The following is a 57,671-nucleotide window of genomic DNA, read 5'->3' as shown; positions in this document are numbered from 1 at the left end:
GCGGTGCGCAGCGTCTCGTGCCGCGCGATCACGGCGTTCCAGGACCGTTCGAATGCGGCGACGTCCAGCGGCCCCCGCAGCCGCAGGGCGCTGACGATGGCCAGCGAGGGGCCGGAGGTGTCCGCCACGCCCTGCCACATCCCCTCCTGGGAGACCGCGGCCGGGAAGCGCTGCTCGCCCTCGGTGCGCGGCAGCACCGGAATGGTGCGGGCGGCGCGGCGGCGGTTCAGCAGCTCCCGCTCGATCCTGGCGCGTTCCTCGATCCGGTCACGGTCCACTGGGGTCTCCCTCTGCCGCGGTCGCCCGCCCGGCGGCCGCTCCCGGCTCGTCGGTCCCGCCCGGCCCGGCGAGCCCGCCCGCGAGCACCTCCACCAGTTCGGCCGGGGCGTCCATGAACGCGTAGTGCGGCCCGTTCAGCACGGTGAAGTCGCAGTCGCCGATGTCGCTCCACCCGCCCATGAGGTCGTGGGGGACTTCGGTGTCGGCGTCCCAGCCGATGGCGGTGACCGGGCAGTTCACCGGTGTGGGGTCCACCACGCCGTAGTTCCGGTGTGTCGCCACGTCGGCGACCAGCACCTCGGTGGTGAGTTCCACCAGGTCGGGCCTGCTCGGCACGCCGAGGCCGGCCAGCAGCCCGGTCACCTCCGCCTGGAGTTCGGGGCCCGACAGGTCCAGGAAGCGCCCGTGGGGCCCCTGATGGGGGGCCACCTGCGAGGAGACGAAGAGCCGGGCCGGACGCGGGTAGCCCGCCCGTGCCATGTGCAGCACGATCTCGTACCCGGCCAGTGCCGAGCTGCAGTGCCCGAAGAAGGCGAAGGGGCGGTCCAGGTACGGCAGCAGCCCCACGCTCACCGCGCGGGCGAGCTCGTCGAAGGAGGAGAACGGCTTCTCACGGAACCTGTTCTCCCGGCCCGGCAGCTGAACGGGGCAGATCTCCGTCTCCCCCACGAACCTGGGCCAGTCGCGGTACATGCTCGCGCCACAGCCCGAGTACGGCAGGCAGAAGATGCGGGAGGAAGCGTCCGGGGACGGTTCCCTCATCAGCCACTTTCCGGTGCGTACGGCGGCCATCGTCAGTTCCTCACCTTCGCGGTCACGACGAGATGCTTGATTCCGGCGACGAAGTTCGAGCTCAGGTGCGCGGTCTCGCCGGCCCTCTCGAAGCTCGTGAAACCTTCGGCGAGCTCCGTCAGCAGGGTGCGCAGGCTGACCCGCGCCACGGTGTGGCCGACGCAGTAGTGGGCGCCGCTGCCGAAGGCCATGTGCCGGTTCGGCTTGCGGCGGGGGTCGAAGACGTACGGGTCGGTGAAGACCTTCTCGTCGCGGTTGGCGGACCCCAGCCAGACGACCACCGCGTCACCGGCCCGGATCCGGCTGGTGCCCAGATCCACGTCGTGCTGTGCGTGCCGCATGAAGTGGTTGGCGGGCGAGGCCCAGCGCAGTGCCTCCTCCAGGGTGTCGCTCACCGAGTGGGGACTGAGCAGGTCGTCCAGGGCGGGCGTGCCGAGCAGGCTGTCGAAGACGGCCAGCGGCACGTAGGGGGTGGTGACGTTCGCGCCCAGGAGCAGGCTGTAGCAGTTGGAGAGGACCTCACCCGGTCCCAGCGGCTCACCGTCGACGGCGGTGTTCATCAGCAGGGTGATGAGGTCGTCGCCGGGCTTCCTGTGGCGCAGGCGCACGACCTCCGCGAAGTAGGCGAACAGTTCGCGGTGTGCGAGGGCGGCCGTCTCCTCCGGGGTCGACTGCGCCATGTACTCGGGGTCTTCCGCGGCGATGGACATCAGAGTGAGACGGGTGAGCCTCGGCCAGTCCTCCTCGGGCAGACCCATCAGCATCCCGGCGACCGCCATCGGCAGCTCCGTGAGGGCCTCGGCGAGGTCGAACGGCTCTCCGGAGCGGGCCGGGGCGAGCAGGCGTCGCACCTGGCCGGCGATGACGTCGGTGGAGTGCTCCACCGCCTTGATCGTCAGGGCGCGCTGGAGCGGCGCCCGCATCCGGGTGTGCCGGGGCGGGTCGGTGGCCGCCATCTGCCGTCCGCCGGCCGGATCGTCCTTGCCCAGAAGGCTCAGCAGGGTTCCCCGTTCGGAGGTGAAGGCTGTGTGGTCGCGCAGGACGAACGAGGCGTCGTCGTAGGTGGTGACGGACCAGAAGCCCCCGTCGCCCTTGGGGTGCCAGCGCACCGGCTCACGGGCGCGCATGGCCTGCCACACGGGGTGGGGATCGCCGTGCGCGTACGTACGGGGGTCGGTGAGGTCCACCGCGTCCAGGTCCACGGACAGCGGATCTACCGGTCCGGACAGCCGCATAGAGAAGTCACATCGCTTTCGTTCCGCCGCCGTGCCGGTCCACGCTTTCCGGTGCGTGCCGACGCTGGGGGACCGATGCAACAGCAGCCTCTTCGAGGGCGGCCAGTCCGTGGATCCCCTGACTGGTTCTCCCGTGCCCGCAGGGCAGACTCCGCTGACGTGACAGACATGGATACGCTCGTCGTCCCCGCCCGGTTCAACGGCCCCGCGCACAGCGCCAACGGAGGGTTCTTCTGCGGGCTTGTCGCCGAGGCGGCCTCCGCCGCCCTCCCCGGGCCCGTCGCGGTCTCCCTGCACCACCCGCCCCCGCTGGAGGTGCCGCTCCGGGTCGAGGCCGCCGGCCGGCGCACGCACGTGTGGGACGGGGCGACACTCGTGGCGACGGCGTCACCGACGCGGCACGGCGTGGCGCCCCTGCGTACCGTCTCGCCGGCCGTCGCGCACGAGGCCGCCGGGCTTTTCGAGGGCCGTCGCCGCCATCCCTTCCCCACCTGCTTCGTGTGCGGGCCCGCCAGATCCGCGCCGGGCGGCCTCTTGCTGGCGCCGGGGCCGGTGCCGGGAGAGCCGGGACACGTGGCCTGCCCGTGGGTCCCCGACGCCTCCGTGCCGCTCCGCGCCGGCCGGGTCGCGCCGGAGGTCGTCTGGAGCGTGCTCGACTGTCCGGCGGGCTGGACCGTCGGAGCGACGGACGTGACCCGGGTCCTGGGCTGGATGCACGCGGAGGTCCTGGACCTGCCGTCGGTGGGCGAACCCTGCGTGGTGACGGCACGCCTCGACCAGCGGGACCCCCGCACCACGTCCCACACCACGGTGCTGCACGGCGACGGCGACAGGCTGCTGGCCCGTGCCACCACCCGTTGGATGGAGTGGCCCGCGTCGACGGACGGCGCCTGAGGCGCGATGACCACGGACGGACGGCGGTCGGCGGCTCGTACGGCCGTCGTCCGTCGTCCGACAGAGTCACGGCCGCCGTCCGTCGTCCGACAGAGTCACGGCCGTCGTCCGTCGTCCGACAGAGTCACGGCCGTCGTCCGTCAGAGTCCGGTGCCGTCCGCGTCCGAGCCGGTCAGCGCTTCGAGGACCCGCCAGGCCATCTCCGCGACGGTGAAGTCGGCGTACAGCTCCCGCAGCGGCAGGTCGACACCGAAGAGCTCCTGGACGCGCGCCGCCACCCGGACCGCCGCCAGCGACTGGCCGCCGAGCTCGAAGAAGTCGTCGTACACCCCGACGGAGTCGATGCCGAACTCCTCCCGCCAGATGCCGGCGATCTCCTCCTCGAAGGGCGTGCGGGGCTCCACGTGACGCTCCCGGCCGTCGGGCGACGTCTCCGGCGCGGGAAGGTCCCCGTAGGCGGGGGCGCCCGAGGCGTCGCGCGGGATCCGGCCGACCGGGACGATCACCCGGGGCACGGCCGCCCCGGGCAGCCGCTCGTGGAGGTACGCCGCCGTGGCACGCGGATCCACCGAGACGCCGGGGCGCGGTGCCACGTACAGCACCAGGCCCTGCCCGTCGGCGGCCTCGGGCAGAACGAAGCACACGCAGTCGGCCACGTCCGGGTGGGCCGCCGCCGTCTCCTCGACCGCGGACGGGGTGACGCGCAGGCCTCCCGAGCGGACGAGCCCGTCGGCACGCCCGACGATCTCCAGTCCCCCGTCGGGACGCAGTCGCGCCAGTTCACCGGTGCGGTGAAGGAGTCCGCCGGGGGTCGCGCCATGCGGATCCGGTACGAAGCGGGCCGCGGTCTCGCGGGGATGCGACCGGTAGCCCCGGCCCACCGCCGCTCCCGCCAGGTGGAGTTCACCCGTCGTGCCGAACGGCACCGGCTCCATCCGGGCGTCGAGGACGTGGGCCCGCAGCCCCGGGGCGAGATCGGCGGCCGTGCGCTCGGCGGAGCCCTCCGGGGGCAGCGGACCGACCGCGTACAGGCCCGCCACTTCCGGCATCGTGCGGGCGTGGAGCGAGCGGCCGTGTGCGGCGGCCCACTCGCCCCGCTCGTCGGCGGCGGGCAAGCGGTCGTCCCAGAAGATCCGGGTGTGCACCGAGGAGGGCAGCGCGGAGGGGTGCGCCTCCTCGTCGGAAGAGGCCCCGGAGACGGAGACGACTGTGACGTCCGACTTCTCGGCGGCGGCCCAGGTCTCCGCCAGGACCAGCGCGGCGCCCGCGGCGAGCACGGGCCACGCCTCGGCCGCGAACCGCTCGGGATCCGGGGCGACGAGCAGGTAGCGGTCGCCCCGCGCGAGGCCGAGGGCGTCGGCGGCGGCACGTGCCCCCGCGGCGAGCTGGCCGTGGCTGTGGAGCGCGCCGGAGCGGGCTCCGTATCCGATGCCGGGCGCGGTCATGGCCAGGCTGCCGGGCGGGGGTGTCGGCGCGGGACCGGAGACGGCCGCGCCGCTCCCGGCCCGGGTGTCGGAATCCGGCCGGGCGATCGGGTCCGGCGTACCGAGGGCGATGGTCTTCACCGAGTCGGGCAGCGGGTGCGCGGAGCCGTCGGTCACGGCATGCGAGGCGCCGGCGGCCCTGACGGCCCGGCCGACGACCTCGACCGGGCTCTTCCGGTCGAGGACCAGGTGCCCGCCACCGGCCCTGCTCACGGCGAGGAGGGCGACGAGCAGGTCGGGTCCGGCGTCGAGCGGCAGCGCGACCGTCGTCTCCGGACCGACGCCCTCCCCGCGGAGCCGGTCGGCGAGGTCGGTGGCCCGGCGGTCCAGCTCCGCGTAGTCGATCCGCTCGCCCCCGTGCAGGAGGGCCGGGGCCTCGGGGGTCAGGCGCGCCCACTCCTCGGCCGGACCGGCGTGGGCGTCGGGCCCGCCGCCCACGCCGGTCCGGTCGGCGGCGGTCAGGACCGCCGTCCGTTCCTCCGGCGTCAGCAGGGGGATGCCGGAGATCCGCTGCTCGGGCAGGTCGGCGACGGAGTGCAGCAGCGTCGTCAGCTGTGCCGCCATGCGGGCGATGGTGTCCTCGTCGAACAGGTCGGTGCGGTATTCGATGCGGGCCCGGTAGACGTCGGCGCCCGGCGAGACGTCGAGGAGCAGGTCCGTCTTCGCGGTGCCGGTCTCCGTCCACATGGGTTCGAACGCGAGACCCGCGGCGGTCCACGAGGGGCGCGTCATGTTCTGGAGCACCACCATCACGGGCGCGTCGGCCGTACGGTCCCCGGAGGGCCGCTCCGCGCGCAGGTGTTCGAGCAGTAGCTCGTAGGGGAGCTCCTGGTGGTCCCAGGCTCCCACGCAGGTGTCGCGGACCCGGTCGATCAGCTCGACGAAGCGGGGATCACCCCCCGTGTCCACGCGCAGCGGCAGGGTGTTGACGAAGTAGCCGATCAGTCCCTCGAGTTCGGGGCGTTCGCGGCCCGCCGTCGGGGACGTGACCGTGATGTCGTCCTGGCCGCAGACGCGGGAGAGCAGCACGTCGAACCCCGCGAGCAGGGCCATGAACAGCGTGGCCCGCCGCTCCCTGGCCAGCGCCTCCAGCCGGTCCATCAGGGGTGCGGGCAGCGTGAACCAGTAGGAACGGCCGCGTGACGTCGCCACCTCGGGCCGCGGCCGGTCCGCCGGAAGGCGCGGGGACGTGGCGCCGGCCAGCTGTCCGCTCCAGTAGTCGGTCAGTTCCCGCAGCGTCTCGCCCCGCAGCCGGCCGCGCTGCCACACGGCGAAGTCCGCGTACTGGATGGGAAGTTCGGGCAGCTCCGGTTCTCGACCCTCGCGGTGTGCCTCGTAGGCGGCCGACAGCTCGGCGAAGAGGATCCGCGAGGAGACGCCGTCCGTGACGATGTGGTGCAGGGCGAGGACGACGATGTGGTGGTCGGCCGCGAGCCTCAGGAGCGTGCAACGCAGGAGGGGGCCGTTCCTGAGGTCGAAGGGCCGTCGACCCTCCTCGCGGACCTCCGCCTCGACCCCGTCCGGCGCCACCTCGACGACGCGGACGGTCACCGGTTCCCCGGGAGCGATCACCTGGACCGGCGCCCCGTCGGCCAGGGCGAAGACGGTGCGCAGCGCCTCGTGCCGCTCCACGACGGTGTTCAGCGCCTTCTCCAGGACGGCCGCGTCGAGGACTCCCCTGACCCCCACGACGGACACCACGTGGTACGTGGGCCGGTCCGGATCGAGCTGGTGCTGCAACCAGAGGCTCTGCTGCGCGAACGACGTCTCGAACTGGATCGTCTGCTCCACCGTCACCACTCTTCCCCGGGCGCGTCGGCCACGCGCCACCCGTCGGTCGGTCCTTCGGACCCTGCTGTCGACCTTCCGGTCCCCCGGGTGCGGGACGGCAGTCGGGAGTCCTCCCGACTGCCTGCCGGGCGCGGCACGCTGCCACGATGCCCGGCACGTACGTCGGGCACGTCGCGTCTTCGCGACCGTACGCGGAACCCCCCGCGCACCCCCGTCACCGGAACACAAGGAGGTCAGTGATGGCGGACGAGACGGCGTCGCACCCCGACGACCTGCACCGTCGCATCGACGCGCTGTCGCCGGACCGGCGCCGGCTGCTCAGCCGCCGCCTGGCCGAGCTGGGCAAGGCGGGCCGGCAGCCGCTCCCCCTGCTGCCCCGCGAGGCCGGGATCAACCGGCTCCCCGCCGCCACCAACCAGGAGCGCCTCTACTTCCACCAGCAGATGCGGCCGGAATCGTCGGCGTACGTCGTGCCGGTAGCCCTGAGGCTCACGGGCGACCTGAACGAGGACGCGCTGCGCGAGGCGCTGGCGGCGCTCGTACGGCGGCACGAGCCGCTGCGTACCGGCTTCGAGGTCACCAGCGCCGACGGGCTCGTCCAGGTGGTGCGGGACTCGGACGAGGTGTCCGTGCCGCTCACCGTGGAGGACGTTCCGGAGGACGAGGTGCCGGGGCGGCTGGCCGAACTCGCGGCGATCCCCTTCGACCTGGAGCGCCCACCCCTGATCCGCACCGCGCTCTGGAAGGTGCGGGACGGCGGCGACGCGGCGGGGCCCCGGGAGGGGGCGGCCTCCTGGGTCATGGCCCTGACGGCGCACCACGCCGTGCTGGACGGCTGGTCGCTGGGCATTCTCGTCCAGGAACTCATCGCTCTGTACGCGGCGGCGTCCGAGGGACGGCCGCCGGTCCTCGCCCCGCCGGCCGTGCAGTTCGCGGACTTCGCCGCGTGGGAGCGCCGGCAGGCGGAGCTCCCGCAGGCGGCCCGCCACGCGGCGTACTGGCGGGAGTCCCTGACCGGCGCCCGGGTTCCCGTTCTTCCCGTCGGGGCTCTTCCGCGGCCGGACGGGCGGGCGGCGCGCGACCGTGCCGTGCCGGTGGCCGTCTCCCCCGATCTGACCTCGGTGCTCACGAGGCTCGGCCAGTCGGCGGAGGCCACCCCGTTCATGGTGCTGCTCTCCGCGTTCGCCCTGGTGCTGGAGCGCTGGTCGGGCCAGTCGGACCTCCTGCTGTGCACCGCGACGGCGGGACGCCCCCGGCCCGAGGTCGAACGGGTGGTGGGGTTCTTCGCCCGGACCGTGCCGCTGCGGCTGACGGTCGACCCGGTCGGCACGTTCGACGACTTGCTTGCGCACACGCGCGGCCGGTGCGTCGACGCGTACGCGCACCAGGAACTTCCCCTGCACCGCATCGTCGGCGCCGCCGGGGAGGAGACCGGCGGACGGCCTCTGCGGCCCACCGTGATGGTCGCCCTGCGGGACGTCCCGATGGGCAGCATCCGACTCCCGGGCGTTTCGGCCGAGGTGGTCGAACTCCCCTCCCCGGACACCGAGTTCGACCTGAGCCTCGATCTCCACCCGACGGCCGAGGGTGGCGTGTCGGGCTGGCTGCACTACTCCGGCGAGCTGTTCGCCCGGGAGACCGCCGAGCACGTGGTGGCGGCGTTCCTCGAGGTCCTGGGGGCGCTCACGGGAGGCGGCGACGCACCTCTGACCGGACTGGCGGGACCGGCCGGGCCACTCGCCGCGTACGCCGCGGCGCACGCGACGGACCGCCACCTCCTGGAGGTGCGGGGCGCCCTGGTCGACGTCGACGAGGTGACGGCCGCCCTGCGGGAACAGCCGGGCGTGGAGGAGGCGGTCGTCCTCGCCCGCAGCGACGATGACGGCGGCCACGAGCTGCTCGCGTACGTCACCGGGGCGATCGCGGGCGGGGAGGCGTTGCGCCGTCTCCTGGCCGACCGCCTGCCCGGCCCGATGGTCCCGGACCACATCACGGCCCTGGACGCCTTCCCCCGCACGGCCGGTGGCCGGCTCGACCGGGGCGCCCTCCCCGTTCCCGCCCGGGTCCGTTCCCATGACGTCGCCGTTCACACGCCGCCCTCGGGGGAGCTGGAACGGATCCTCGCCGACATCTGGCAGCAGACGCTCGACGTCGAAGCGCCCGGCAGGGACGACGACTTCTTCCGCCTCGGCGGCCACTCGCTGCTCGCGACGCTGATGGTGTCCCAGGTACGCGAGCTGTTCCGGGTCGAGCTTCCCCTGCACTTCTTCATCGAGGCACCCACGATCGCCTCGCTGGCCGACCTGGTGCGAGAACGGGCACGGCTCGGCGGCGCGGACGCCGACCGGATCGCCGAGATCATCCGCAAGGTCCAGGGGATGCGGGCGGACGAGGTCGCGGCGGAGCTCCGGACGTGAGGGAACGAGCCGCGGACGCGAGGGGATGAGGGTGAAGACCGGCCGTCCGCCCTTCGCGCGCGGGTTCCGGCGGCTGTGGACCGCGACCACCGTCTCCGGCCTCGGTGACGGGGTGCGGACCATCGCCCTCTCGCTGTTCGCGGCCGCGCTCACCCGTGACCCCTTCCTGGTGTCCCTCGTCACCGTCGCGGGCCGGCTGCCGTGGATATGCGTCGGGCCGTTCGCGGGCGCCCTCGCCGACCGGGTCGACCGGTGGCGCGCCCTGTGGCTCTGCGACGGGGTCCGCACCGTGGTGCTGACGGGCTTCGTCGCCCTCAGCGCCCTGGACCAGGTCACCATCACCGTTCTCGCGGTGACCGCCTTCACGCTGACCTCCGTGCAGGCCTTGGCGGACAACCTGTCCCAGGCCGTCGTCCGCGACGTCGTGGGGCCCGGATCGCTCGATGCGGCCAACAGCCGCCTTCTGGGCGGGCAGTTCCTCGCCATCGAGTTCGTCGGCACGCCCCTGGGGACCGCGCTGTTCCTCGTCTCGCCCACCCTCCCGTTCGCCGTGGACGCGGTCACGTTCCTGCTTTCCGCGGTGCTCGTGTTCGGGCTGCGCGGGCGTGGTTCACGCCCGGCGGGAGGGGACGGCGGCTTCTCGCTGCGCGCCCTGGGAGCCGGTACGGCCTCCGGCTTCCGCCGGCTCTTCGGCCACTCCCTGCTGCGGACCCTGTGCCTGATCGCCGGACTGCTCAACTTCGCCCTCGTCGGCGTGGTCGGCATCGTCGTCCTGTACGCGTTCGAGGTACTGCGCCTGGACAGCACGGAGTACAGCGTCATGCTCGTGGTCATCGCCCTGGGCGGGCTGGGCGGACTGCTCCTGGCGCCCAGGATCACGCGCGCGTTCGGCCGGGGCACCGCCCTTCAACTGGCCTTCGGAATCTGCCCGATCCCCTTCGCGGTCGCCGGGAGCACGTCGAACGCCTTGGTGGCGGCCGGTGCCTTCGCCGTCGTCGGGGCGAGCGTCTCCCTCGTCAACGTGGCGGCCACGACACTGCGCCAGACCCTGATCCCGCCGGATCTGTTCGGCAGCGTGAACGGTGCGTACCGGTCCGTCGTGAACGGGCTCTCCCCGCTCGGCGGCCTCGCGGGCGGCGTCTTCGCCGACCGGCTCGGCCTCCGGTCCCCGTTCTTCATCGCGGCGGGGCTGCTGCTGGTCGCGGGCGCCTTCGCCGTGCCCCGGCTCACCAACGCCCGCGTCGCCGCCGCGGAATCGTCCGCGACGTGCGACAGGCCGAGGACCCACGATCCCGCTCAAGGACATTGAGGAACCCCTCTCATGACAGCGCTTCGCCGAGTGGCGCCCGCCGTACTCGCCCTGCTCGCCGTACTGCTCACGGGCTACGGCACCCTCGGCGTCGTCTCACCGCCCTCCGCCGTGGCGGCCGACGCGCCCTCCACGTCGTTCTCGGCGGACCGCGCGCGCGAACACATCGCGGCGCTCTCCACCGCGGCACACCCGATGGGCACCCCCGCGCACGCCCAGGTCCGCCGCCGGCTGGTCGACGCCTTCACGGCGCTGGGGCTGGCCCCGGAGGTCCGGGAGTCGACCGCCAGTCAGACGGGCTCGGGGTCCTCGGTCATCGCACCCGTGCACAACATCCACGCGAAAGTGGCCGGCTCCCGGCCGACCGGCCGTCTGCTGATCGTGGCGCACTACGACTCCGCCCTGCACAGTCCGGGTGCCTCCGACGACGGCCTGGGAGTCGGCGCGATCCTGGAGATCGCCAGGGCGTTGAGCCAGGGACCGGCGCCGCGCAACGACATCGAGTTCCTCCTCACGGACGGAGAGGAGGAGGGGCTCCTCGGCGCCCGCGCGTTCGTCGCGTCCTCCCCTTCCTCGCCGTCGGGTGACACCGTCGTCCTCAACATCGACGCGGCGGGGACATCGGGGCGGGCGGTGATGTTCCAGACAGGCGGCCACAACGCCGCGTTGCTCCCCGCCCTCGGCGACCTTCCCCCGGTCACCACGTCCCTGTCCGACGAGGTCTACCGGCTCCTCCCCCACGAGACCGACTTCACCGTGTTCCAGCGCGCCGGAATGACCGGGATGAACTTCGCGGTGGTCGGCGGTTCGGCGAACTACCACACCACTGAGGACAATCTGGCGAACCTCGACACCGGGAGCCTCCAGGACCTGGGCTCGACCGTGCTCTCCGCGGCTCACAGGCTCGCCGCCGCGGACCTCGGCGAGGTACGGAAGGCCTCCGACGCGACCTACTTCACCCTGGGCGGCCTCCTGGTCGTCCACTCCGAGGCGTGGGTGCTGCCGCTGGCGGTGGCAGCCCTGGTCGCGGCCCTGGCCGTACTGCTCCGGGCGGACCGCCGCACCGGCGTCGCGCGGCGGCCTCTGGGCGTCGCCGTGGCGACGCTCCCCGTGCCCCTGGTGGTGGCCTTCGCCCTGGGGCTGGCCGGCTGGCAGGTGCTGTGCTGGGCACGACCGGAGTACGGGGGCTTCGCCTTCGGCAACCCGCACCGCACGACCATCACCTCGCTCGGCTTCGCCGCCTTCGCGACCGCCGCCGCCTACGCCTGGGCGATGCTGTTCCTGCGCAAGGGGTACGCGTACGAAGCCGGGGCAGCCGCCGTCCTGTGGTTCGCCGGGCTCGCCGTGACCACCGCCCTGTTCTTCCCCGGTGGTTCGTACCTGTTCGCGTGGCCCGCGCTGTGCGGCTCCGTGGGACTGGCGTCGGTGGCCCGGCGTCCCGCGACGTCACGGCTGCGGGTCCTCGTGCCCGCCGGGGCCCTGGGCCTCTCGGCGGCGGTGCTGATGCTCCCGGTGGCCGCCCTCCTCAAGGATTCCGTCGGCCTGGCCCTCGTGGCGATCCCGATGCTCCTGGTGGCCCTGGTCGCGGCGCCCCTGTCCTCGTCCCTGGCCGTGACACTGCCGGGACGTCGGGCGGTGATCCCCCTGGCCGTCCTGCTCGTCGCCGGACCGGCCCTCACGGGCACCGGCACGGCCCTCGACCGCGTGGACCGCGCGCACCCCGCGCCCACGAGCCTCGTGCACGGACTCGACGCCGACACGGGCCGAGCCCAGTGGCTGAGCGACGGCACGGGCGCCACCGACTGGTCGCGGTCCTACGCCGACGGCGGACGCCGGAACGTCGAGGAGACCTTCCCCCTCCTGTTCGGAGAGGGCGGCCGGTACGCCGCCACGGCCCCTGGAGCTCCGGCCCCTTCCCCGGTCCTGCGCGTGCGCGGCAGCCGTGCGGTCGACGGCGGGCGCGAGATCCGCCTGTGGGTGGGCACCGACGGAGGACGGGCCTCCCGGCTCACCCTCTACACGCGAGCGGGCGCCCTGCTCAGCGCCCGGATCGGCACCACGGAGGTACCGGGCGGGGAGAACCGGGGGTTCGCCTCGGGGCCCTGGAAGTGGGGGCTCCTGCTGCCCGCCCCTCGTCCGGAGGGCGACGAGATCGTCCTCACGGTGCGCGGTGACGGCCCTGTGCGGCTGCTGCTGGAAGCACAGACGGCCGGGCTGCCGGTGTCCCCGCCCCCCACGGAGACCTGGGCGGCCCATGCGTCGGGCGTGTCTCTCGTCTCCCGCACGTGGACGGTCTGACGCGCGTGAAGGGTTGCCCGCCCGCGTGTGATCTCCGGCGCGTGAACGGTTGCCCGCGCGTGATCTCCGGCGCGCGTGAACGCTCGCCCGCGTGCGACCTCCGACGCGCGTGACCTCCCGACGCACGGGCTCCCGCGCGCCCCCGGTAGTCCATGGTTCTCCTCGGTGTCCGGCCCGTCCGCCCGTGGCTAGGGTCGCCAGGGAATCGCCGGGGGCGCCCGTCGCCCCCGTCGCCCCCGTCCTCCTCTCTCTTCCGACGACCACGAAACAAGGAGCGTCATGCGTCGACTGGTCGGCCGTACCGCCGTCATCACCGGAGCCGGCAGCGGCATCGGCCTGGCCACCGCCCGCCGCTTCGCCTCGGAGGGTGCGAACGTCGTCTGCGGCGACATCGACGAGACCGCAGGCAAGGCCGCCGCCGAGGAGGTCGGCGGAACCTTCGTCCAGGTCGACGTCACCGACCCCGATCAGGTCGAGGCGCTGTTCAAGACCGCCTTCGACACCTACGGCTCCGTCGACATCGCCTTCAACAACGCCGGCATCTCGCCCCCGGACGACGACTCCATCCTGGAGACCGGCCTGGAGGCCTGGAAGCGCGTCCAGGACGTCAACCTCACCTCCGTCTACCTCTGCTGCAAGGCCGCCCTGCCCTACATGCGCCGCCAGGGCAAGGGCTCCATCATCAACACCGCCTCCTTCGTCGCTCTCATGGGCGCGGCCACCAGCCAGATCTCGTACACCGCCTCCAAGGGCGGCGTGCTCGCGATGTCCCGCGAGCTCGGCGTGCAGTTCGCCCGCGAAGGCATCCGCGTCAACGCCCTCTGCCCCGGACCGGTCAACACCCCGCTCCTCCAGGAGCTGTTCGCCAAGGACCCCGAGCGCGCCGCGCGCCGCCTCGTCCACATCCCCGCCGGCCGCTTCGCCGAGGCCGAGGAGATCGCCGCGGCCGTCGCCTTCCTCGCGAGCGACGACTCCTCGTTCGTCAACGCGGCGGACTTCGTCGTCGACGGCGGCATCTCCGGTGCGTACGTCACCCCGCTCTAGAACGACGCGGACAGAACCCCGACACGGAGAAGAACCACCATGGCCAGAGCCGAGGAGGCGCTCCGGACAGCTGCGCCCTCGCCCGGCTCGCGGCCCGGCCCTCCGGCCACCCGGGACCGCGCCCGGCGCATCCGCCGCCGTCTGGAGCGCCTCCTCGGCACCCCCATGACGGACCACAACCAGATCCTCCCGCTGCGCAACGGGGACGAGATCTTCCCCGCGATGCTCGAGGCCATCCGTGCCGCCCGCCGGACCGTCGACCTGATGACGTTCGTGTACTGGCGGGGGCGCGTCGCCCGCGACGTCGCGGAGGCCCTCGCCGAACGGGCCGCGGCAGGTGTACGGGTCAGGCTTCTGCTCGACGGCTTCGGCAGCCGGCTCATCGAGCGGCCGGTCCTCGCGCGGATGACCGCCGCCGGGGTGGACGTGGCGTGGTTCCGGGCTCCGCTCGGACTGTCCCCCTTCAAACAGAACCACCGCGGCCACCGCAAGGTCCTCGTCGTCGACGAGACCACCGCCTTCACCGGCGGTGTCGGGATCGCCCAGGAATGGGCCGGAGACGCCCGGCACGCGGGAGAGTGGCGCGAGACCCACTTCCGGGTGCGGGGCCCCGCCGTGGACGGTCTCGCCGCCGCCTTCGCCCAGAACTGGGCCGAGTGCCACGACCGGCTCTTCGACGAGCGCGACCTGTTCCCGGAGCAGTCGCCGGCCGGCCACGCGGCGGTGCAGGTGGTGCGGGGCTCGGCGGGCGTCGGCAGGCAGGACATGCGCACGCTGCTGCGGGTGGTGCTCGAATCCGCCGAGGAGCGCGTCCGGCTCACCACCGCCTACTTCGCGCCCGACGACGACTTCGCCGGTCTCCTCGGGGCCACCGCCCGCCGGGGCGTCGAGGTGGAGCTCCTGGTACCGGGACGGCACACCGACAAGGCGGTCTGCCGGCAGGCCGGCCGTCGCCTCTACGCGGGCCTGCTCGACGCCGGGGTGCGCGTCTGGGAGTACGGGCCGACGATGATGCACGCCAAGGTGCTCACCGTGGACGGCACCCTGTCGGTGGTCGGCTCCGCCAACCTCAACCGCCGCTCCCTCGACCACGACGAGGAAGTCATGCTCGCCGTCCTCGACGAGGAGCTCGCCGCCGCCCTCGACGCGCACTTCGACCAGGACCGGGCGGTGAGCGCGGGTGTCCCCGCGGAGACCTGGGCCGCCCGGCCCTGGTCGCACCGGCTCAAGGAGGGCGCGGTGGCGCCCGTACGCCGGTTCCTCTGAGGGCCTCCCCGAGGGCCTCAGCGGTCCAGGGCGTTGCCCAGGATGCGGTCCGCGATGCCGTTCCGCAGGGAGGCGGCCGGCGAGCTGTCCGGCTTGTGATGGGCTTGCAGACGGAAGCAGTCGAGGAACTCGCCCGCGATCCCGAGGCGGGGCCAGCGCTCCAGCACCTCTGCCTTGAACTCCGCCGGGAAGTCGTCCATGTAGCGGCCGGATATGTCCATGCTGGTCGACCGTTCCAGGAGGAAGCCCTCCGGGTCCGCGGCCACGTCGACCTCGTCCAGCATGTGCGCGACGACCGCCTCCACCAGACGCTCGCGCCGCGGCACCGGCCATCCGGCGCCCGCGCCGTACACCCAGGCCACATGTCCGCTCGCGTGGTCGAAGCCCACCGTCCGGTTGTCGAACTCGGTCACGAGGCCGATGTCGTGGAACATCGAGGCCACCCACATCAGTTCGGGGTCGAAGCCGATGCCGTGTTCGGAGCCGTACGCCGCCGCCCAGACGTAGGCGCGCACGGAGTGGTTCAGCAGGGCCGGGGAGCAGTAGGCGCGGGCGACGTCCAGGGCCCCCACGCAGGCGGGGGTGTCCGGGATCTTCGGGATGTCGTGAGTCATGGGGCCGAGTATCACCCCGCTCCAGGGCCCCCGGCAGGGTCCGCTGGCATTCACCTGACGCGGCGGGGACGGCTGTCAGGAGGACTCCCGACAATACAGCCGCCGTCTCAGCGGACAGGTTGGTCCGGTCGCCACAACCTGCTGGAGGTCCGCACCGTGCATGCCGCCGACTGGGCCGACATGCGGCCCCTGAGCGTGCGCCGGGCCATGGAACCGACCCCTTCTGCCTGACCGTTCACGATCGTGGAGAGACTTCCATGCAGTTCTCGCTCTCGGCCGAGCAACGCCGGCTTCTGGACCAGCTCCTCGACGACTCCTGTGTCGGGCAGGCCATCGACCGCATCGGGCCGCGCACCGGCGCCACGGACCGTGCCCCCCTCTCCTTCGGCCAGGAACGCCTGTTCCTGGTGGACCGGTTGCGGCCCGGTTCGCCCATGTACGTCGGCACGGGTGCCCTGCGCCTGCGCGGCGACCTCGACCCCGCTCTCATGGAGCGCTGCTTCGCCCTGCTCGTGGAGCGCCACGAGGTGCTGCGCACGGCGATCGGCGAGTCCCCCGAGACCGGCGAGCTGGAGCAGCGGATCCTGGGCGCCGACGAGGTCACCGTGCGCGTACCGGTGCGCGAGACGACCCGCGGCGAACTGCACCGGACGGTCTCCGAGTTCGCCTCCGAGGGCTTCGACCTGGCCCGCCCGCCGCTGCTGCGGGCGGTGCTCCTGAAGGTCGCCGACGCCCCTGAGCCCGAATGGACACTGGTGTTGTCGGTTCACCACATCGTCGTCGACGGCTGGTCCATGGGGCTGTTGATGACGGAGCTGGGGACGGCGTACGCGGCGCTTTCCGAGGGCCGCGCGGCCGGTCTGCCGCCGCTGGCGCTGCAGTACGCGGACTTCGCCGCCTGGCAGCGCGGCACGCTGGAGCAGGGACTGCTGGACGAGCAGCTCCAGTTCTGGCGGGAGACGCTCGACGGCGTCCCGATGGTCGACGTGCCGGCCGACCGGCCGCGGCCCGCGCAGCGCGCCTACGCCGGTGACACGGTGCCGCTGCGGCTTCCCGCGTCCGTCGTGAAGGGGCTGCGTGCCCTCACCGACGAGGCTCAGGCGACCCTCTTCATGGGACTCGTCGCCGGCTGGTCGATCGTCCTCGGCCGCTGGTCGGGCGAGGACGACGTGGTCGTGGGCACGCCGGTCGCCGGCCGTCGCCGGGCCGAGCTCGAGTCCAGTGTCGGCTTCTTCGTCAACACCCTGCCGCTGCGGGTGGGCCTGGAGCCCGGCGACGACTTCCGGGCTCTGCTGCGGCGCACCCGGGACGTGTGCGTGGACGCTTACGCGCACCAGGACGTGTCCTTCGAGCGGATCGTGGCCGAAGTGCCCGCCGAACGGGACGTGTCCGGCCAGACCACCCTCGCCCGGCACTGGCTGGTGCTGCACAACACCCCGCCGCTGGCGTTCTCCGTGCCCGGTCTGGAGGCCGAGGTGCTGCCGTCGCTGGTCGGCACCGTCCGGTGCGACCTCTCCGTGCAGCTCGTGCCCGAGGAGGACGGCGGGCTCGACGGCTGGCTGGAGTACTCCACCGAGCTCTTCGACCGGGACACGGCCGCCCGACTGGCCGCCGCCCTCGTCTCGGTGCTGACCGCCGCCGCGGAGACCCCCGGCCGGGCGGTGCGGGAGCTGCCGGTGATGTCCTCGGAGGAGTACGAGCGGGTCGTCGGCGCGCTCGCCTCGGAGCCGGCCGTGGAGTCGCTGCACACCGATGTGGTCGCCTGGTTCGAGGCGCAGGCCGACCGTACGCCCGACGCCACCGCCGTGATCGCGGACCGCCCCGGAGACGGGGACACGGCCGGGGCCGGGGAAAGGGGCGGGGCCGGGGAAACGGGCGGGGCCGGGGAAACGGGCGCGGAGGTCCTCACGTACGCGGAGCTCGACGCACGGGCCAACCGGGTGGCGCACCTCCTCGCCGGCCGGGGCGTCGGACCCGAGGACCGGGTGGGCGTCTGCCTGGAACGGGGCGCCGATCTGGTCGCCGCCGTCCTCGGCGTCCTGAAGGCCGGTGCCGTTCACCTGCCGCTCGACCCCGACTATCCGGCCGCGCGTCTGGAACAGCTCGTCGGCGACGGCGCGCCGCGGATCGTGCTGACCGGGCCGACGCTCGACGGGCTCTTCCCGGGCCGGGAGAGGGTCACCGTCCCCGAGGGCGGGGTCACCGGCCTGCCCGACCACCGTCCCGTGAACGGGCCCCTCGCCTCCGGGCGGGCCGCCGCCCTCCTGTTCACCTCCGGCTCGACCGGACGCCCGAAGGGCGTCGTGCTCACCCACGGCGGTCTGCTGAACCGGCTCGCCGGGATGCGCGAGGCGTACGCGATCGACGCCGGCGACCGTGTGCTGCAGAAGGCGCCGATCGGCTTCGACGTCTCTCTGTGGGAGCTGCTGCTGCCCGTCGTGTCCGGAGCGGCCGTGGTGCAGGCCCGTCCCGGGGGCCACCGTGACGCGGACCACCTCCACGAGCTGATCGACCGGCACGGGGTCACCGTCTGCCACTTCGTCCCGTCGATGCTGCGCGAGTTCCTCGCCTCGGCGGACGCGGCGGGGGCGGGGACCTGCGCCCATCCGAGCGTGCGCGTCTTCTTCAGCGGCGGCGAGAAGCTGTCCGCCGAGCAGGCCGGGCTGCTCCTCGACCGTCATCCGGCGGCGCGGCTGTTCAACCAGTACGGGCCGACCGAGGCCGTCATCGACGTGACCGCCGGGCAGGTCGGACGGCCCGTGCCCGCCGACGTCCCCATCGGACGGCCGGTGCCCGGCACCGAGCTGCTCGTGCTCGACGCCCACGGGCGGCCGCAGCCCACCGGCGTGCCCGGCGAGCTGTTCATCGGCGGCGTCCAGCTGGCCCGCGGCTACTTCGGGGCGCCCGGGGCGACCGCCGAGCGGTTCGTCCCGCACCCCTTCGCGCGGGGCGAGCGGCTGTACGCGACAGGCGACCGGGCACGGCGCCTGCCCGACGGCTCCCTGGAGTTCCTGGGGCGCGGCGACAGCCAGGTGAAGGTCCGCGGCCACCGTGTCGAGGCCGGCGAGGTGGAGGGCGCGCTGCGCCGACACCCTGTCGTCTCCGACGCCCTCGTCCGTGTGCGCGTCGACGACACCGGACAGGTGCAGCTCGTCGGGTACGTGACCACGGGCACCGAGGAGGTGCCCGCGGGGCTGGACACGGAGCTGCGCGAGCTGCTCGGCGGTCTGCTGCCCGAGGCGATGGTCCCGTCGCACCTGGTGGCCCTGGAGCGATGGCCGCTGAACGCCCACGGCAAGGTCGACACGGCGGCGCTGCCGGAGCCGGACGGCCGGGACAGCGGCATCCCGTACGAGGCGCCGCGGACGCCGCTGGAGGCGCGGCTCGCCGAGCTGTGCGCCGAACTCCTCGGCGTGGAGCGGCTCGGCCGCCAGGACTCGTTCTTCGCGCTCGGCGGTCACTCGCTGCTCGCGCTGCGTGCCATCTCCCGCATCCGCGCGGAGTTCGGGGTACGGGTGCAGGTCGGCCAGTTCTTCAAGGCTCCCGACCTCGCGTCGCTGGCGGAGCTCGTCGCCGAGAAGCAGGCGCTGGCGGAGGGCGCGCCGTCCGACGCGGCCCCGATCCCGAGGATCGACCGCCGCCGTGTCTGACGTGCCCCGACGCGCCCCGTTGCGCGATGCCTCACGCGTCTCCCCCACCGATGTCCCGCGCCCGGCCGCGAGGCCGACGCCCGGTTCCGCCGAGCCGTGGCTGCGGCGGTTCCGGCCCGCCGGGCCGGTCACCGTCCGGCTGATCTGCCTGCCGCACGCCGGTGGCTGGCCGAGCTACTTCCGCCCCTGGTCCACGCTGCTGCCCGCCTACGTCGACCACGCGGTCGTGCACTACCCGGGCCGCGAGAGCCGCGACGACGAGCCGTGCGTGACCACGATGGAGGCGCTGGTCGACGCCGTCGCCGAGGCCGTCGAACCGCTGCGGGACCTGCCGCTGGTGCTGTTCGGCCACAGCATGGGCGCCGCGGTCGTCCACGAGCTCGCGCTGCGGCTCCAGCGGACGGGAGCGCCTGCGGCCCATGTGGTCGTGTCGGGGCGCCAGTCGCCGACGCGGCGGCGTGTCACCTCGTACCACCTCGCCGACGACGCCACCTTCCTGGCGCACGTCCGCCGGCTCGGCGGCATCCCGGACGAGGTCATCGACCACGCCGAGCTGCGAGAGCTGTTCCTCGGCCCGCTGCGCAGCGACTACCGGCTCATCGAGCGGTACGAGCCGAGCTCGCTCGAACCGGTCGCGGCACCGCTCACGATGATGTGGGGCACGGAGGATCCGCACTGCTCGGAAGCGGGTGCCCTCGCCTGGCGTGACGTAGCGGGCCGCGGTTTCTGCCCGCTCTCCTTCCCCGGCGGCCACTTCTATCTCGCGGACGACCACGCGGGACCGGTCGCGCACCTCGTGCGTCTGCTCTCCGCCGTGGCCTCCTCCGCACCGCGGTACACCGTCTTCCAGGAGAGGCAGCGATGAACGACGCAACGGCACCGACCGGCACGACAGCCGCCACCGACCCGCCACGGACCGCCGAAGCGGCCGTCGAGATCCGGACGGACTGGCGGGCCGACGGCCTGCCGGCCCTGGTCAGGGCCGAGGCGCCCGGCACCGGTCTCGCCGCCTGGCTGTCCGGCCACCGGGAGGCCGTCGACCGGCTCGCCCACGAGGCCGGCGCCGTGCTCTTCCGGGGCTTCGACGTCACCGACGACAAGGGATTCCGGGAAGCGCTCGACGCCCTCTCTTCCCGGGTCCTGGACTACGGAGAGCGTTCCTCGCCCCGCAGCGAGGTCTCCGAGGGCGTCTACACGTCGACGGAGTATCCGGCGGACCAGCACATCCTGCTCCACAACGAGCAGTCGTACACGGACAACTGGCCGCTGCGGATCGTCTTCTTCTGCGAGCGCGCGGCCACGAAGGGCGGCCGCACGCCGCTCGCCGACTCCCGCCGGGTGCTGGCCGGGCTGCGGCCGGAGACGGTCGAGAAGTTCGAGCGGCTCGGGGTGCGGTACGTCCGCAACTACCTGCCGGGCATCAGCCTGTCGTGGCAGGAGGCCTTCCAGACGGAGGATCCTGCGGACGTGGAGGCGTACTGCGCCCGCGCCGGCATCACGGCCGAGTGGGTGGACGAGGAGCAGCTGCGCACCCATCAGGTGCGCCCCGCCGTGCACCGGCACCCGGTGACCGGGGAACGCACCTGGTTCAACCACGCGTACTTCTTCCACATCTCCTCGCTGCCGGAAGAGGTCAGCGAGGGACTCCTCGCCGCTGTGGAGCCCGAGGACCTGCCGTACAACACGTACTACGGGGACGGCACGCCGATCGAGCCGGAGACGCTCGACGAGATCCGGTCCGTCCTCGACGCCGGGACGACCGGTTTCGACTGGGAGCCCGGTGACGTCCTCCTGGTCGAGAACATGATCACCGCACACGCCCGTGAACCCTTCGAGGGGCCGCGCCGGATCCTCGCCGCGATGGCGGATCCGGTCGGCGACCTCGTGGGACGGACGACGGAGGGGAAGAAGTGACGACCGGCGAGCGTACGGACATCCCGGGGGCTCACGCCGAGCCACTCGACGACGAGCCCTTCCTGCTGAAGCTGACCGCGGCGGAGCCTGGCACCCCCCTCGGCCCCTGGATCGACGCCCACCGGGAGCGGCTGCTCACCGCCCTCGACCGCTACGGGGTGCTGCTCTTCCGCGGCTTCGGCGTACCGGATCCGGAGGCCTTCGGGCGGGCGGCGCGGGCCTTCTCGCCCGAGCTGCTGGGCTACCTGGAGCGGGCGGCGCCGCGCAACGAGGTCGCCGACAAGGTCTTCACCTCCACGGAGCTCAGCGAGGAGCAGTGGATTCCCTTCCACCACGAGATGAGCTACGCCCACAACTGGCCGAGTCGCCTGTACTTCTACGGCGACCGGCCCTCCGCGACCGGCGGTGCGACCCCGGTGGCCAGTGAGCGCCGTGTCTTCCCGAGGATCCCCGCCGAGGTCCGCGAGCGGTTCCAGCGGCACGGCGTGCGGTACGTCCGCAACTACGGGCCCGACCTGGACATCCCGTGGCAGGAGGTCTTCCAGACCGGTGACCGGTCCGAGGTGGAGGCGTACTGCGCGCAGTCCGGCACGGACCTGGAGTGGACCGGGAACGACGGTCTGCGGACGGTGTCGCGACGGCAGGCCCTCGCCGAGCACCCGCGCACCGGCGAGACCGTCTGGTTCAACCACGCCCACCTCTTCCACACCTCGAACCTGCCGGCCGAGGTCGCCGAGGTCCTCATCGGCGAGTACGGCCCCGAGGGGCTGCCGCGCAACGCCTACTACGGCGACGGCGAGGAGATCGAGGACGAGGTGATGGCGTTGATCCGCGGGCTGTACGAGGAGGCCGCCGTGAGCTTCCCGTGGGAGCGCGAGGACGTGATGGTCGTCGACAACTTCCTGGCGACGCACGCCCGGGAGCCCTTCCGCGGCGACCGGCGCGTCCTCGTCGCCATGTCCGACCTGTACGTGGCACCCGGTCACCGCTGACCCTCTGATGGGGACGGCACCGGACCCCCTGCCGCTCTCTGCGGCAGGGGGTCCGCTGTCACTTCGCGCAGGCCGCGACGAAGGCCGTGAAGAGCTCGTCGTCGCCGGAGACCTCGGGGTGCCACTGCACGCCGAGGACGAACCTCTTGGCGGGATCCTCGGCCGCCTCGACGACACCGTCGTCGCTGCGGCCGGTGACGGTCAGCCGACCCGGGTCGGCGACGGCCTGGTGGTGGTGGGAGTTGGTGACGGCCAGCGGTCCGTACACGGCGGCGGCCCCGCTGTGCGCGGTGAAGCGCACCTCGTGCTGACCGAACTCGCCCTCGCGCGGGCAGTGACCGGTGTGCCCGACGACGTCGGGCAGGTGCTGGTGGAGTGTGCCGCCGTAGGCCAGCGCGAGGAGCTGCAGGCCGCGGCAGACACCGAGGACCGGCAGGTCCAGGTCGAGGGCGGTGCGCAGCAGCAGCAGTTCGCCGTGGTCCCGGTCGGGACGGGGGGTGTCGGAGGCGGGATGCGGTTCCTGTCCGTAGTGGGCCGGGTCGATGTCCGCGCCGCCCGTGAGGAGCAGCCCGTCGAGGCGGTGCAGGACGTCGGCGTCCAGGTCGTCCGGCGGCAGGACCACCGCACGGCCGCCGTTGGCGGTGATCCCGCGCACGTAGGACTGCTGGACGACGGTCGCGTCGGTGTCCCAGATGTTCCAGCGGGCCTGGTCCCGGTAGCCGGCGATGCCGATGACGGGGCGGCTCATGGGCGTGCTCCAGGGGGTCGTCGTGAGGTGGGTCAGGACGCGTCGGCGCGCAGGGCGCGGCCGGCGAGGGCGAGGGAACGGTCGAGGAGGGCCGTGGCCTCGGGCAGGGCGGCACCGAGCGGGGTGCGGGCCGCCCGCAGGGCGGCGACCCGGTCGGCGAGGCCGGCGGCGGGCTGCTCGTCGCGGACGGCGGCGGCGAAGACGTCGGCGAGCTCGGGCAGGTCCTCTTCGGTGAGGCCCTGGTACGCGGCTTCGTTGAGGCCGATGCGCACGCCCTGGCCGGTGAAACCGGGCAGCCCCGCCATGAAGTTCACCTTGAGTCCGGCAGCGTGGAGCCGGTCGCTGGCGAGGCCGGGGGCGATGCCGTCGCGCGCGGTGTCGAGCCACAGCTGGTGTCCGGCGGTGTAGCCGCGGTCGGCGGCGCACACGGTGATGCCGCGCTCGGCGAGGAGTCCGGCGAAGGCCCGGGTGTGCCCGACGACGGCTCGCGCGTAGACGGGACCGAACTCCTGGAACTCCAGGAGGGCCATACCGAGGCTGAGGGTGGCGCCGAAGTGGTGGCTGCTGACCAGGTAGTCCTGGGTCTCCCGGATGCGCTTCTCGATGTCGGCGTCGCGGGTGAGGAGCAGTGCCTTCTGCGGGCCGGGGAAGGTCTTGTGGGTGGAGCCGCCGAAGCTGTCGGCGCCCTCGTCCAGGGGGTTGGGGAACTCTCCCGCGAGGACGAGACCCATCCAGTGGCTGGCGTCGACGTGGACGAGCGTCTCGGGGGACGCCTCCCGGACGGTGCGGACCAGGGAGGCCACGTCGACCGGGAAGAGGCAGTGGGACTGGTCGACGTAGACGAGCGTGGGCCGCACCCGGCGAAGCAGCTCGGCGGCATGGTCGAGGTCGAGGGCGTGCGGGTCGGGACCCCGGAGGAACTCGACTCGCAGGCCGAGCCGTTGGGCGACGCTCGGAGTGGCGTAGTGGCCGCCGTTCTCGGGGCCGATGGTGACGACGGTGGAGCCCGGGTCGCCGCCGAGGGTGGCCAGGGCGAGCGTCATCGCGTTGAGGCCGCTGAGCGGTCGTACCGAGACGTAGTCGGCCTTGCCGAGACGTTCCAGGAGCGGGATGGCGACGCCGGTCTCGACGTCGCGCAGGCCCTGCGCGCCCCGGAAGTGCCAACGGCCGGGATCGTCGGTCTCGTTGAAGAAGTAGCGGTGGTACGAGTCCAGGAGCATGGGCAGCTTGGCCAGTCCGGACATGGCGTTCTCGGACGGCACGAGGCTCAGCGTCCGTGCGGCGGCCTCCTCGTGCTCGGAGAGCAGCCGGACGACGTCGCTGAGGGTGATCTCTGCGGGGGCCATCGGCGTTCCTTTCATCGTTCGTTCGAGGCGGGCCGCGCGGCTGCGGCCGCGGAGGACGGGCCGGAGCGGGCGGCCGCGACCATCACCTGCCCCAGGGCGATGCCTCCGTCGTTGGTGGGGACCAGGCAGTGGGCGTGCGCGGACAGGCCGGCGGCACGCAGGGCGAGCAGCGAGTTGACGAGCAGGAACTCGTTGAGGAAGACGCCGCCGGACAGGACGACCCGGTCGGTGCCCGCGGCCCGGCACTCCTCGGCTCCCCGGTGACGGACGAGATCGACGACGGCCGAGTGGAAGCGGCGGCTGATCTCGACGGTGCCGAGGCCGGCGGCGAGATCGGCGGCGATCGCCCGGACGACCGGCCGGAAGTCGATCTCGACGGTCCGCTCTCCGGGCGCGGAGTCGACGGCGGGCCCGAAGGCGAAGGGGTACGGCTCCGCGAGCGTGAGGTCGCGGCCGAGAAGCCCTTCGAGCTCGATGGGGCCCTGGGCCTCGTACTCCGCCCGGGAGCAGACACCGAGGAGGGCGGCGACGCCGTCGAAGAGGCGCCCCATGCTGGAGGCCGGCGGTGCGTTCACTCCTCGGCGGGCCATCGTGGCGTACACGTGCCGTTCCTGCTCGGTGAGTTCGCCGAGGACGGGGAAGGCGGCGAGGGCCGCGTCCACGTCCCCGCCGAAGGCGTCGAGGGCCAGTGCGTAGGCCGTGCGGATCGGTTCGTGGACGGCCTTGTCGCCGCCGAGCAGGGGGATGTGGCGCAGCCGTGCGGTACGGCGGACGCCGGCGTAGTCGCCGAGCAGGAACTCGCCGCCCCAGATGGTGCCGTCGGTGCCGTAACCGGCGCCGTCGAAGACCACGCCGAGGGTGGTGCCCTCGATCCGGTTCTCCGCCATGCAGGAAGCCATGTGGGCGTGGTGGTGCTGCACGGCGATCACCTCGACGCCCTCCTCGGCGTCGGCCAGGATGTGCGAGCGGAAGGAGGGGTGCAGATCGCAGGCGACGAAGCGGGGCTTCAGGCCGTACAGCTCGGCGAGGTGGGCGGCGGTCTGCCGGTGCGAGGCGAAGGTCTCGTCGTTCTTGAGGTCGCCGATGTGCTGGCTGACGTACACCTCGTCGCCGGAGCCGAGAGCGATCGTCGTCTTCAGCTCGGCTCCGTAGGCCAGGATCGGCTCGGGGAGCGCGTCGACCGTCACCGGATACGGGGCGTAGCCGCGCGAGCGCCGCAGGAAGGTGATGACGGGCTCGTCGAGACCCGGGTGGTCGGTGCACCGGACCACGGAGTCGTCCACCCGTATGTGGATGTCCCGGTCGTGGTGGAGGACCAGATCGGCCACCTCGAACAGCTGGGCGAGCGCGTCCTCGTTGCGATGGACGATGGGGTAGCCGGAGATGTTGCCGCTGGTCATCACGAGAACGTCGAGCGAGGGATGGTCGAGCAGCAGGTGGTGCAGGGGTGCCGAGGGCAGCATGACGCCGATGTTCGGGTTCCGCGGCGCGACGGCCTCGGGCAGGCCGTGGGGCACCTTGCGCAGCAGGACGATCGGCCGGGCCGGGGACCGGAGCAGCTCGTCCTCCGCCCGGCCGTGGACGGCGATCCGGCCGACCGTGGCGAGGTCCTCCACCATCACCGCGAAGGGCTTGGAGTCACGCTTCTTTCGGCTCCGGAGCCGGGCCACGGCCTCGGCGTCCCGGGCGTCGACGGCCAGGTGGAAGCCACCGACGCTCTTGACGGCGACGATCCGGCCGGCGGCGAGCGCCTCGACGGCCGCGGTCATGGCCTCGTCCGCCTCGGCGAGGACACCGTCCGGCCCGGACAGGGTGACCCGGGGCCCGCACGCCGGGCAGGCGGTGGGCTGGGCGTGGTACCGGCGGTCGCGCGGGTCCTCGTACTCGTGCCGGCACTCCTCGCACAGGGTGAAGGAACCCATGGTGGTCTGCGCCCGGTCGTAGGGCAGATCCCGGATGATCGAGTAACGGGGTCCGCAATGGGTGCAGTTGGCGAACGGGTAGCGGTGGCGGCGGTCGCCCGGGTCGCGCACCTCGGCCAGGCAGTCGGGGCAGACGTGCGAGTCGGGGGGAACGGTCGTCCGGGCGTCGCCGCCCCGGACGCTCTCCCGGATGGTGAAGTCCGCCGGCACGTCGCCGCCCGCGGACGTCTCCTCGACGCGCACCCCGTTCACCCGGGCGAGCAGGGGCGCCCGGTCCCGCAGGGCGCGGGCGAAGGCGGTCAGGGACACGGGGCTCCCGTACACCTCGGTGAGGACGCCGAGGGAGTCGTTGAGCACCCAGCCGGTGAGCCCCAGCTCGTGGGCGAGCGTGTACACGAAGGGCCGGTAGCCGACCCCCTGTACGACGCCCTCGACCCTGATGAGCCACCGCTCGGACGGGCCTGGGCCCGTGCCGCCGACCGCTCCGGTCTCGCCGGTCTCGCCGGTCTCGCCGGTGGAGTTCTCCGACCGCATCCCCGCTCCCCGTCCTCTCAGCAAAGACGCGGGAGTTCCGCGCCCATGAGTTCCTCGATCTCGCTGATCCGGCCGTCCGCGCCGACCATCTCGACGGACTTCTCGGCCCGTTCGGTGATCTCGCCGATCACCACGGCCCGGCGCCCGTACTCGTGCGCGTGCAGGGTCTCCAGTACGACGTCGACGGCGTCCGGGGCCACGAACAGGGCGAGGCAGCCCTCGTTGGCGGCGTTGATGGGGTTGATGCCGAGCATGTCGGCGGCCATCCGCGTCTCGTGGTCGATGGGCAGCGCGCTCTCCTCGACGCGCACCGCCCGGCCGAGCGCCGACGAGTACTCGTGGAGGACGGCGGAGAGACCGCCGCGGGTCACGTCCCGCATGGAGCGGACCGCACCGGCCGGGACCTTGTCGCGGAGGCTGTCGATCATGCCGTTGAGCGGCGCGCAGTCGCTGACCACGCGCTGTTCGAAGCCGAGTCCCTCGCGGACCGAGAGGAGGTGGATGGTGTGGTTGCCGATCGGACCGCTCAGGACGATCCGGTCACCGACCCGCACGTCGGTCATCCGCTTCGGCTCCTCGTGGAAGACGCCGATGCCGGTGGTGTTGAGGAAGATGCCGTCGGCCTCGCCCTCGCCGACGACCTTGGTGTCTCCGGCGACGATCTTCACCCCGGCCTCGCGGGCGGTGTCACGGATCGATACCAGGGCCTGGTGGAGACGGGCGATGGGGAACCCGGCCTCCAGGATCATGGCCAGGGTCAGGTAGAGCGGCTCGGCGCCCACGACCGCGAGGTCGTTGACGGTGCCGCAGACCGCGATCTTGCCGATGTCGCCGTTGCCGAAGAACGGCGGGTCGACGACGAACGAGTCGGTGGTCATCGCGATCTTGCCGACCGAGATCGGCAGCATCGCGCTGTCCTCCATCTCGCCGATGTAGACGTCGTCCAGGACGTCCACGACGAACTCGACGAGTTCCCGGCTGAGCCGGGCCCCGGTCCCGTGATCGAGGACGATGTGCTGATCCAGAAGGGATTCCGTGCCGGTGCTCAACCAAGCTCCCAAAATCGGTGCGGACGTACGGTGCGGGACCGCCGCGCGGCGGCGTGCCGGGGCCGGGGGCCGTCGGAGGACGACGGACGTCAGGGGACGAGGGACGTCGGAGGACGAGGGACGTCGGAGGACGAGGGACGTCAGGGGACGAGGAACTCCTTGCGCGGCAGCTCGTCGCCGGCGTCCAGGAGGCCGACGATCTCCTCGGAGGTGGCGATGGTGGCGCAGTAGCCGTCCATCCACTCCAGGGCACGGATCTTGTCCTGCTCGCGGGCGGAGACGACGCAGTCGCTCGGCACCCAGACCTTGTAGCCGCGGAAGAAGGCGTCGGCGGCGGTGGTCTGGACGCAGATCTGGCTCTGCATGCCCGTGATGATCACGGTGTCCACGCCGAGGGCCTGGAGGCGCTCGTGCAGGTCGGTCTCGTAGAAGCCGCTGTCCTTGTTCTTCTCCAGGACGATGTCGCCCTCGTCGAGGAAGGCCGGGACGATCGCAGCGCCCTCGGTTCCCTTCTGCACCGGCAGCCAGCCGTCGTAGCGCTCGGCGATCGGGTCGTCCGCGAGGTTGATCAGCTGCAGGTGGACGACGTGGTGGCCGCGCTCACGCATCGCCTTCAGGAACCCCGAGAAGGCCGGCGTCGCCGCGTCGACGGCGTCGATGCGCTCCTGGTTCTTGTTGATCAGGTCGGCCTGGAGGTCGTTGGTGAGGACGGCGATCTTGCTCATGAGTCTCCTCGGAAGGTGGCGGACGCGACGAGGGCTCATACGCGCCTCACGGTAGGAACGAAGGTCCCGCCGGCACGGCGTCCGGCAACAGTCGGGGGAACCACTGACGGGCATGACCGGCGGCGGCTCCGGGTGGTCGCCGCCGACTCGGCCGTACACGCCGGACCCCTCCGGAGTTCTCCCGACTCACCGCCCGAGGGCCCTCTTGGTCAGCATCGGGTGCGCCGGAGGGCAGATCTCACATCACAAGCGAGGGGATGCGCACACCATGTCGGAGAAGACCGCAACACCCGGACCGTCGGCCGCCAACGCGTCGGCGGATCTGGTGAAGCAGGGCTGGCACCTGCAGAGCGCGGACACCGTGTCGCGGCTGCTCGGTGTCGGCGACGCCGAGTGGGCGGCCTACGCGGACCACTGGGACGACCTCGTCCTCGACACGTACATGAAGGACGGCGGAACCTACCGCAACCGGCGCTACGGGCACTTCCGGCTCGATGCCGACGGGCTGCGCCGGCTGCCGCACGCCCCCTACCGCCAGGAGTCGGCGGTCAACCCGCTCAACGGCGGGATCGACCGGCACTTCGAGCCGCTGACCGACGCCTTCCTCGCAAACCCCCTCACCAGCGGAGTCGTCCGCATGCTCGGCGAGATCTTCTCCGCCGCCGAGGGCATCGGCGCCTGGGACGTGAAGCTGCACCCCTTCCGCATCGTCACCGGCGCGGACCAGGTCGGCAAGCCCGCTCCGCAGGGCCGGCACCGGGACGGCTCCACCTTCGTGACCTCGTTGCTGGTGCACCGGAACAACGTGGAAGGGGGCGAGAGTTCCCTGCACGGCGACGACGACACGCTGCTGCTGCGATCGACGCTCTCCCGACCCGGCGACCAGCTGCTCGTGGACGACCGGCGGCTGCTGCACGATGTCACCCCGCTGCGCGCCGTCGACCCCGCGCTGCCGGCCTACCGAGACGTGCTGATCGTCGACTTCGACCGACTGTCCACCTGACCTCAGCCCGCTCGATCCGCGCTCCGCGGTCCCCGCGGTCCCCGCGGGCGTCGCGGGCGTCGCGGGCGTCGCGGGCGTCGCGGGCGTCGCGGGCGTCGCGGGCGTCGCGGTCCACGGCGACGGGCTCACAATCGCTCGAAGCCCCGGCGCAGTTCCCAGTCGGTCACGGCGGCGTCGAATGCGGCCACCTCGGTCCTGGCCATGTGCGCGTAGTGCCGCACCACCGGCTCACCGAAGGCCGCCGCCGGCAGCTCGGCCGACTCCCACAGGGCGAGCGCCTCGCGCAGGGTGCCCGGCACCCGGGGCGCGTCGGACGTGTACGCGTTGCCCCGGAAGGGCTCGCCCGGGGACAGCCCCTCGTCGATCCCCCGGAGCCCGGCCGCGAGGAGCCCGGCGACGGCCAGGTACGGGTTGACGTCACCCCCGGGGACGCGGTGCTCGATCCGCAGCGAGGAGTCGTGCCCGGTGAGCCGCAGGGCGCAGGTCCGGTTGTCGACGCCCCAGGCGACGGCGGTCGGGGCGAAGCTGCCGGGCTGGTAGCGCTTGTAGGCGTTGATGGTGGGCGCGAAGAACAGGCTGAGCTCGCGGACGGCGGCGAGCTGTCCCGCGAGGAATCCCTCGCCGAGCCGCGAGAGCCCGTACGGCCCGTCGCCGGCGAGTACGGGTTCGCCGTCCTCGCCGCGCAGCGAGATGTGGATGTGGCACGAGTTGCCCTCGCGCTCGTCGGGTTTGGCCATGAAGGTGATGCTGCGGCCCTCCTGCGCGGCGATCTCCTTGGCGCCCGTCTTGTAGAGGGTGTGGTTGTCGCACGTCGTCAGGGCGTCGGCGTACCGGAAGGTCACCTCGTGCTGGCCGAGGTTGCACTCGCCCTTGGACGCCTCCACGTACATGCCCGCCCCGGCCATCTCGGTACGGACACGGCGCAGCAGCGGCTCGGTCGTGGACGTGCCGAGGACGGAGTAGTCCACGTTGTAGCCGGTGGCCGGGCGCAGTTCCTGGTAGCCGCGCTGCCACGCCTCCTCGTACGAGTCCTGGTACAGCACGAACTCCAGCTCGGTGCCGACCATCGCCCGCAGTCCCCGCGCGGCGAGGCGGTCGATCTGCGCCTTCAGGATCTGGCGGGGCGAGACGGCGACAGGCGTGCCGTCGTGCAGGGCGAGATCGGCGAGCGCGAGAGCGGTGCCGGGCTGCCAGGGGATCAGCCGCAGGGTGGCGAGGTCGGGCAGCAGCCGGAAGTCCCCGTACCCCTGCTCCCAGGAGGAGTTCTCGTAGCCCTCGACGGTCCGCATGTCGACGTCGACGGCGAGCAGGTAGTCGCAGCCCTCGGCGCCGTGGGCGAGCACGTCGTCGAGGAAGAACTCGGCGGAGAACCGCTTTCCCTGGAGCCGGCCCTGCATGTCGGTGAAGGCCAGGACGACGGTGTCGATCTCGCCCGCGGCCACGCGGGCCTCGAGCTCGGCCGGGGTCAGCATGCCTCGGCGGCGTGTCATGGGGGTTCTCCTGGGTGTCGGTCGGAGCGGGGCAGGTGCGCGGGGCCTCGATCGTGACAAGAGGCCCTCGGTGCCCAGGAGTCGGGGGAATCCCTCGCCCACCGGCGCGGGAGCGGTGCCAGTCGGGAAGTCTCCCGACTGCAGCGGGGCCCGCCGCGCCCGCCCCGGGCCGGGTACGGGTACGGCGGGTGGTGACCGTTCTCAGGAGGCGGCCTGGGAGCTGAGAAGACTCCGGGCCCCCACGCCGGTGCGGGGCAGCGGGACGCGGTGGTCCTGGGAGCGGCCGACGCAAGCAGCGACCTCGGCACGGGAGGCCACCGCCAGCTTCTTGAAGATCCGGCCGAGGTGCGTCTCCACCGTCTTCTGGCTGATGACGAGCGCCCGGGCGATCTGGCTGTTGGTCCGGCCGTTGCTCACCAGGACCGCTATCTGGAGCTCGCGCTTGCTCAGTGCGTCGAGCGCTCCGGCCGCCACCCCCGCCTCGCCTCCGCTTCTGCCGACGACGCCTGCGGGCACGGCAAGGCGCCCGATGTCGGCGGCCCTGCCGTGGCCCGAGGCGAGCTCCTCGTGGATGCCCTCGCAACGCTCCCGCAGGTACGGGCTGTCGGTACGGCCGGCGGCCGTGACCGCGACGGCGGCGTGCCGGACCGCGCTGTGCGGATCCCCCGCACCCGACTCGACCCGGGCGAGCGTCCCCGCGAAGAGCGGGACCACGGTGTGGAAGCGCCGGCCCTCGGCCATGCTGAGGCCGCGCTCCAGATGCCCTATCGCCGCCTCGGTCCGTTTCAGCTCCGCCTCGGCCCGGGCCAGCCAGAACAGCCCGTCCATGTGCTCGACGAAGTCGTCGTCCCGCAGCGGGTCGAGTATTCGGGCCGCGGCATCCGTCTGGGCCCGCGCCCTGGCCCCCGTAGCGCCGCTCTCGCGCAGCCCCGCCATCGCGCACAACGCGTGGACCCGCACCCGCTCGCCGGCCGACAGGGACTCGACCGGGCCGAGGAGTTCCACCATCGTCTCGGCGGGCACCGGCCTGCCCAGGTGGAGCAGGCAGGACACCCAGCCGGCGAGCAGCTCGGCCCGCTCCACGGGGCCGAGGCCTGACGCCGAACGCACCGCCTCGGCCAGTTCGCGCTCGGCCGACTCCCCCTCGCCGAGCATCCGCCGGGCCCAGGCCGTCCAGAGCAGCGCCTCCACGCCATGGGCGGGGGATTCGGTGCTCCCGCCCACGCGCTGGAGCGTTTCCAGACTGCGGCCGAGCCGGCCCGAGAGGGCGAGCGCACTGCCCAGTACGGTCGTGGCCCAGGCCTCGTCGCCACCCGAGTCGCCGATGGTCAGCGCTGCCTGGGCCCAGGCGGAGGCGTCCATGGCGTCCGTCCACCGGTGGCCGGCGGCCGCGTCCAGCAGGAGGCGGCTGGTGCGACTGTCCTCACCTGCGATCTGGAACTGCAGGTGTTCCGCGAGCCGCACCTCGTCGGTGCGCTGGCGGGCGAGCAGGCGTGCGGCGCGGGCGTGTGCGCCGAGCAGCCAGCCGGGGCCGGTCGACTGGTGGGCGGCGGCCCGGAGCAGGGAGTTGCTGAACCTGAGGTGCCGGGCGTCCGCTTCGGCCTCGAAGATGTCCTGCCCGGCGAGTTCGTCGATCGCCGCCTGCAGTTCCTCGTCGTCGACCTGCGAGACGGCTTGCAGGACGTTGAGGCTGAACGGTTCGTCGAGGATCGCGGCGGCCCTGGCCACTCGCCAGCCCAGCGACGACAGGGCGTGGAAGTCGCGGAGCACCTCGGCGAGGGCCTCTACGGGAAGGTTGGCCCGGGAGGGCCACTGGGGGTGCGGGGGAAGCCGCATCGAGGCGAAGGCCTTGAGGAGTCCGGGGTTGTGGTCCGATGCCTCCAGGAGCAGCGAGCTCTGTACGCGGCTGATGTCCTCGGGCAGCAGGGCTCCGGCCTCCTCGGCGGAGAGCCGGGGCGGTACGACCCTGCGGGCCTGGCCGTCCCGTACGGCCTCGTTGAGTACGGTGTGCAGCTGAAGGCTGCTCTGGCGCGGCCGGTGCGCCAGCGCGATCAGCACGGTTCCGCGCGGAGGATGACGCACGAGGTGTTCCAGGAGCTCCAGGGAGCTCTCATCGGCCCAGTGCACGTCGTCGAGGACGATGAGCAGCCCGCGCGAGGCCGAGGCCTCCTCCAGGAGCCCGCGCACGACGCGGAAGTTCTGGTACCGGAAGACGGGGTCGTCCCGCAGCTCGGCGGTCCCCTCGCCCAGCCCCAACAGCCCGCCGAACGCGTCGTCGTCCCGCCCTTCCTGTCCTTCGTCCCCCACGCAGGTGCTTCCTCTGGTCAGGAGGTCGTCCATCACGCCGAGGAACAGTCCGAAGGGGGCCCGGGCCGAAGAGGGCTGCACGGACGCCCGCCCGACGACGACCCGCCAGCCGCGCGCCTCCGCGTCGTCGGCCAACTGGGCGAGCAGGGTGCTCTTTCCGGTCCAGCGGTCACCGGTCACCTCGAGGACGTGAATCGGGGGTCGCGGCTCCAGCAGTAATTCGGCCATGTCGGTGGGCAAGTCCGAGATCACAGGCATGAGTGTTCCCCCCTGTTTGCTCTGCAAGAAGTCCGCCAAAGGGTTGTAGGCGGCTCACTGCTAACGGTACGACGGGCATGCCCACGATGATCACAGGGAGGTGACGACTGCACAATACAATTCCCGATGCATCTTGCGCAGATGAATCGCTGAAATCCCCCTTAACCACTGCCTGAATTTGCCCCGATCTCGCCCCATGGGACCCCTTCACCCCTTTCCCGCCTCTGGTCGCCGCTCCACCGTTTCACCCGCTGTTCGCGCCGCAAATCTGTCAAGTTGCAGGATGCGTCGGAACCTCCGATGAATTCTCACCCGGACCCAGAACAAAGGGTGATTCGCTGCGAGGACGGTACAAATAAGCCACGCCCCGGAGCGGGCAGCGTTGGCGGATCCTCCCGCATCCGGCACCGCGGGCGCCGACTGAGCGCAATACCCACCACAAGGGTCCGCGTACCGGAGGCCCCGGAACAGGCCCATGGCTGTCGCCTGGCCGAGCTGCGAGGGAAAGCCGTGCGCGCCGATAGTCGGTCTGCAACCCATCGGTGGCCGACCGGGTCACTGAAGTGGGTTTCCGGTGATACTTCGGGAACCACCGGTGACGCCACTGACCTGCGGCTTCGATGCCATATGGCCGAATCATGCCAGGGCGCCGGCAGCTTGGTGCAATTCATTCTCCGGGGGATTCGCGTGCGGTCGTATGCGCGGCGAATAGGGGGCCGAATACGGTCGGCCGATTTCCGCTCGCGATACTTTCGCAGTCGTAGATCATCCCCGCTTCGCCTTGGCCGTCCCGAGGTCAGTCGGACGGTGGGGCCAGATCGCCGCGCAGCCGCCGGGCGCGGAGCGCCAGCTCCAGTTCGAAGCGGCGGTCCGGGTCGTCCAGGTCGTCGCCCCACAACTCACGGAGCTGCCTCAGGCGGTAGCGCACCGTCTGCGGGTGGACTCCGAGCCGGGCGGCCACCTCGGGAGCACCACCCCGTGTCTCCAGCCAGGCCAGCAGCGTCTCGGCGAGTCGTTGGGCGTGCGCCGGGCCGCCGGTCTCGTCCAGCTGCGCCAGCCGCCGCCGCGCCAGATCGTCGATCAGCTCACCCGCGGGCAGCAGCACCAGGGCTTCGACGTGCTCGCCGCAGTGCAGGAGCCGCCCCCGTGGCAGCAGCCCCTGCTCGATCATCCCGACGGCGGCCTCCGCCCAGCGCAGTGACGTGACGGCCTCCGCCAGGGGGACCGACGGGCCGATCGCCCCGGACCAGCCGGTCACCGCCCGGTCCAGCAGCTCCGCTCGTCCGGGGGCGTCCGGGTCCGGTACCACCAGACGCGGCTGCGCGCCTTCCATGTCGAGCAGCATCTCGTCGCCCACGGCAGGGGCGACGGCTTCCTGGGCGGGGCGGAGCAGCACCGCCACCGCGACCCTCCCGGGCAGCTGCCAGCCCAGGTCGGCCGCGCGGTCGGCGAGCAGGGCGGTCGGATCCGTGCGGTGTTCGGTGAGCAGGAGATCGACGAGCAGCCGTTGCAGGCGCAGGCGCTCCCCGGCCCGGCGGGCGACGGCTTCGGCGTAGCCGCGTACCGACTGGGCCACCATGACGTCGAGGTACTCGAACGCCGACTCGGCCAGTTCGTACATGGCCGAAGGCGGGATGTCGACCTGCTGGCCGACCTCCGCCATGCGCCGCCAGGAGAGGCGGACGCCCAGCCGGTAGATCCCCTGCAAGGAGTCCAGGCTGCGCCCTTGGGAGACCTCGCCGCGGCCGAAGTCCCGGAACAGCTCCGGGAGGGCACGCGGCCGGTCGGACCCCGTGGTCATCTGTTCCACGAAGAGCTCGAGGGCGTGCCGGATGGCCACCAGGGCCTTCGGTTCTCCGGACTCGTCAGGGAGGAGCACCAGGCCCGGATACTCCCGCCGGATCTCGGCGAGGATGTCCTGGGCCAGTTCGGGGACCTGCTCCAGGGCGCGGTCGGCGAACTGCTGAATCCGTTCTCGTGGCACGTCGTGCCACGCTGACGACGTTTCCACCACACCGCTCCTGGGCGTCCGGTCCGTACGCGCTCGGTCTGCGGGACGCATATCCAACCTAGCCCGCGCCGGAGCCGGCCGTGCTGGTCGTGTCGCCCGTGGGCGATTCGGGGAACGTGACGAGCGGCACATTCCGCTGCTCGGGTGTGGCGTCGAGAGCGGCGACGATTCCGAAGGCGGCGCCCGCGGCCAGGAGGGCGGCGGCGACGCAGGTCAGGAAGGCGGCAAGCAGTCTGGGCATGGGGATGATCGGCCTCTCGGTCATCGAGGTCTGTCACCCAGCGCGCCGGCCCGGTCCGGCGCCGCCAGTATGAGAGGCGCATTGACAGGTGGTCAAGAGCCGCCTAATTTCGCCGCCACAGGACTGTTACTCCCGGGTACGCATTCTCGCCCCGGTCAGGCTGCACCCCGTGTGTGCGCCTCCTTCCCACACGGCCCACGAGCCCCCTCGCACGTCGCGCCCGTATTGGAGTACCCGTATGCGTCGTTCAATATCACCTTTGTCCCTGATTCTGCTGGGGGTCGGAGTCTTCCTGCTGGTGCTCACCCAGCTGCTGGTCTGGTACGTGGAGCCGCGCGCCAAGCGCACACCGACCGATGTGGACTCCACGACGGTCTTCAGCGGTCGGGGCAGCTACTTCGACACCGGGTCCGTCGCCGAGGTGGACGGCCAGACGCTCACGATCACCCGTCGTGTCCTGGGGGACGTCGCCGCCGGCGAGCGCAGCGGAAACGCGATCTGGGACGTGTCGACCCAGATCGACTCGCCGAAGACGCTCGCGCTGGGCGACCCGCGCAAATCCCTGCAGTGGACCACCGAACGCTGGGTGACCGACCGCCGGACGAACCTGCCGGTGCGCTGCTGCGAGGAGAAGCCCGAGTTCGAGGGCGAGGCCTATCTGAAGTTCCCGTTCGACGTCGAGAAGCGCGCCTACTCCTGGTGGGACAGCACCCTGGGTGCCACCGTGCCGCTGGAGTTCGAGAAGGTCGCGAAGGTCGACGGGCGCGAGGGCTACCGCTTCGTCGGCAAGGTCGAGGCCACCCCGACCGGCACCCGTCTGGTGCCCGGCGTTCTGGTGGGCAGCTCGAAGGGGGGCCAGATCCTCGCGGAGGAGTGGTACTCCAACGCGAGGATCGAGCTGACCGTGGACCAGCGCACGGGCCGGATCATGAACGCGCTGATCGCGCCGAAGAAGACGCTGCGGGCCCCGGGGTCGAAGAAGGACGCGGTCACCCTGCTGGCCAGTGAGGGGCTGGAGTTCACGGAGAAGACCCGGCGCGAGCAGGTCGCGCTGGCCTCCGACGACAGCGGCCGGCTGGCGCTGCTCGGCGAGACCGCGCCGCTCGTGGGCGGCGTGGCGGGCGGTCTGCTGGCGGTCGTCGGCGCCGTGCTGCTGATCCGCGGTCCCCGGCGGGGCGAACACTCAACAGAGTGAGTGAAACGGGCCTGCCCAAAGTCCCGAAATTGTCATCGGCGTGAGTAGCCGGAACGAATGCTCGACCGAACACTGATGTTACCCCGCGGTAAAGCCAACGTGTCCGCTGGAACCGGCCGCCACCCTCGGCTGCCGGCCCCCGCGGTGTCCGCAGTCCCGTCCCCCGCAGTCCCGTGCCCCGCAGTACCCGTACCGCAGTCCCCGTACCCCCGCAGTACCCGTACCGCAGTCCCGTGCCCCGCAGTACCCGTACCCACAGACCCCGTACGAGCCAGCCCAGCGCTTCATCCCCGGAAGCCCGGCACACCCTCATGCGTATCCCCGTGCGCATCCCACCCTCAGCCGCCGAGTTGGAGCACCTCTATGCCCCAGCGCTCGTCCGCCCTGGCCCCCGGCCAGGAGGACTCCCCTTCCGTCCCCGCTCAAGCACGCACCGGCAGCCACGTCACCGACTCGCTCGCCCTCGATCCGCACGCCGCGTCCCCCGTGACGGCCGCGCCGCGTCGGATCACCTTCCTCGCCCGCCGCGACCTGGCCAACCGGGCCGCCGGCGGATCGGAACTGCTCATCGACCGGATAGCCGACGGTCTGACCGCCGACGGCCACGACGTCACGCTCGTGTGCGGAGGTCCGGCCGCCGCACGCGACTACCGGGTGGTCTCCGCGGGAGGCGACGCGAGTCACTTCCTGCATGCCAGGTCGACCTTCGCCCGTGAGGTCGGCGACTGCGACCTGCTGGTCGAAGTGTGCAACGGCATGCCGTACCTCGCACCGCTGTGGCACCGCGGGCCCACGTTGTGCCTGGTCAACCACGTACACACCGATCTCTGGCAGATGCGCTACCCGGGCCCGGCGGCACGGCTCGGACGCAGACTGGAGCACTGGGCACTGGCCGGCACCCATCGCGACAACCTGATGGTGGCCGTCTCCGAGTCGACCGCCGCCGAGCTGCGCGCCATCGGCGTGGCACCGGACCGCATCCGGATCGTCAACAACGGCGTCGAAGAGCCCGCCCCCCTGCTGCCCGAGGCGAGGGAACCGTTGTTCTTGGCCGTCGGCCGGCTGGTGGAGTACAAGCGCGTCGACCTGCTCCTGCGGCTGTGGGAGCGGGTGCGCCCCGTCACCGGCGGCCGGCTCGTCATCGTGGGCGACGGCCCCGAACGGGAGCGGCTCGAAGCCATGGCCGGCCCCTCCGTGACGTTCGCCGGCAGGGTGTCGGAAGCCGAGAAGCACCGGCTGATGTGCGAGGCGTGGCTGCTCCTGCACCCCTCCCTCGTCGAGGGCTGGGGCCTGGTCGTCACCGAGGCGGCCGCGCGGGCCACCCCCGCGATCGGATTCGACATCCCCGGCCTGCGCGACTCCGTCGAGGACGGGGAGACCGGCGTGCTCGCCCGGGGCGAGAGTTCGTTCGCCGCCGCGTGGTGCGCCCTGTCCCTCAGTGCCGACCGGCGCGCGGCCATGGGGCGTGCCGCGGTGCTGCGCGCCAAGCGCTTCCGCTGGAGCGCGACGGTCCGTCAGTTCCAGGCGGTCGCCGCCGAGGCCGTGGCCCGCACCGCGGTCCCCGGACGCGGCAGGAGTGTCCATGACTGAGACCACCGAGCGCGAGCCCGGAGCTCCATCGGCCGACGACACCGCACACGGCTTCGAGAACCCGTCGGCGGGCACCGCCGAACACGGCTTCAAGGACCCGTCGTTGAGGCGGTCGGCCGCCCTCTTCCGGGCGTTCATGCGCGAACCCAGCGACCCCGAGCGGTGCTACACCCTGTTGGCCCGTGACTCGGTCGCCCAGGTGGCACGCCATGTCGATCTGGCCGGCAAGATCGTCGTCGACGTCGGCGGCGGCAGCGGACACTTCACCGAGGAGTTCCGCCGCCGGGGCGCGCAGAGCTACCTCTTCGAGCCCGACCCGCGGGAGCTGAACGCCCGCGGCCGTACCACCGAGGACGCGGTCCTCGCCGACGGGTACCTGCTGCCGCTCGCCGACGGCGTCGCGGACGTGTGCTTCTCGTCCAACGTGCTCGAGCACGTGTCGGATCCGCAGACGTTCATCAGCGAGATGGCGCGGGTCACCCGCCCCGGCGGGCTGATCTACCTGTCGTTCACCAACTGGCTCTCGCCCTGGGGAGGTCACGAGACCGCGCCGTGGCACTACCTCGGGGCGGAGCGGGCCCGCGCGCGCTACGAACGCCGCACCGGCCGCGCGGCCAAGCACACGCTCGGGGAGAACCTCTTCCCCGTCCACATCGGTTCCACCCTGCGGCACGTCCGCGGTCGCGACGACGTGCAGGTCGTGACAGCGCGGTCACGCTACTGGCCGTTCCTCGCGAGCACGATCACCCGGGTGCCGGGACTCCGCGAGATCGCCACCTGGAATCTGCTGCTGATTCTCAGGCGAAGCCCATGAGCATGCGAAGCGAGGAACGGTCATGACCACTACGGTCCAGGCGCCCACCCGGGTGCCGCAGCCCGGCCCGACGCCGGCGGAGGCGTCCGGCGAACCGCGCGGACGCCGCCTGCTGTTCGCTTTCTGGGCCCTCGTCCTGGTGGCGTTCCTCGCGGTGTCACCGGGGAAGATGACGTTCGAGACCAAACTCGGCGTCGCCCTCGACCCCTGGCGCTTCCTCGGCGACCTCGGTTCGCTGTGGAACGGGAACGTCGGCCTCGGCGGCATAGCCAACCAGTACGTCGGCTACGCCTTCCCGGCACTCCCCTACTACGGGCTCATGGACCTGCTGCAGGTGCCGGTCTGGCTGGCCGAACGGCTCTGGCTCTCGGCCATCGTGACCGCCGCGTTCTGGGGCGCGCTCCGGCTCGCCGAGCGGCTGCGCGTGGGGACGCCCGCGACCCGGGTCCTCGGCGCCGTGGCCTACGCGCTGTGGCCCACCTTCACGATCGTCATCGGCTCGACCTCCGCCGCCGCGCTGCCCGGTGCCCTGCTGCCCTGGGTGCTGCTGCCGCTGACCTCCGCGGCGTACAGCCCCCGGAAGGCCGCCGCACGGTCGGCCCTGCTGATCCCCTTCATGGGCGGCGTGAACGCCGCCTCGACACTGGCCGCGCTGCTGCCCGTGGGCCTCTACCTCCTCAGCCGCCCGCCCGGCCGGCGCCGGCGCGCGCTGCTCGGCTGGTGGATCCCGGGCGTCTTCCTCGCCACCGTGTGGTGGGTGGTGCCGCTGCTCCTGCTGGGCGCGTACGGCGAGAACTTCATGCCGTACGTCGAGCAGGCCGACACCACCACCGCCACCATGTCCGCGACCGAGCTGCTGCGCGGCGCCGGCAACTGGGTGGCCTACCTGAACTTCGGTGAGGCGTGGCTGCCCGCCGGCTGGACCGTCGCGACCTCCGTCGTCACCGTCCTCGGCTCGGCGTTCGCCGCGGCGCTCGGCCTCGCCGGCCTGGCACGGCGGGACCTGCCGGAGCGCCGGTGGCTGCTCCTGACCGTCCTGGCCGTCGTCCTGATCGCGCTCGCCGGGTACGCCGGATCCTTCGGCGGTCCCTTCCACGGCGCCGTCCAGGACTGGCTGAACGGGCCGTTGAAGCCGTTCCGCAACATCTACAAGTTCCAGCCGGGACTGGCCCTCGCGCTCGTCCTCGGACTCGCCCATCTGACGGCCGTGCTGTCCGAGAGCAGAGGCTCTCACGCACTCCGCGGTCGCCGCTGGGTGCCCGCGGCCGCGGCCGTGCTCGTCCTGCCCGGTCTGGCGCTCCCGTACGTCAACGGCTCGATCCTCCAGCCCGGAGCGTTCACCAAGCTGCCCACCCACTGGGAGCAGGCCGCCGGCTGGCTCAAGGACCATGCCCGGGACAGCCGGGCCCTGGTCGTCCCCGCGACCGCGCACGGCATCTACACCTGGGGTTCCCCCATCGACCAGCCGTTCGACGTGCTGGCCGAGACCCCCTGGGCACAGCGCGACTTCGTCCCCTTCGGCACCCCCGGAGCACGCCGTATGACGGACGCCGTCGAGCAGGCGCTGCTGTCCGGCGCCGAGGTCCGGGGCCTCCGGGCGTACCTTGCCCGGGCCGGCATGCACGAGGTGGTCGTCCGCAACGACCTCGACCCCGACCAGATCGGCTACGTCCCGCCGCAGACGGTGAAGCGGACCCTGGAGTCGTCCGGCTACCGCAAGGTCACCGGATTCGGCCCGCTGGTGACCGGCGGGCGCATCGCCGCCGGCACCCCGCTCCAGGTCCAGGGGCTCTACCCGCGGCTCCAGGCCGTGGAGATCTACCAGCCGCAGGACGCCGGGAGGCCCGGCAGGGTCGGCGTCTCGGCCGTGGCCGACACGGCCGTGGTCAGTGGCGGACCCGAGGCGCTGCTCCAGCTGTCCGCCGATCCCTCGATGACCGGCCGTCCGGCCGTACTGGCGGGGGACACCCTTCCCAAGGGCGTCGTGGCACCGGTGAAGGCGGTCGCGGACGGACTGCGCCGGGCCGACACCCGGTTCGGCCTGGTCAACAACAACACCTCGTACACCTACACCGCGGACGAGCGCAATCACTCCGGCAGCCTGCAGAACCCGGGCGAGGAGCCCAAGCAGATCCTGCCGTCGGAGGGCACCGGTCACCAGACGACGGCGATGCTGCGCGGCGCCCAGGCCGTGACGGCCTCCAGCAGCGGCAACTGGCTGTTCCACCTGCCGCAGTACGACCCGGTGAACGCCTTCGACGGCAACCCGGACACCGCGTGGGCCGAGGGCAGCCCCGGCGAGCCGGTCGGACAGTGGCTCCGGGTGGACTTCTCCCGGCCGACCGACATCCCGGCCTCGATCCAGCTGACGCCCCTGCCGGGCGACGCCATGCGCGCGGCGCCCACCCAGGTGCGGATCGAGACCGACCGCGGCTCGGCCGACAGCCCCCTGCGGACGGACGGCCTGCCGCAGACCGTCAAGGCCCCCGCCGGTGAGGCCTCCTGGATGAAGATCACCGTCCTTGCCGCTCAGCAGGCGCGCCCGGGACTCTCCGGCGCCGGATTCTCCGAGGTGTCGATCCCGGACGTGCAGGTGACGCGCCTGCTGGAGCTGCCCGCCGACGCGGAGAACACCGACGCGGAGGCGACCGTGTACTCCCTGCACCGCGGTACCGACGCAGGCGGCCTGTCGCCCGCCTCGGCCGAGGTGGGACTGCACCGGCGGTTCAGCACCGAGGAGTCGGGCGAGTACGAGGTGTCCGCGCGAGCCGTCGCCGTACCCGGCGGCGCGCTGGACCGACTGCTCGACCGCTCGGCCCCCGGATCGAAGAACCGGCTGACCGCCGCCGTGGATTCCACCAGCCGCAACGGCACCTCACTCGGCGCCCGCAACCTGGTCGACGGCGATCTGACGACCGCCTGGATCGCCGGCGACCGGCCGGTCGTCCACCTGAGCTGGCCCTCGATGAAGAAGATCGACGAGATCATCCTCGCGCCGGCGGGCGGGGTGTCCACCCGGCCCGAGCAGGTGATGATCAGCTCCCCGCACGGCGCCGCGGTGGCCGACGTGGACGAGAACGGGCGGGTCCGCTTCCCGGCGATCGAGACGAACCGGCTCGACATCTCCCTCACCAGGGTCGCGCCGCTCACCGTTCACAACCCGGTGGCGGACGCGCAGCTGCAACTGCCCGTCGGGCTGAGCGAGGTGCACGTTCCCGCCCTTGCCGACCTGCGGGTGCCGCGGCCGAAGTCGTCCGCCCGCTTCTCGCTGCCGTGCGGTGAGGGTCCTGACCTCGCCGTGGGCGGTGTCCTGCACAAGACGAAGGCCTCCGGGCTCGTCCGGGACCTCACCGAGCGGCGCCCCGTCACCGTCACCCTCTGCGCGGGCGAGGAGAAGGACGGCACCCTGGAGCTCCCGTCCGGCGACCACGAGGTGGAGGCGAGTGACGCGGGCCCGCTGGCGATCACCGACGTCACGCTGACCCGCGGCACCCCGCGGGCCATGGACGGAGCGGCGGGCCGCGAGGCCACCGTCACCAGGTGGGCCGACGACAGCCGGACCGTCTCGGTGTCGGCGGGCGCGGGCGAGGCCGCCTACCTGCGGACCTACGAGAACGCCAACGACGGCTGGAAGGCCACCCTGGACGGCACGGAGCTCGAGCCGGTGCGCCTCGACGGCTGGCAGCAGGCCTGGGTGATCCCGGCCGGCGCCTCCGGCACGGTGACCATGGAGTTCGAGCCCTCCGGTTCGTACCGGACGGCCCTGGCCGGCGGTGCGCTCGCGCTCGTCGCCCTGGCCGCCCTGGCCTTCGTGGGCCGTCGGCGCGACGACGGTGGCACCGACGAGAAGCTGCCCGAACCGGCGGCCCCGGGGATGCTGCTCGGAACGCTGGTGCTGACCGCGGTCGTCGCGGTGGCGGCGGGGCCGCTGGCCCTGGTCGTGCCCGTACTCGCCGTGGCGGCGCGATTCAGGCCGGGTGTGCTGGTCCCGACAGCGGCGGTGGCGATGGGCGGCGCCGGACTCGTCGCGGCCCTGGGCGCCGGGGATCCGGTCGCCGACGGGACCGGCGCGTTCAGCGGCTTGGCGCAGGTGCTCACGCTGGTGGCCCTGTCTGCCGCGCTGGTGACGGCGGTACGGCCGACGGCCGCCGCCGGGCGCGGGGACGGCGACCGGCACGGAGGTGACGACGGATGGGCAGACGGCGACGGGCATGAAGGCGACGGCGGTTCCGCCGCGCCGGAAGCCGGACCGGTGGTCTCGGCCAGGCCGCGAAGCACCGGCGACGGGCACCGGCCGGAGCAGCCCCTCTGGCGGCCGGACGGCGGTGGCCCCTCGTGACCGAGCCGTGCACCGCGGCGGGTACGGGGACCACCCCCGAGAATCTCGGGGGCCCTCCCGGCAGGGTCCGGATTCCCTTTCCGACCGTCGACGAGGTGTCGCGGCACTGCCTCAGCGACGACGAACCGGAGACCGTACACATCGAGGTCCATCTGCCCGGCGGGCTGGACCCGGTACGGCTGCGGGCCGCGTTCCAGCAGGCCCTCCTCACACACCCCCGGGTGCTGGCACGAGAAGTGCCCGGACGTGGACATCGGCGGTCCTTCGCGTGGGAGCTGACCGGTCGACCGGACAGTGATCCGGTGAGTTTCGCCGGGCCGGGACCCGACGCCTTGGCGCGGGCCCGGGCCCGCGCCCTGACGGAATGCCCGCCGCTCTCCCTGGCGCCGCCGATGCGCCTGGATGTCGTCCAGGTGGAAGAGAGCGGGACCGTGCTGCTGCTGACGTTGCATCACACCGCTCTCGACGCCGGGTCGGGGCTGCGGGTGCTCGCCACGACCGCCGAACAGTACGGCGGTACGGCAGCCCTCCCGGTTCCCGGGCGGGTCCGGCCGGAGCGCTCGGGCCCGGCTCCGAGCGGGACCGGCGCCACCGGCCGCACCGTGCGGGCGCGGCCCGTACGGGTCGCGCCGGACTCCCGCCCCGGGCCGGTACGCGCGCGTGCCGTGGGCAACGGCATGGTCCAGGCGGAACTGCCCATTCCGCGGCGTGCGGCGCGAGACGGAGGCCTCCCGCCCTGGACCGTCAACGACCAACTCCTTGTCGCCACCTCACTGATGGTGGGGCGCTGGAACGTCTCGCGGGGCCGGCCGGCCGGTCCGGTACGGCTCACGATGCCCGTGGACGACCGTCCACGCGGCACGGACATGCCGATGGGCAACGGAACCCGGCTCGTCGAGGTGGCCATGACCTCCGAGGACCCGCGCGACACGGAGCGGCTGCTCGGTGAGCGGCCTGATCCGGAGGCCGTGGCCCGGCTGCTGCGCACCACCGCACGGCGCACCCGCGCGCTGAAGTCGGCACAGGGCGCCCCTATGGGCGCCGGGGCGAGCCTGCTGACCGCACCCCTGCTGCCGGTCGGCGCACGGGGCGTGCTCACCCGCGGCGCACGGCGGGCGGCGGCGTCCTGGACGTCGACGGCGCTGGTCACCAACCTCGGACGCGTGCCGTACGCGCTGGACTTCGGCGACGCGGGCCGGGCGACGGCCGTGTGGTTCTCCGCACCGGCGCGGATGCCGCGGGGACTGAGCTTGGCGGCGGCTTCCACCGGCGGGCGACTGCATGTGACGTTGCGCTGGTCGCGGGCGCTGCTCGGTGACGCGGCAGGCACGGAACTGGCGGGCCTGTTCGCGGAGTCGCTGTCGACGACGTCTCTCGGTCAGGCCGGGGACGACACACCGCGTCCGGACACGACGCCGGTGGGAACCCGCTCCACCCAGGACAACCACAAGAGGCCGTCATGACCACCTCAGCCAACGTCTCGGCAGCCACCGACCCGGAAGCAGCCGACTCGGAAGTAGCCGACCTGGAAGTTGCCGACTCGGAAGTAGCCGACTCGGAAGCCGAGTCGGGAGTTGCCGACTCGGAAGTGGTCGATAAGTCGCCCGCGACGGAGGCGACTTCGTCGGCCCCGCGCGCCCCCGGGCTGCGGGACTTCTACGAGAACCCCACCGTTCCCGTCGCCTCCGGGGAGGCCCGGACACTGCGGCAGGCCCGGATGCTGGCCGACGCGCTCGGCCCCGTGGGGCCCGGCCGCCCGGCCGCGACCGTGCTCGACGTGGGCTGCGGGGACGGTTCGGCGGGCGCGATCGCGGCCCGCGTGCTCGGCGGGCACCGCGTCGTGGGGATCGACTGGTCGCAGGACGCCCTGCGCCGGGCGGCCCCGCGCCTGAGCCAGGTCGTCCGCGGCGAGCTGACCGGCAGCGGGCTGCCGTTCGCCTCCGGCAGTGCCGACGCCGTCCTGTTCAGCGAGGTCGTCGAGCACCTCGTCGACCCCGACAGCGCCCTCGACGAACTGCGCAGGGTCCTGCGCCCCGGCGGGCATCTCATGCTCTCCACGCCGAATCTCGGCGCCTGGTACAACCGCGCGCTGCTGCTCGCCGGAGTCCAGCCGGTGTTCTCCGAGGTGAGTCTGCGGCGCATCCACGGCAGGCCGGGCAGCGAGGTCGTGGGCCATCTGCGGCTGTACACGGCACGCGCGTTGCGCGAGTTCGTGGCCGCGTCCGGGTTCGAGGTGGTGAAGCTCGCCGGCGCGCCGTTCCACGGAGTCCCGCGCCCGCTCCGGCCGCTGGACCGGCTGGCCTGCGGGGCGCCGTCGCTCGCCTCCATTCTCCTCGTGCATGCGAGAAAGGTGTAGCCCGTGGTGTGGGGTGTGGCCGCCGCGCTGGTGGCGAACGTCCTGTACAGCACCGGCTTCGTCCTGGAGAAGCGGGCGCTGGCCGGCATGCCGCCGTTGAGCGCCGCACAGCCGGGCCGGGCCCTCCTGCTGCTGGCCGGCCGGCCCTTGTGGATCTGCGGGGCCGTGGCGCTCGCCCTCGGGTTCGCCGCGCAGCTGGCCGTCTACCGCACCCTGCCGATCGCCGCCGCCCAGGGTCTGTTCCTGTCCGGTCTCGTCCTCCTCCTCGTGCTCTCGTCGGTGGTTCTCGGCGAGCGGCCCTCCGGCCGCGAGCGGCGTGCGGTGGCCGTCATCGGTCTGGCGCTCGTGATGGTGGTGGCCTCGCTGTACGAGACCAGCGAGGAGATCAGCCGTACCGCTCCCACCGGAATCCTGCTGACCCTGTGCCTGCCGACCCTCGCGGCCGGTCTCGTGCTCTACGCGGCCGCGGAGCGGCGTGCCCGCCGACGGCATCGGCAGCCGACCACCGGGGTGGCCTACGCGGTCGCCGTCGGTCTGATCTACGGCGTCAGCTCGCTCGCGATCAAGGGCGTCTCCGGGCACCTGGACACCGAGGACCTCATGGGCTCCGTGCCCGCCGTGCTGGCCTCCCCGTACCCGTACCTCCTGCTGCTGACAGGCGTCAGCGGACTGGTGCTGTCGCAGACCGCCCTGCAGCGCTGCCGGGCGTCCCTGATCGTCCCGGTGTGTTCGACGGTGAGCTGCGTGTTCTCCATCGTGAGCGGCACGATCGCGTTCGACGAGCCGCTGCCCGACGACCCGTTGCGGCTGTTACTGCGTCTCGGCGGCACCGTACTGGCACTGACGGTCCTGCTCACCCTGCCGCGACACGAGACGAACACCCCCACTCCCGAAGGAACCCGGTCATGAAGCCCGACAGCCCGCTGCTGAAGATCCTCGCCTGTCCGCTCGACAAGGGGCCGTTGATCCTGGACGAGATCGAGGGCGCGCTCTACAACCCGCGCCTGCGCCGGCGCTACCCGATCGTCGACGGCATCCCGCAACTGCTTCCCTCCTCCGGTGTGATCGCCGTCTCCGAGGAACCCGCCGCCGGGAGCGAACACGCGGTGTGAGCCACTCCTGCCGGCCGACCGCGGTCGGCTTGCGGGGCGGCGGCGACGGTCGCATAGTCCGAGGTATGGACGCGCGTGAGGCTGCGCTCCGACAGGCGTACGACCATGCTGTCCGGTGGCTGGCGAGCCTGTCCGACCGCCGGATCCCCGCCCGCGCTTCGGTCGACGAGATCGTGAGCGCGCTCGGTGCCGAACTGCCTGTCGGCCCCGGGACGCCCGCCGACGTCGTCGATCTGCTGGCCACGGCCTGTGAGCCGGGGCTCACCGCGTTCCCCAGCGGCCGCTTCTACGGGTTCGTGGTGGGCGGCACCGAGCCGGCCGCGCTGGCTGCCGACTGGCTGGTCAGCGCCTGGGACCAGAATTGTGTGATGCGCACCGTATCGCCCGCGTACGCGGCTGCGGAGGAGGTCGCCGGCGCCTGGTTGCTCGATCTGCTCGGCCTGCCGAGGGACAGCTCCGTAGGCTTCACCACGGGTGCGACGATGGCGAACTTCACGTGCCTCGCAGCCGGGCGGGACACGGTGCTGCGGCGCACCGGCTGGAACGTCGCCCGCGACGGCCTCACGGGTGGCCCGCACGTGCGTGTGGTCGCCGGCGAGTCCCGACACATGGCCATCGACCTGGCCTTGCGCTACCTCGGGCTCGGTCGGCCCGACCTGGTGACGGCAGACGATCAAGGACGCATCGAGCCCGAGGCCCTGCGGAAGGCGCTGACGGCCGGCGGACAGAGCCCCACGATCGTGATCCTCCAGGCCGGCGACATACATTCCGGCGCCTTCGATCCCTTCGCCGCGAGCATCCGTGCGGCGCGCGAGGCAGACGCCTGGGTCCATGTCGACGGCGCGTTCGGACTGTGGGCAGCCGCCTCGCCGCGCTACGCCCACCTGACGGCGGGCTGCGCGGACGCGGACTCCTGGGCGACGGACGCCCACAAGACGTTGAACGTCCCCTACGACTGCGGACTCGCGATCGTGCGCGACGCGTCCGCGGTCCGGGCGGCGATGGGCCAGCGGGGCGACTACCTCATCCAGCACGAGCACGGCGACCCCATCGACAAGGTGCCCGAACTCTCGCGGCGCGGCAGAGCGTTCACCGTATGGGCCGCCCTCAGGTCCCTCGGCCGATCAGGCGTCTCCGACCTCGTCGAGCGGCTGTGTCGCCACGCCTCCGCGTTCGCCGCCGGCATCGCCGGGATCGACGGCGCGACCGTTCTCAACGAGGTCGCGTTCACGCAGGTCTGCGCCGAGTTCGGCAGCGACGCGCGCACCGACCGGGTACTCGCCCGGCTGCTCGACGACGGCACGGCGTGGATCAGCGGCTCCACCTGGCACGGCAGACGCGTCATGCGGATCTCGGTGAGCAACTGGTCGACCACCGACGACGATGTGGCGCGCACGCTCGACGCGATCCGGCGCGCGGCCGCCGGGGCCTGACGACCTCTACTCGGACAACGCTCTTCGCGGCCCCGTCAGGCACCTCGCAGGGGGTTCCCGCAGCACCCCATAGTGAGCACGCGCACTCCGGACGTCAGAACTATGGTGCCCCACCACATACGCCCCTGACCTGCCACTTCCTACGGTGTGGCGACACCGAATCGTCCCCGTACCTGCCTGGAAGTGGTGCACATGGCCGCCGCAACACCCTCCCCGACGCCACCCGGTTCCCTCAAGCGGATCGTCGCCGCCAGCCTCATCGGCACCACCATCGAGTGGTACGACAACTCATCAGACTGAAGCTCCGACCTGCGCTTTCGTCGTCGCCAGGCCCCCGAAGTCAGCACCAAACCAGCACGGGAAAAAGCCGTGCTGATCGCAGGTACGAACGCGATCTAGGGCCTGTCCAGCGGATCATGTGACGGTCGCCTCGCGTCGGGACCATTCTTCGGTTCGTGGGGCGGGGTGATCTGACGAATGACGAGTGGGCGCGGCTTGCGCCCCATCTGCCGAAGACCGGCGGCCGGGGCGGGCGTTGGAACGACCACCGAACAGTGATCAACGGGGTCCTGTTCCGGGTCCGCACGGGAGTCCCGTGGCGGGATCTGCCGAACCGGTTCGGGAACTGGAAGACGGTCTATGAGCCCATCAGCACGCTGCCGGGGCTCAGCGCAGGACGCCGCGAGTTCCGAAGCGGAGATCAACACCTCGGCAGCACCGCTCCGACGAAGGGCTCGGCCGTTCGCGGGGCGGTCTGACCTCCAAGATCCACCTTGCCGGGGAAGGTGGCCTCCGCCCTCTGGCGCTGCTGATCACTCCTGGTCAGTGGGGCGACAGCCCGCAGCTGATCCCAGTCCTCGAACCCGGAACCGAAGGACCAGCGGGCCAACCGCAGGCGCCGAGGAAGCCGAGGAGGCCGGCCAGCGGGCTTCGACAAGGAGACATACAAGCGCCGCAACGAGGTCGAGCGCACGATCAACCGGCTCAAGCACTTCCGCGCAGTGGCTACGCGCTACGACAAGCGCGCCTTCGTCTTCCACGGCACTGTCACCGTGGCCTCCCTCCGCCTGTGGCTCAGCCCGTGAGCGGGCGGATATTACGGTGGCCGCCTGATTCGCTTCCCTGCCACGATCTGGGGGTGAATACGTTGTTCCTGATGGTCGGCCTGCCAGGGGCCGGGAAGACCACTCGGGCTCGGCAGCTCGCCGCGAAGCACGGCGCGCTGCGTCTGACACCCGACGACTGGATGATTCCCCTGTTCGGTGAGGCGGAGGCCGACGGGAAGCGCGACGTGCTGGAGGGGCGCATGCTCTGGCTCGCCCTTGAGGCGGTCAGACTCGGCACCAACGTCGTCGTGGACTACGGCTGCTGGTCACGGGACGAACGGTCCGCGATCCGCTGGCTCGTGGAGGCCGAGGGAGCGTGCTTCCACATGGTCTACCTGCCGGTGGACGAGGAGACCCAACGCGCCCGTATCGCCCACCGCTGGGCGACCAACCCCGAAGAGACACTGCCGATGTCCGAGACAGACATCATGCACGGGCGCGCGCATTTCGAGGAGCCCGACGCGGCAGAGTTCGAGGGCCACAGGGCCGCCGGCCCGCCGCCCGGGTGGGTCGACTGGCGGGAGTGGGCCGCCGACCGGTGGCCCTCGTTCGCGTGACTGCTGCGGCCCACGACGACTCACCCGTACCAGGCGTGCCCTGCACCAGCCCGAAATGATCCGTCGGACAGGCCCTAGGCCTCGGACCCCCGGCCGACGGGGAAGCCCCGATTGGCCAGGTCCGTTCCCGTTCTCCGACAGAGGCGACGCATTCCGGCAGGACCCCCGCACCGCCTGCCGAATCCTTCCGCACCAATCGGCTCAAGCAGCACAGGGCCGTCGCAACTCGGTACGACGAACTCGCCGTCCGCTACGAAGCCACAGTGCTGGTCGCGGCCATCAACGAATGGCTGTGATCAGCACAACCGTGACGTTGCCTACGGCTCGTACAGCGGCAGGAAGTGGACGACCGCTTGCTCGTAGGGATGGGCATCGCGGACAGCCTGCCGGACGGTCGCGGCCTGATCTGCGTCACAGACAGATTCGATTCGGCACTCCTCGCTGTGCTGAACGACTCCCACCTCACCTTCGTACGGCTGCGCGCCAGGCAGAGCCTGCCAGTTGCCGGTCACTTTCCAGATGCTGGAACACCGCGCGTACTCGCCCACCCGTCCTGCACCGGCGGTGTGGAGAGCTTCGATCACAGCCGCCGCGTGACTCTCGGGAACGGATATCTCGATCTTCAGGCGCGTCATGCCTGGACCCTAGCAACCGTGTGACAAGCACTTTCACAACAGGCCTAGTGGGGGTTGAGGGGTGGGATCCGGCCGGATTCACTTTCAAGGCGTCAGAATCCGGGAACTTGTGCGTACCGGTGATGACGTCGGCCCAGGAGGCGACGGCCAACGCCGTGGCGCCGGGAACGCGGCGCAGACGTAGCGCCTGTAGGTGACCCGCACCCGGGACAGGCGCAGGACGCGCGGGCCCGTCCGCTCCAGACCCGCACAGCCACGACGGGCCGTCGAAGACGGTCGGAGGCCTGGACACCCTCGTCCCACACGCGGTCTCTGGCCGCCTCATCCGAGGGTGACCGTGGCGGCTCCTCGGGCCTCCGCGAGACGCTCACCGGACAGTCCTACGAACTCGACGCTGATGACGTAGTTGCTGGCCTTGCTGCTGCGGTGGGCGACGCCCAGATCAGCATGGGCCATTTCGTGGAGGCGGTCACCTCGCAGGCCGTGATCGTCACGTCGCCTTCCGGCCCCTCCGGATCGACGCGGCTCGGGTTGTCCACCTTCGGGACCAGCGCCGCGATCCCGATCACGGTGAGAAGTGCGATACCTCCCAGGGTCAGAAGTAGCAGCGCCGGGTCGGGCCACAGGTTGCGGAGAGGCGGCGCCGCGGGCCGGGGGGACTATTCCTCCGACAGCCGTGCCATGTCGGACACCGGTCCGAGGTGGCCAAGCTTGTCGGGGTTGGACACGGAGTGGATCGCCCGAATCACACCGTCGACGATGTCGAGCTCGACCACGTTGACCACCCGGCCCTCAGGGTCGTACGTGACGGCGCCGGGGCGACTGTTGACCCAGGCCGGACGGAGGCCGGCACCGAGGCTCCGGATCCGGCGGATCCCCCCGACGAGCAGCTGTCCGACGCGCTGCGGCTCGGCCACCGGATTCCTGGTCGCACGCGCCTTGCCACCGCCGTCCCCGTAGTACACGACATCGGGCGCGAGCATGCCGAGCAGCGCGTCCAGGTCGCCACCCTCAGCCGCCTCGAAGAACGTGCGGGCGAGTTCCTCGCCCTCGGCCCGCTTGGCGAGGGGCGGCACGCTGTCCGCGTCCGGCCCAGCCGCGGTGATGCGCTTCTTGGCACGGGCGAAGATCTGGCGGCAGTTCGTCTCGGACTTCCCGGTGGTCCTCGCCACGTCCGTGTAGTCGTACCCGAACACCTCGCGCAGCATGAACACTGCCCGCTCCACCGGGGAGAGGGCCTCCAGCAGCACGAGGAAGGCCATGGACAGTGAGTCGGCCAGCTCGGCGTGCTCGACCGGTCCCGGCCGGTCATTGGTCACGACGACCGGTTCGGGCAGCCAGTTCCCCACATAGGTCTCCCTCCGTACCCGTGCCGAGCTCAGGTGGTTGATCCCCAACCGCGTCACGGCTGTGGTCAGGTACGCCTTTGGTGCGGAGATCGCGGTACCCGCCCGGTGCGCCCGGGTCAGGCCGAGGAAGGCGTCCTGGACGAGGTCCTCGGCGTCGCCCACCGACCCGGTCATCCCGTAGGCGATGGAGAACATCAGCGGTCGGTAGCCGGCCTCGTCCGTCCCATCCGTTGCTCCCGACATCGGACCCCTCCCCCACCTCGCGGACGACGGCGCTCAGTCCGAGCGCGCCGCCCCGACTGCCCATTCCAAGATCCACAGAATGCGCAGAGGGTATCCGAGGGGTTTCGGTCGGCCGTCGGCGGTCCATCGCAGCCCGAAGGGGAGACGCACGTCACATCGGCCCCTGTCACAGGCTGCCGGGGTGCCCTGTCTTAGAGGGCGACAGCGAACAGCAGGAACAAGAACAGCAGGAACAAAAGGAGTGCACGATGAACGCTCGACTGAACTTCATGACCAGCCCCGTCGCCGTGATCCAGCAGCCCGCGGGCGACTACCAGCCCGGCCGGCACGGCTGACGATCCGCCCGTCACGCGACCGCCAGACCCCCGCTCCCCCCTCCCCGCTCCCCGAGCCGACACCACGCAAGGACACATCCCATGAACCTCGCCCTGTGGATCGTCACCGGACTGCTCGCCGCCGCCTACCTGCTCGGCGGCGCCTTCAAGGTGATCACGCCGAAGGAGAAGATCGCCGCCAGCGGCCCCAGCGCCCGCTGGGCCGAGGACTTCAGCGCCGGCGGCATCAAAACCATCGGAGCCCTCGAAGTGCTGGCCGCGGTGGGCCTGGTCCTGCCCGCAGTGCTCGGCAACGCACCGGTTCTGGTCCCGCTGGCAGCCCTCGGCCTGGTGCTGATGATGACCGGCGCGGCGATCACCCGCATACGGCGTCACGAGACCACGTTCATGGTGGTGGACCTGGTCTACCTCGCCCTGGCCGCCTTCGTGATGTGGGGCCGCTTCGGCCCCGAGTCCTTCACGGCCTGACCGGGGCATCGTCCGGCAGCGAAGACGCTTCGTTCACAGCAACGGGTCACAACAGGCTGTCAGACGCAGGACGGCCTGCACGCTGACACCACAGACTGTGCCTTCTCGACGGAGTGCGGGCAGGCGACAGACAGGAGAACGGTGAGGACCATACGACAGACCCTGGCGGACATCATGGACGCCGCGGCGAACGGGAACTTCCCGGTACCCGACGGCGGCACCACCGTGGTACCCGCCCCGAACCAACGCGACACCGGAGTGCTCGCCTTCACCGCGCACTCGGTCGTGTTCACCGACGAGGACCCCAACTGGGTCCACGAGACGCTGGCGGCGATGGGCTGCGACGAACTGGCCGCCACCATGAACCCGCGGTTTCTGAGCGCCCTCCTCGACCGGACAGGACGATCCACCGACACGATCGACCTCCTGACCGTCGCGTCCTCCCTCCCCGGCCGCCCCGCCCTGGACCTGCGGGAGATCACCGATCCGGTCCATCCCAGAGTGGTTCGCGCGCACCGGCGACGCGACGGCGTACGTGCGTGGGCCACCGACGGCGGAATCCTTGTCCTCGGCCGTGGTGTCGCCGGCCGCTGGGAGGCCGCGATCGAAGTGGACGAGGACGCGCGACACCGCGGCCTCGGCAGGGAACTGGCCACTGCTGCCCGCCACCTCGTACCCCCGGGCGAGTCGGTCTGGTCGCAGCAGGCGGCCGGCAATGCCCGCAGCGTCCGCGCCTTCCAGGCAGCCGGATATCGCCCCGTGGGCGCGGAGGCACTGCTCCTGCCGGCATAGGGCGTGGGTGACGGCCTGGCGCAGGCTGCGGGACTGGACCGGCCGGCGCCTGGCCACGCCCGCACGTCGCCCTGCTGACCGGACTTCGCCACGCCGGCCTGCTGGACTCGCCGGTCGCCCACTCGAATTGGCCCGCGGCCTGCTATGCATGCGCCGGCTCCCGCGGACGGCCATACGCTGTGTCAGTAGGGAGGCGAGCCTCAGACCCATTCGCGTCGTGCGCTTCCAGCGTGAGGACCACACGATGGTCGTCGAATCTCGTGTCGGTACTCCTGGGTGTCTGACGTTGGGTGAAGTGCGGCGGCCGCTCCGAACGGGGCGTCAGGGCCGGTTGGCCGGCACGGTGTCCTTGGCCACCAGTACATCGCCGGCCCAGCAGAGCCGGTAGAGGTCGACCTGGTCCAGCAGGTCGCGGCCGGAGCGGTAGAACTCGCAGTGGGTGCCGGGTGGCCGGGGCGCGGAGCGGGCGTGGTCGGGCGGGTAGGGGAAGGCGCGGGCCGGCAGCACACCCGCGAATTCGGCGCGGGGGCGGCCGGGCTCCAGCTCGTCGAACCGGGACGGCGGCAACACGCTCGTCGTCAGTTGCCAGGCGAGGTAGACGGCGGCGGGTACGAAGAACGCGGCTGCGGCCACAGGTGCCGCGAAGGCGACGACCGAGCGTCCCCGAGCTGCGCGCCGGGCATCCGCGAGCCGTTTCGCGGACTCCATGCCGGTTCCGGTTCGAGTTCCTGTGCCCAAGTTGTTGGCGTGAACGGCCGAGGGGATCTCGCTGGTCCGCTCCGAAGCGTCGCCGGCCGGCATTCCGGGCCCCGTAGCCAGGGTCACAGGCACGGCCGGAGCCTGGTGAGGCAGGACGGCGGTCACGCGGAACCCGCCGTCGTGCGCGCCGGTCCGCAACGAACCGCCCAGGACCGTGACCCGCTCCCGGAGGCCCGTCAGCCCGTGCCCTCCTGTGCCGGCCTGCGTGCCCTCCGCCTGGTGCGTCGGATCGTCGGCCGGCGGGGCGGCGCTCTCGACGCTGACCCTGGTGCGGTCGGCCTCGTGCGTGATCCCCACCCGTATTGATGCGCCCCGCGCGTGCTTCACGGCGTTGGTGAGGGTTTCCTGCACCACCCGGTACATCCCGCGCTCGACCAGGGGCGACAGCGCCGGCACGGGCCCGCGCCGTTCCCACCGCACCGGCACCCCTGAGGCGACCGCGCGGCTGATGAGGTCCTCTACGGTGTCACCGACGGGCAGGCCGGTGCTCGCGCTCGTTCCCGTCCCCGGCGGGTCGCGCAGGACGGCGACCGTCTCCCGCAGCTGCTCGACGGCGTCCGCGATCGTCCCGCGCAGTTCGGCGAGGTCGGCGCGGTCGCGGTCGGTGAGGTCGGGCGAGAGCTCCAGGGCCCCGGCCCGCAGGGCGACCAGGCTCAGGACGTGGCCGAGGGAGTCGTGCATGTCGGCTGCGATGTCCGCGCGCTCGGTCAGCCGCGCCCGCTCCGCGACCAGGTGTTGCCGTTCCTCCAGACTCCGGGCCAACCGCCATCCTTCCCGTACGAGTTCCCGTCGGCCGTGCCAGTGCCGTCCGGCCAGCCACGGCGGCAGGAGGGCGGCGGGCAGTACGGTCAGCGTGTAGAACCACCACACGGCCTGAGTCCGCAACACAGCGCACATCGCGATGTCGAGCAGGAGGCACCCGGCGAGCACCAGAAGCGGGCCCCGTGCCGTGGCGACCCGAGCGCCCATCAGACAACTCAGGGCGGCCAGCGACAGGACTTGCGCGTTGGCGGGGGTCGCGGCGTCGGCCAGTCCCAGCGCGCACAGCCCGTTGACGAGGAACACCGCGACCGCGGGCCGACGGCGGGAGAGCGGCACGGCCACCGCCAGGAGCGCCAACGGGAGCAGGAGGTCCAGGGCCGGCGAGGCCGCGCTCGCGTCCCGGAACCCGTAGCCGGTTGCGGCGGCAAGCGCGCACCACAGGGTCACGTCGCCCAGAACGGGTCCAGCCGGGAGTATGCGCGATGGCAGCATGGTGCGTCGACCGTCCTTCCGATGGATGTCCTCACCCGCCCGGTCGATTCTGTGCGACGGGCCCGGACGCACGACGAACGGGGTGCGCCCCGGAAGGCGTCCGGGACGGTCCCGGCACAGGGTCGGGCGTCCGGGCACACGCGCACGCGTCACGCGTCACGGCGGCGCAACACGTACAGACCGACCAGCTGAGCGCCGGTTGCCCACGCCGCCACGATCAGGGCCGCCGTCGCGGGCGCGTGCGGGGCGTCTGTTCCGACGCGCATGAAGTGGTCGCCCGCTCCATGCGGCAGAACGTCGTTGACCGCCGCGAGAGTCGGGCCGCCAAGCCCGAGAAGCACGCTCGGCAGCCCCCACAGCAGGGTCGCCAGGATCGACAGCGCGCCCGCGGGATGACGCGTGGCGAATGCCACCCCGACAGTCAGCACGGCCACGAGCGCCTGGTACAGGCCGACGGCCAGGACCTGTCCGACGGCTGTGCCCGCCTCGAAGGAGGCACGCCCGCCGAACGGCCCCCAGGCGACCGCCATACCCACGACCGCGCACGCGGTGCCGGCGACGAACGCGACCGCGCCCGCCACCAGAGCCTTGGCCGCCTGGACGAGATGGCGCCGGGGCACCCACAGCAGTGACGCCCGCACGCTCCCTGTCGAGTATTCGGAGGTCACCGTGACCATGGCCAGCACGACCACGGCGAACTGGACGATTACGGCGGAAGAGGCCGCCGCGTTCCCCACAGGCTGGACCGGATACTCGTTGATACGGGCGATCGAGGCGTAGTAGAAGGTGAACACCCCGGTCATCGCGAGACCCGCGACGAGGCAGAGGTAAGGGGTCCGGACCGACCACAGCTTGGTCCACTCCGAGGCGACCGCCCCGGCGAAGCCGCCGGCCGTGCCGCGGCCCAGGCCGTCGTGCCCTGCCCCGGGCAGGTCCGCCCGGTCACCGTCACCGCGCGCCGTCGTCGTGGTCACCGTCGTTCCCCCTTGCCGGCCGCGCGGGCTGTCCCCGTGTCGGTGCCGCGCACCGCGCTCGTGTCAGTGCCGCCGGTCGCGTACTCGACGCTGCGCGCGGTCAGGTCCATGTACGCCTGCTCCAGCGAGACCCGGACGTCGCCCAGCCCGTGCAGGCGGACGCCGCAGTGGTGGGCGAGGTCGCCGATGTCGGCGGCGCTGCGGCCCTCGACGGTGAGTTCGCCGGACTCGGACGTCTCGACGCTCACCCCGTCGGCCGCCATCAAACGGCGGGCCAGCGCCGCTCGTTCCTCCGGGTCGGGCACCGAGACGCGTGCCGACACCGGGGAGGCGGCGGCGAGGAAATCCGTCATGGATGTGTCCTTCAGCAGACGTCCTCGTCCGATGACCACGAGGTGGTCGGCCGTCAGCTGCATCTCGCTCATCAGGTGGCTGGAGAGGAAGACGGTGCGTCCCTCCGCAGCCCGGTCGCGCACCAGCCGGCGGATCCACCGCACCCCGTCCGGGTCGAGGCCGTTGACCGGCTCGTCCAGGACGAGCACGGGCGGATCGCCGAGCAGGGCACCCGCCACTCCCAGCCGCCCGCTCATGCCGAGCGAGTAGGTGCCGGCCGGGCGCCGGGCAGCCTTGGCCAGGCCCACCAGCTCAAGGACCTCGTCCACGCGCCGTACCGGAATGCCATTGGCCCGGGCTTGGGCGACCAGGTGCGCGCGGCCCGAACGGGCCGGATGGATGGCCCGGGCGTCC

General features: G+C 72.3%; 43 protein-coding genes and 1 pseudogene (2 of these 44 running past the window's edge). 24 read left to right on the top strand and 20 right to left on the bottom strand.

Going from position 1 to position 57,671, the window contains the following annotated elements; all coding sequences use genetic code 11:
* The 3 genes in view from N5875_RS34255 to N5875_RS34245 are tightly spaced (at most 2 nt apart) and all read right to left on the bottom strand, a layout consistent with a single transcriptional unit that may run on beyond the window.
* On the bottom strand, nt 1–278 hold the beginning of the coding sequence (locus N5875_RS34255; RefSeq protein WP_318206377.1) for a condensation domain-containing protein. 1,114 nt of this gene lie to the left of the window's left edge; 278 of the gene's 1,392 nt are visible here — the first part of the coding sequence; it begins with the start codon at nt 276–278; the stop codon falls past the left edge of the window.
* A complete protein-coding gene (locus tag N5875_RS34250) occupies nt 268–1,071 on the bottom strand; it encodes a thioesterase domain-containing protein (RefSeq protein WP_318206378.1) in 804 nt (267 codons plus the stop codon). The genes N5875_RS34255 and N5875_RS34250 overlap by 11 nt, the downstream gene beginning before the upstream one ends.
* A 2-nt stretch (nt 1,072–1,073) precedes the next feature.
* The gene (locus N5875_RS34245; RefSeq protein ID WP_318206379.1) at nt 1,074–2,273 is read right to left on the bottom strand and encodes a cytochrome P450; all 1,200 of its coding nucleotides are present in this window, start codon (nt 2,271–2,273) and stop codon (nt 1,074–1,076) included.
* Nucleotides 2,274–2,465: 192 nt separating this feature from the next.
* Here N5875_RS34245 and N5875_RS34240 point away from each other — a divergent pair, with 192 nt between their 5' ends.
* Nucleotides 2,466–3,200, top strand: coding sequence for a hypothetical protein (locus tag N5875_RS34240; protein WP_318206380.1), 735 nt, complete (start codon nt 2,466–2,468; stop codon nt 3,198–3,200).
* A 140-nt stretch (nt 3,201–3,340) separates the two neighbouring features.
* On the opposite strand, the gene N5875_RS34235 is transcribed toward N5875_RS34240, so the two are convergent.
* Nucleotides 3,341–6,475: a condensation domain-containing protein gene (locus tag N5875_RS34235; RefSeq protein WP_338498113.1), complete on the bottom strand. Its 3,135-nt coding sequence runs from the start codon at nt 6,473–6,475 to the stop codon at nt 3,341–3,343.
* Between the two features lie 239 nt (nt 6,476–6,714).
* Here N5875_RS34235 and N5875_RS34230 point away from each other — a divergent pair, with 239 nt between their 5' ends.
* The 5 genes from N5875_RS34230 to N5875_RS34210 all read left to right on the top strand — a co-directional run bounded on the left by N5875_RS34230 (nt 6,715) and on the right by N5875_RS34210 (nt 14,809).
* Nucleotides 6,715–8,892, top strand: coding sequence for a condensation domain-containing protein (locus tag N5875_RS34230; protein WP_338498111.1), 2,178 nt, complete (start codon nt 6,715–6,717; stop codon nt 8,890–8,892).
* A 31-nt stretch (nt 8,893–8,923) separates the two neighbouring features.
* Entirely contained in the window at nt 8,924–10,201 is a 1,278-nt protein-coding gene (locus N5875_RS34225; protein WP_338498108.1) for an MFS transporter, read from the top strand.
* 12 nt (nt 10,202–10,213) lie between these two features.
* A complete protein-coding gene (locus N5875_RS34220; protein WP_338498106.1) occupies nt 10,214–12,499 on the top strand; it encodes a M28 family peptidase in 2,286 nt (761 codons plus the stop codon).
* Between the two features lie 279 nt (nt 12,500–12,778).
* Nucleotides 12,779–13,543, top strand: a complete 765-nt coding sequence (locus tag N5875_RS34215; RefSeq protein ID WP_338498104.1) for a 3-oxoacyl-ACP reductase — start codon at nt 12,779–12,781, stop codon at nt 13,541–13,543.
* Between the two features lie 39 nt (nt 13,544–13,582).
* A complete protein-coding gene (locus N5875_RS34210; protein ID WP_318206386.1) occupies nt 13,583–14,809 on the top strand; it encodes a phospholipase D-like domain-containing protein in 1,227 nt (408 codons plus the stop codon).
* Between the two features lie 17 nt (nt 14,810–14,826).
* Here the strand turns inward: N5875_RS34210 and N5875_RS34205 are convergent, their stop codons facing one another.
* On the bottom strand, nt 14,827–15,423 hold the full coding sequence (locus N5875_RS34205) for an HD domain-containing protein (RefSeq protein WP_318206387.1): 597 nt from the start codon (nt 15,421–15,423) through the stop codon (nt 14,827–14,829).
* Between the two features lie 257 nt (nt 15,424–15,680).
* On the opposite strand from N5875_RS34205, the gene N5875_RS34200 reads away from it, so the two are divergent.
* From N5875_RS34200 to N5875_RS34185, 4 genes are read left to right on the top strand one after another with little or no spacing between them, the layout of a single operon-like run.
* Nucleotides 15,681–19,073 (top strand): amino acid adenylation domain-containing protein, encoded by a 3,393-nt coding sequence (locus N5875_RS34200; RefSeq protein ID WP_318206388.1) that lies wholly within the window; start codon nt 15,681–15,683, stop codon nt 19,071–19,073.
* Nucleotides 19,066–19,938, top strand: a complete 873-nt coding sequence (locus N5875_RS34195) for a thioesterase domain-containing protein (protein ID WP_318206389.1) — start codon at nt 19,066–19,068, stop codon at nt 19,936–19,938. Before N5875_RS34200 ends, N5875_RS34195 begins: the two co-directional genes overlap by 8 nt.
* Nucleotides 19,935–20,987 (top strand): TauD/TfdA family dioxygenase, encoded by a 1,053-nt coding sequence (locus tag N5875_RS34190; RefSeq protein WP_318206390.1) that lies wholly within the window; start codon nt 19,935–19,937, stop codon nt 20,985–20,987. Before N5875_RS34195 ends, N5875_RS34190 begins: the two co-directional genes overlap by 4 nt.
* Nucleotides 20,984–21,979: a TauD/TfdA family dioxygenase gene (locus N5875_RS34185; RefSeq protein ID WP_318206391.1), complete on the top strand. Its 996-nt coding sequence runs from the start codon at nt 20,984–20,986 to the stop codon at nt 21,977–21,979. The genes N5875_RS34190 and N5875_RS34185 overlap by 4 nt, the downstream gene beginning before the upstream one ends.
* A gap of 58 nt (nt 21,980–22,037) precedes the next feature.
* Here the strand turns inward: N5875_RS34185 and N5875_RS34180 are convergent, their stop codons facing one another.
* The 5 genes from N5875_RS34180 to N5875_RS34160 form a co-directional block, all read right to left on the bottom strand.
* Complete coding sequence (locus N5875_RS34180; RefSeq protein WP_318206392.1) at nt 22,038–22,727, bottom strand: gamma-glutamyl-gamma-aminobutyrate hydrolase family protein; 690 nt, start codon at nt 22,725–22,727, stop codon at nt 22,038–22,040.
* 32 nt (nt 22,728–22,759) lie between these two features.
* Nucleotides 22,760–24,073: a hypothetical protein gene (locus tag N5875_RS34175; RefSeq protein ID WP_318206393.1), complete on the bottom strand. Its 1,314-nt coding sequence runs from the start codon at nt 24,071–24,073 to the stop codon at nt 22,760–22,762.
* A gap of 11 nt (nt 24,074–24,084) precedes the next feature.
* Nucleotides 24,085–26,529 (bottom strand): carbamoyltransferase HypF, encoded by a 2,445-nt coding sequence (gene hypF, locus N5875_RS34170; RefSeq protein ID WP_318206394.1) that lies wholly within the window; start codon nt 26,527–26,529, stop codon nt 24,085–24,087.
* 17 nt (nt 26,530–26,546) lie between these two features.
* Entirely contained in the window at nt 26,547–27,578 is a 1,032-nt protein-coding gene (gene hypE / locus N5875_RS34165; RefSeq protein WP_318206395.1) for a hydrogenase expression/formation protein HypE, read from the bottom strand.
* A 140-nt stretch (nt 27,579–27,718) separates the two neighbouring features.
* Nucleotides 27,719–28,303 (bottom strand): isochorismatase family cysteine hydrolase, encoded by a 585-nt coding sequence (locus N5875_RS34160; RefSeq protein WP_318206396.1) that lies wholly within the window; start codon nt 28,301–28,303, stop codon nt 27,719–27,721.
* Between the two features lie 268 nt (nt 28,304–28,571).
* Here N5875_RS34160 and N5875_RS34155 point away from each other — a divergent pair, with 268 nt between their 5' ends.
* Entirely contained in the window at nt 28,572–29,306 is a 735-nt protein-coding gene (locus N5875_RS34155; RefSeq protein ID WP_318206397.1) for a 2OG-Fe dioxygenase family protein, read from the top strand.
* Between the two features lie 125 nt (nt 29,307–29,431).
* Here the strand turns inward: N5875_RS34155 and N5875_RS34150 are convergent, their stop codons facing one another.
* From N5875_RS34150 to N5875_RS34135, 4 genes are all read right to left on the bottom strand, one after another.
* Nucleotides 29,432–30,796 (bottom strand): glutamine synthetase family protein, encoded by a 1,365-nt coding sequence (locus tag N5875_RS34150; protein WP_338498099.1) that lies wholly within the window; start codon nt 30,794–30,796, stop codon nt 29,432–29,434.
* Nucleotides 30,797–30,997: 201 nt separating this feature from the next.
* A complete protein-coding gene (locus tag N5875_RS34145; protein ID WP_318206399.1) occupies nt 30,998–33,331 on the bottom strand; it encodes an AAA family ATPase in 2,334 nt (777 codons plus the stop codon).
* Nucleotides 33,332–34,157: 826 nt separating this feature from the next.
* Nucleotides 34,158–35,345 (bottom strand): helix-turn-helix domain-containing protein, encoded by a 1,188-nt coding sequence (locus N5875_RS34140; RefSeq protein WP_338498097.1) that lies wholly within the window; start codon nt 35,343–35,345, stop codon nt 34,158–34,160.
* A gap of 85 nt (nt 35,346–35,430) precedes the next feature.
* Nucleotides 35,431–35,613 carry a hypothetical protein gene (locus tag N5875_RS34135; protein WP_318206401.1) on the bottom strand — a complete coding sequence of 61 codons (183 nt, stop codon included), beginning with the start codon at nt 35,611–35,613 and terminating at the stop codon, nt 35,431–35,433.
* Between the two features lie 238 nt (nt 35,614–35,851).
* Between N5875_RS34135 and N5875_RS34130 the strand changes: the two genes are divergently transcribed.
* From N5875_RS34130 to N5875_RS34080, 11 genes and pseudogenes are all read left to right on the top strand, one after another.
* Nucleotides 35,852–36,808, top strand: coding sequence for a DUF3068 domain-containing protein (locus N5875_RS34130; RefSeq protein WP_338498096.1), 957 nt, complete (start codon nt 35,852–35,854; stop codon nt 36,806–36,808).
* A gap of 363 nt (nt 36,809–37,171) precedes the next feature.
* A complete protein-coding gene (locus tag N5875_RS34125; protein WP_338498094.1) occupies nt 37,172–38,398 on the top strand; it encodes a glycosyltransferase family 4 protein in 1,227 nt (408 codons plus the stop codon).
* Between the two features lie 136 nt (nt 38,399–38,534).
* Nucleotides 38,535–39,212 (top strand): class I SAM-dependent methyltransferase, encoded by a 678-nt coding sequence (locus N5875_RS34120; protein WP_051874361.1) that lies wholly within the window; start codon nt 38,535–38,537, stop codon nt 39,210–39,212.
* 22 nt (nt 39,213–39,234) lie between these two features.
* Complete coding sequence (locus N5875_RS34115; RefSeq protein WP_338498093.1) at nt 39,235–43,551, top strand: alpha-(1->3)-arabinofuranosyltransferase family protein; 4,317 nt, start codon at nt 39,235–39,237, stop codon at nt 43,549–43,551.
* A 95-nt stretch (nt 43,552–43,646) separates the two neighbouring features.
* Nucleotides 43,647–45,014 (top strand): condensation protein, encoded by a 1,368-nt coding sequence (locus N5875_RS34110; RefSeq protein WP_338498091.1) that lies wholly within the window; start codon nt 43,647–43,649, stop codon nt 45,012–45,014.
* Nucleotides 45,011–45,907 (top strand): methyltransferase domain-containing protein, encoded by an 897-nt coding sequence (locus N5875_RS34105; RefSeq protein WP_318206406.1) that lies wholly within the window; start codon nt 45,011–45,013, stop codon nt 45,905–45,907. Before N5875_RS34110 ends, N5875_RS34105 begins: the two co-directional genes overlap by 4 nt.
* A gap of 3 nt (nt 45,908–45,910) precedes the next feature.
* Nucleotides 45,911–46,816 carry a DMT family transporter gene (locus N5875_RS34100; protein ID WP_318206407.1) on the top strand — a complete coding sequence of 302 codons (906 nt, stop codon included), beginning with the start codon at nt 45,911–45,913 and terminating at the stop codon, nt 46,814–46,816.
* 53 nt (nt 46,817–46,869) lie between these two features.
* A complete protein-coding gene (locus N5875_RS34095) occupies nt 46,870–47,019 on the top strand; it encodes a Trm112 family protein (RefSeq protein ID WP_338499346.1) in 150 nt (49 codons plus the stop codon).
* Nucleotides 47,020–47,084: 65 nt separating this feature from the next.
* Nucleotides 47,085–48,452 (top strand): pyridoxal-dependent decarboxylase, encoded by a 1,368-nt coding sequence (locus tag N5875_RS34090; RefSeq protein WP_338498088.1) that lies wholly within the window; start codon nt 47,085–47,087, stop codon nt 48,450–48,452.
* A 455-nt stretch (nt 48,453–48,907) separates the two neighbouring features.
* Nucleotides 48,908–49,537: pseudogene (locus N5875_RS34085) on the top strand (transposase).
* Nucleotides 49,538–49,590: 53 nt separating this feature from the next.
* Nucleotides 49,591–50,115: an ATP-binding protein gene (locus N5875_RS34080; RefSeq protein WP_030317782.1), complete on the top strand. Its 525-nt coding sequence runs from the start codon at nt 49,591–49,593 to the stop codon at nt 50,113–50,115.
* Nucleotides 50,116–50,432: 317 nt separating this feature from the next.
* Here N5875_RS34080 and N5875_RS34075 read toward each other — a convergent pair whose 3' ends face one another.
* From N5875_RS34075 to sigJ, 3 genes are all read right to left on the bottom strand, one after another.
* On the bottom strand, nt 50,433–50,750 hold the full coding sequence (locus N5875_RS34075; RefSeq protein ID WP_338498087.1) for a hypothetical protein: 318 nt from the start codon (nt 50,748–50,750) through the stop codon (nt 50,433–50,435).
* 321 nt (nt 50,751–51,071) lie between these two features.
* Nucleotides 51,072–51,206 carry a hypothetical protein gene (locus N5875_RS34070; RefSeq protein ID WP_318206411.1) on the bottom strand — a complete coding sequence of 45 codons (135 nt, stop codon included), beginning with the start codon at nt 51,204–51,206 and terminating at the stop codon, nt 51,072–51,074.
* A 203-nt stretch (nt 51,207–51,409) separates the two neighbouring features.
* A complete protein-coding gene (sigJ, locus tag N5875_RS34065; RefSeq protein WP_338498086.1) occupies nt 51,410–52,342 on the bottom strand; it encodes an RNA polymerase sigma factor SigJ in 933 nt (310 codons plus the stop codon).
* A gap of 416 nt (nt 52,343–52,758) precedes the next feature.
* Between sigJ and N5875_RS34060 the strand changes: the two genes are divergently transcribed.
* Entirely contained in the window at nt 52,759–53,145 is a 387-nt protein-coding gene (locus N5875_RS34060) for a DoxX family protein (protein WP_318206413.1), read from the top strand.
* Nucleotides 53,146–53,295: 150 nt separating this feature from the next.
* Nucleotides 53,296–53,937, top strand: coding sequence for a GNAT family N-acetyltransferase (locus tag N5875_RS34055; RefSeq protein WP_338499345.1), 642 nt, complete (start codon nt 53,296–53,298; stop codon nt 53,935–53,937).
* Nucleotides 53,938–54,258: 321 nt separating this feature from the next.
* Here N5875_RS34055 and N5875_RS34050 read toward each other — a convergent pair whose 3' ends face one another.
* The 3 genes from N5875_RS34050 to N5875_RS34040 all read right to left on the bottom strand — a co-directional run.
* Nucleotides 54,259–55,950 carry a histidine kinase gene (locus tag N5875_RS34050; RefSeq protein WP_338498085.1) on the bottom strand — a complete coding sequence of 564 codons (1,692 nt, stop codon included), beginning with the start codon at nt 55,948–55,950 and terminating at the stop codon, nt 54,259–54,261.
* A gap of 149 nt (nt 55,951–56,099) precedes the next feature.
* Complete coding sequence (locus N5875_RS34045; RefSeq protein WP_338498083.1) at nt 56,100–56,924, bottom strand: ABC transporter permease; 825 nt, start codon at nt 56,922–56,924, stop codon at nt 56,100–56,102.
* On the bottom strand, nt 56,921–57,671 hold the 3' portion of the coding sequence (locus N5875_RS34040) for an ATP-binding cassette domain-containing protein (protein ID WP_318206416.1). The gene runs 236 nt beyond the window's last position; 751 of the gene's 987 nt are visible here — the last part of the coding sequence; the start codon falls outside the window, past its right edge; it ends in the stop codon at nt 56,921–56,923. Before N5875_RS34040 ends, N5875_RS34045 begins: the two co-directional genes overlap by 4 nt.

Source organism: Streptomyces sp. SJL17-4 (assembly GCF_036826855.1).
GTDB lineage: Bacteria > Actinomycetota > Actinomycetes > Streptomycetales > Streptomycetaceae > Streptomyces.
Note: the sequence above shows the minus strand (reverse complement) of the source record. Positions and strands in the feature narration are given on the sequence as shown.

What these genes read in the sequence shown, in the direction of transcription:
- N5875_RS34160 (WP_318206396.1), bottom strand. Translation starts at nt 28,303, where the DNA reads ATGAGCAAGATCGCCGTCCTCACCAACGACCTCCAGGCCGACCTGATC.
- N5875_RS34155 (WP_318206397.1), top strand. Translation starts at nt 28,572, where the DNA reads ATGTCGGAGAAGACCGCAACACCCGGACCGTCGGCCGCCAACGCGTCG.
- sigJ (WP_338498086.1), bottom strand. Translation starts at nt 52,342, where the DNA reads ATGTCGGGAGCAACGGATGGGACGGACGAGGCCGGCTACCGACCGCTG.
- N5875_RS34050 (WP_338498085.1), bottom strand. Translation starts at nt 55,950, where the DNA reads ATGCTGCCATCGCGCATACTCCCGGCTGGACCCGTTCTGGGCGACGTG.
- N5875_RS34220 (WP_338498106.1), top strand. Translation starts at nt 10,214, where the DNA reads ATGACAGCGCTTCGCCGAGTGGCGCCCGCCGTACTCGCCCTGCTCGCC.
- N5875_RS34070 (WP_318206411.1), bottom strand. Translation starts at nt 51,206, where the DNA reads ATGGCCCATGCTGATCTGGGCGTCGCCCACCGCAGCAGCAAGGCCAGC.
- N5875_RS34115 (WP_338498093.1), top strand. Translation starts at nt 39,235, where the DNA reads ATGACCACTACGGTCCAGGCGCCCACCCGGGTGCCGCAGCCCGGCCCG.
- N5875_RS34180 (WP_318206392.1), bottom strand. Translation starts at nt 22,727, where the DNA reads ATGAGCCGCCCCGTCATCGGCATCGCCGGCTACCGGGACCAGGCCCGC.
- N5875_RS34090 (WP_338498088.1), top strand. Translation starts at nt 47,085, where the DNA reads ATGGACGCGCGTGAGGCTGCGCTCCGACAGGCGTACGACCATGCTGTC.
- N5875_RS34210 (WP_318206386.1), top strand. Translation starts at nt 13,583, where the DNA reads ATGGCCAGAGCCGAGGAGGCGCTCCGGACAGCTGCGCCCTCGCCCGGC.
- N5875_RS34205 (WP_318206387.1), bottom strand. Translation starts at nt 15,423, where the DNA reads ATGACTCACGACATCCCGAAGATCCCGGACACCCCCGCCTGCGTGGGG.
- N5875_RS34125 (WP_338498094.1), top strand. Translation starts at nt 37,172, where the DNA reads ATGCCCCAGCGCTCGTCCGCCCTGGCCCCCGGCCAGGAGGACTCCCCT.
- N5875_RS34135 (WP_318206401.1), bottom strand. Translation starts at nt 35,613, where the DNA reads ATGCCCAGACTGCTTGCCGCCTTCCTGACCTGCGTCGCCGCCGCCCTC.
- N5875_RS34130 (WP_338498096.1), top strand. Translation starts at nt 35,852, where the DNA reads ATGCGTCGTTCAATATCACCTTTGTCCCTGATTCTGCTGGGGGTCGGA.
- N5875_RS34175 (WP_318206393.1), bottom strand. Translation starts at nt 24,073, where the DNA reads ATGGCCCCCGCAGAGATCACCCTCAGCGACGTCGTCCGGCTGCTCTCC.
- N5875_RS34120 (WP_051874361.1), top strand. Translation starts at nt 38,535, where the DNA reads ATGCGCGAACCCAGCGACCCCGAGCGGTGCTACACCCTGTTGGCCCGT.
- N5875_RS34105 (WP_318206406.1), top strand. Translation starts at nt 45,011, where the DNA reads ATGACCACCTCAGCCAACGTCTCGGCAGCCACCGACCCGGAAGCAGCC.
- N5875_RS34145 (WP_318206399.1), bottom strand. Translation starts at nt 33,331, where the DNA reads ATGGCCGAATTACTGCTGGAGCCGCGACCCCCGATTCACGTCCTCGAG.
- N5875_RS34230 (WP_338498111.1), top strand. Translation starts at nt 6,715, where the DNA reads ATGGCGGACGAGACGGCGTCGCACCCCGACGACCTGCACCGTCGCATC.
- N5875_RS34060 (WP_318206413.1), top strand. Translation starts at nt 52,759, where the DNA reads ATGAACCTCGCCCTGTGGATCGTCACCGGACTGCTCGCCGCCGCCTAC.
- N5875_RS34200 (WP_318206388.1), top strand. Translation starts at nt 15,681, where the DNA reads ATGCAGTTCTCGCTCTCGGCCGAGCAACGCCGGCTTCTGGACCAGCTC.
- N5875_RS34190 (WP_318206390.1), top strand. Translation starts at nt 19,935, where the DNA reads ATGAACGACGCAACGGCACCGACCGGCACGACAGCCGCCACCGACCCG.
- hypF (WP_318206394.1), bottom strand. Translation starts at nt 26,529, where the DNA reads ATGCGGTCGGAGAACTCCACCGGCGAGACCGGCGAGACCGGCGAGACC.
- N5875_RS34075 (WP_338498087.1), bottom strand. Translation starts at nt 50,750, where the DNA reads ATGACGCGCCTGAAGATCGAGATATCCGTTCCCGAGAGTCACGCGGCG.
- N5875_RS34215 (WP_338498104.1), top strand. Translation starts at nt 12,779, where the DNA reads ATGCGTCGACTGGTCGGCCGTACCGCCGTCATCACCGGAGCCGGCAGC.
- N5875_RS34150 (WP_338498099.1), bottom strand. Translation starts at nt 30,796, where the DNA reads ATGACACGCCGCCGAGGCATGCTGACCCCGGCCGAGCTCGAGGCCCGC.
- N5875_RS34250 (WP_318206378.1), bottom strand. Translation starts at nt 1,071, where the DNA reads ATGGCCGCCGTACGCACCGGAAAGTGGCTGATGAGGGAACCGTCCCCG.